34 protein-coding genes (1 of these 34 running past the window's edge) are annotated in these 57671 nt (G+C 42.5%); 19 read left to right on the top strand and 15 right to left on the bottom strand.

Going from position 1 to position 57671, the window contains the following annotated elements:
- A protein-coding gene (locus ACHFIY_RS10725) for a DUF8693 domain-containing protein (protein ID WP_410846090.1) crosses the window boundary here: on the top strand, positions 1–6657 show its 3' portion. The gene continues 4074 nt to the left of window position 1, outside the view; the window shows 6657 of its 10731 coding nt (coding positions 4075–10731); its start codon lies beyond the left edge, outside the window; its stop codon occupies positions 6655–6657.
- A gap of 480 nt (positions 6658–7137) precedes the next feature.
- A complete protein-coding gene (locus ACHFIY_RS10720; RefSeq protein ID WP_410846089.1) occupies positions 7138–18795 on the top strand; it encodes a hypothetical protein in 11658 nt (3885 codons plus the stop codon).
- Positions 18796–18903: 108 nt separating this feature from the next.
- Here the strand turns inward: ACHFIY_RS10720 and ACHFIY_RS10715 are convergent, their stop codons facing one another.
- The 3 genes from ACHFIY_RS10715 to ACHFIY_RS10705 all read right to left on the bottom strand — a co-directional run bounded on the left by ACHFIY_RS10715 (position 18904) and on the right by ACHFIY_RS10705 (position 24980).
- The gene (locus ACHFIY_RS10715) at positions 18904–22212 is read right to left on the bottom strand and encodes a DUF5107 domain-containing protein (protein ID WP_410846088.1); all 3309 of its coding nucleotides are present in this window, start codon (positions 22210–22212) and stop codon (positions 18904–18906) included.
- 119 nt (positions 22213–22331) lie between these two features.
- Complete coding sequence (locus ACHFIY_RS10710) at positions 22332–23297, bottom strand: aldose 1-epimerase (RefSeq protein ID WP_410846087.1); 966 nt, start codon at positions 23295–23297, stop codon at positions 22332–22334.
- Between the two features lie 354 nt (positions 23298–23651).
- Positions 23652–24980, bottom strand: coding sequence for a sugar porter family MFS transporter (locus ACHFIY_RS10705; protein WP_410846086.1), 1329 nt, complete (start codon positions 24978–24980; stop codon positions 23652–23654).
- A gap of 823 nt (positions 24981–25803) precedes the next feature.
- On the opposite strand from ACHFIY_RS10705, the gene ACHFIY_RS10700 reads away from it, so the two are divergent.
- Entirely contained in the window at positions 25804–28281 is a 2478-nt protein-coding gene (locus tag ACHFIY_RS10700) for a M14 family metallopeptidase (RefSeq protein WP_410846085.1), read from the top strand.
- 218 nt (positions 28282–28499) lie between these two features.
- Here the strand turns inward: ACHFIY_RS10700 and ACHFIY_RS10695 are convergent, their stop codons facing one another.
- The 5 genes from ACHFIY_RS10695 to ACHFIY_RS10675 form a co-directional block, all read right to left on the bottom strand.
- On the bottom strand, positions 28500–29612 hold the full coding sequence (locus ACHFIY_RS10695; RefSeq protein WP_410846084.1) for a sensor histidine kinase: 1113 nt from the start codon (positions 29610–29612) through the stop codon (positions 28500–28502).
- A gap of 49 nt (positions 29613–29661) precedes the next feature.
- Positions 29662–30324 (bottom strand): hypothetical protein, encoded by a 663-nt coding sequence (locus tag ACHFIY_RS10690; RefSeq protein WP_410846083.1) that lies wholly within the window; start codon positions 30322–30324, stop codon positions 29662–29664.
- Positions 30325–30327: 3 nt separating this feature from the next.
- Positions 30328–30498, bottom strand: a complete 171-nt coding sequence (locus ACHFIY_RS10685; RefSeq protein ID WP_410846082.1) for a hypothetical protein — start codon at positions 30496–30498, stop codon at positions 30328–30330.
- Between the two features lie 815 nt (positions 30499–31313).
- Positions 31314–32036 (bottom strand): YebC/PmpR family DNA-binding transcriptional regulator, encoded by a 723-nt coding sequence (locus tag ACHFIY_RS10680; RefSeq protein WP_410846081.1) that lies wholly within the window; start codon positions 32034–32036, stop codon positions 31314–31316.
- A gap of 202 nt (positions 32037–32238) precedes the next feature.
- The gene (locus ACHFIY_RS10675; RefSeq protein WP_410846080.1) at positions 32239–33714 is read right to left on the bottom strand and encodes an amino acid permease; all 1476 of its coding nucleotides are present in this window, start codon (positions 33712–33714) and stop codon (positions 32239–32241) included.
- Positions 33715–33856: 142 nt separating this feature from the next.
- On the opposite strand from ACHFIY_RS10675, the gene ACHFIY_RS10670 reads away from it, so the two are divergent.
- The 6 genes from ACHFIY_RS10670 to ACHFIY_RS10645 all read left to right on the top strand — a co-directional run bounded on the left by ACHFIY_RS10670 (position 33857) and on the right by ACHFIY_RS10645 (position 39079).
- Positions 33857–35092 carry a dicarboxylate/amino acid:cation symporter gene (locus ACHFIY_RS10670; protein ID WP_410846079.1) on the top strand — a complete coding sequence of 412 codons (1236 nt, stop codon included), beginning with the start codon at positions 33857–33859 and terminating at the stop codon, positions 35090–35092.
- A 114-nt stretch (positions 35093–35206) separates the two neighbouring features.
- Positions 35207–35902: a DedA family protein gene (locus tag ACHFIY_RS10665; RefSeq protein ID WP_410846078.1), complete on the top strand. Its 696-nt coding sequence runs from the start codon at positions 35207–35209 to the stop codon at positions 35900–35902.
- Positions 35903–35961: 59 nt separating this feature from the next.
- Complete coding sequence (locus ACHFIY_RS10660; RefSeq protein ID WP_410846077.1) at positions 35962–36186, top strand: hypothetical protein; 225 nt, start codon at positions 35962–35964, stop codon at positions 36184–36186.
- Positions 36179–36607, top strand: a complete 429-nt coding sequence (locus tag ACHFIY_RS10655; RefSeq protein WP_410846076.1) for a PIN domain-containing protein — start codon at positions 36179–36181, stop codon at positions 36605–36607. The genes ACHFIY_RS10660 and ACHFIY_RS10655 overlap by 8 nt, the downstream gene beginning before the upstream one ends.
- A 68-nt stretch (positions 36608–36675) precedes the next feature.
- Positions 36676–37899, top strand: a complete 1224-nt coding sequence (locus tag ACHFIY_RS10650; protein WP_410846075.1) for an MFS transporter — start codon at positions 36676–36678, stop codon at positions 37897–37899.
- A gap of 109 nt (positions 37900–38008) precedes the next feature.
- Positions 38009–39079, top strand: a complete 1071-nt coding sequence (locus ACHFIY_RS10645) for a glycosyltransferase family 9 protein (RefSeq protein ID WP_410846074.1) — start codon at positions 38009–38011, stop codon at positions 39077–39079.
- A 354-nt stretch (positions 39080–39433) separates the two neighbouring features.
- Here ACHFIY_RS10645 and ACHFIY_RS10640 read toward each other — a convergent pair whose 3' ends face one another.
- Positions 39434–40465 (bottom strand): LacI family DNA-binding transcriptional regulator, encoded by a 1032-nt coding sequence (locus ACHFIY_RS10640; RefSeq protein ID WP_410846073.1) that lies wholly within the window; start codon positions 40463–40465, stop codon positions 39434–39436.
- Between the two features lie 157 nt (positions 40466–40622).
- Positions 40623–40799 (bottom strand): hypothetical protein, encoded by a 177-nt coding sequence (locus ACHFIY_RS10635; RefSeq protein ID WP_410846072.1) that lies wholly within the window; start codon positions 40797–40799, stop codon positions 40623–40625.
- Between ACHFIY_RS10635 and ACHFIY_RS10630 the strand changes: the two genes are divergently transcribed.
- The 5 genes from ACHFIY_RS10630 to ACHFIY_RS10610 all read left to right on the top strand — a co-directional run bounded on the left by ACHFIY_RS10630 (position 40798) and on the right by ACHFIY_RS10610 (position 45144).
- Positions 40798–41787, top strand: a complete 990-nt coding sequence (locus ACHFIY_RS10630; RefSeq protein ID WP_410846071.1) for a hypothetical protein — start codon at positions 40798–40800, stop codon at positions 41785–41787. The genes ACHFIY_RS10635 and ACHFIY_RS10630 overlap by 2 nt on opposite strands.
- Before the next feature lie 91 nt (positions 41788–41878).
- Positions 41879–42931: an NAD-dependent epimerase/dehydratase family protein gene (locus ACHFIY_RS10625; protein ID WP_410846070.1), complete on the top strand. Its 1053-nt coding sequence runs from the start codon at positions 41879–41881 to the stop codon at positions 42929–42931.
- Between the two features lie 6 nt (positions 42932–42937).
- Positions 42938–44002, top strand: coding sequence for an NAD-dependent epimerase/dehydratase family protein (locus ACHFIY_RS10620; protein WP_410846069.1), 1065 nt, complete (start codon positions 42938–42940; stop codon positions 44000–44002).
- Positions 43968–44408 carry a GtrA family protein gene (locus tag ACHFIY_RS10615; protein WP_410846068.1) on the top strand — a complete coding sequence of 147 codons (441 nt, stop codon included), beginning with the start codon at positions 43968–43970 and terminating at the stop codon, positions 44406–44408. The genes ACHFIY_RS10620 and ACHFIY_RS10615 overlap by 35 nt, the downstream gene beginning before the upstream one ends.
- Positions 44401–45144: a glycosyltransferase family 2 protein gene (locus ACHFIY_RS10610; protein ID WP_410846067.1), complete on the top strand. Its 744-nt coding sequence runs from the start codon at positions 44401–44403 to the stop codon at positions 45142–45144. Before ACHFIY_RS10615 ends, ACHFIY_RS10610 begins: the two co-directional genes overlap by 8 nt.
- Positions 45145–45191: 47 nt before the next feature.
- Here ACHFIY_RS10610 and ACHFIY_RS10605 read toward each other — a convergent pair whose 3' ends face one another.
- On the bottom strand, positions 45192–46142 hold the full coding sequence (locus tag ACHFIY_RS10605) for a CPBP family intramembrane glutamic endopeptidase (RefSeq protein WP_410846066.1): 951 nt from the start codon (positions 46140–46142) through the stop codon (positions 45192–45194).
- A 36-nt stretch (positions 46143–46178) separates the two neighbouring features.
- Here ACHFIY_RS10605 and pepT point away from each other — a divergent pair, with 36 nt between their 5' ends.
- The gene (gene pepT, locus ACHFIY_RS10600; protein WP_410846065.1) at positions 46179–47429 is read left to right on the top strand and encodes a peptidase T; all 1251 of its coding nucleotides are present in this window, start codon (positions 46179–46181) and stop codon (positions 47427–47429) included.
- 236 nt (positions 47430–47665) lie between these two features.
- On the opposite strand, the gene ACHFIY_RS10595 is transcribed toward pepT, so the two are convergent.
- The 4 genes from ACHFIY_RS10595 to ACHFIY_RS10580 all read right to left on the bottom strand — a co-directional run bounded on the left by ACHFIY_RS10595 (position 47666) and on the right by ACHFIY_RS10580 (position 50220).
- Positions 47666–48241, bottom strand: a complete 576-nt coding sequence (locus ACHFIY_RS10595; protein WP_410846064.1) for a Maf family protein — start codon at positions 48239–48241, stop codon at positions 47666–47668.
- Between the two features lie 60 nt (positions 48242–48301).
- The gene (locus ACHFIY_RS10590) at positions 48302–49243 is read right to left on the bottom strand and encodes a geranylgeranylglycerol-phosphate geranylgeranyltransferase (RefSeq protein ID WP_410846063.1); all 942 of its coding nucleotides are present in this window, start codon (positions 49241–49243) and stop codon (positions 48302–48304) included.
- 320 nt (positions 49244–49563) lie between these two features.
- Positions 49564–49803 carry a Fe-S cluster assembly protein IscX gene (gene iscX / locus ACHFIY_RS10585; protein ID WP_410846062.1) on the bottom strand — a complete coding sequence of 80 codons (240 nt, stop codon included), beginning with the start codon at positions 49801–49803 and terminating at the stop codon, positions 49564–49566.
- Between the two features lie 81 nt (positions 49804–49884).
- Complete coding sequence (locus tag ACHFIY_RS10580) at positions 49885–50220, bottom strand: 2Fe-2S iron-sulfur cluster-binding protein (protein ID WP_410846061.1); 336 nt, start codon at positions 50218–50220, stop codon at positions 49885–49887.
- Positions 50221–50539: 319 nt separating this feature from the next.
- Between ACHFIY_RS10580 and ACHFIY_RS10575 the strand changes: the two genes are divergently transcribed.
- From ACHFIY_RS10575 to ACHFIY_RS10560, 4 genes are all read left to right on the top strand, one after another.
- Complete coding sequence (locus tag ACHFIY_RS10575) at positions 50540–51949, top strand: glycogen synthase (protein WP_410846060.1); 1410 nt, start codon at positions 50540–50542, stop codon at positions 51947–51949.
- Positions 51950–52342: 393 nt separating this feature from the next.
- Entirely contained in the window at positions 52343–53626 is a 1284-nt protein-coding gene (locus tag ACHFIY_RS10570) for a glucose-1-phosphate adenylyltransferase (protein WP_410846059.1), read from the top strand.
- A 104-nt stretch (positions 53627–53730) separates the two neighbouring features.
- Complete coding sequence (locus tag ACHFIY_RS10565) at positions 53731–55152, top strand: MFS transporter (protein ID WP_410846058.1); 1422 nt, start codon at positions 53731–53733, stop codon at positions 55150–55152.
- A gap of 610 nt (positions 55153–55762) precedes the next feature.
- Entirely contained in the window at positions 55763–57613 is a 1851-nt protein-coding gene (locus ACHFIY_RS10560) for an alpha-amylase family glycosyl hydrolase (protein WP_410846057.1), read from the top strand.
- Positions 57614–57671: the final 58 nt, after the last annotated feature.

The following is a 57671-nucleotide window of genomic DNA, read 5'->3' as shown; positions in this document are numbered from 1 at the left end:
ACTACTAATAATTTTGCTGCTGTTACAAGTACTTTGGGCGGTGCAACAATTGGTAATAATTTGCAACCAACTGCACTAACACTTACAGCGGGTACGCTTACAGTTGGTGCAGGTGCAACATTGACCTTGCCAGCAACAGTAACGGTAACTTCGGGTACAATAGATGCTAGTAGTAGTACTGCCACTATTGCATTGACAAATGCTACCACTATTCCATCTGGGTTATTCAATCCTTCAACTATTGGCAACCTAACTGTTACCAATGCTGGGCCTACTTTAAGCCAAGCCATATCGGTAACCAATACGCTTACGGTAAATGCAACAAATGCTACTTCTTACACATTTGCTAACGGAACAAACCTTACTATGGGTTCTGGTTCCAACTATATCTATAACAAAACAAGCACGGGTGATATTACTTTAAATGGTGTACCTACGTTCTCGGGTACTGTTAACCTAAGTTATATAGGGTCTTCGGCTGTAACTACTGGCAATGAAGTTCCAACAGCAGCAGGCGTAGTAAACACTTTTACTATTAGTGGTGGTGCAAAAGTTTCGCTAAATGCAGGGTTAACTACTGCCAGCAGTAGTACACTGGTACTTTCCAGCGGTAAACTATTAATAGGGTTAAACAACTTAGTGTTGGCTAGCGGCTCTAGCATTACCGGGGCTAGTAGCAGTAATTATATTTTGTCAAGCGGTGGTACTGTAACCCGAAATGGTATAGCTGCCAATGCTTCTGCGGTCTTCCCAATAGGGTTTACCAATGCAGGTACAGATTACTATACACCTATTACCATTACTAACAAGGATGCAAGCGCAAGTGCAAACATTACTGCTAATGCGGCATTCCGCACTACTGCTGTAAATACTTCTACAGGTGTAATAAACGTACAATGGTCTGCCTTGGCAAGCCCATCTGTAAACACTAATATTACTTTTGGCTACACCAGCGGCAACTTTGCTTCAGGGTTTACGGCACCAGTATCCGGCGACCTTGGGCAATATGATGGTTCTTCTTACATAAATAGTTATTCATCTGTTTCAATAGGTGCAACTGCTACAAGTTATACTGGGCTTACATTGCCCGCGAGTGGCACTAACCAGTTTATATTGGGGAATACAGGTGCTGTTGTCGCACTTACTTATACCACTTGGACGGGTGGCACAAGCACCGATTGGGCTACTGCCAGCAACTGGAGTAGTGGGATACTTCCAACATCAACATTGGATGCCATTATCCCTTCTGGTACTACTTTTGCCCCTTTGGTTGCTGCAAGTACTACGGTCCAAGTCAATTCATTAAGCATAAACAGCAGTGCTACTGTTACTTTGGGCAGCGGTGCTACCATTACTGTAAATGGTGCAAGCATCATTAATAATGGAACGATAGCTGGCTCTACAGGTATTTTAAACCTTGCATCAACAGGCACTGCACAGTCAATTACTGGCACAGGAAATATTTATAATTTAACAATAAACAATACAAATGGGGCAGCCATAACCAGTGGGGCGCAAACGGTAACTGGCACAGTAACACTTACGGGAGGCACATTTACATTGGCTGCAAGTAGCCTCACGGTAAATGGTAGCCTTATTAGGACTGGTGGTAGTTTTGCAGGTAGCGCGCCTATATACAATACTAGCGTTCCAGTAACTTACAACGGCACTGGTGCAACCGCAGGCAATGAATTGGCCCCTGCCTCAGGGTCGTTAGGAATATTAACGATAAATTCAACAGGCACATATACCCTAGCCGCTTCTAAAACAGTTACAGGCCTGGCATTAACAGCAGGCACTTTAGCTGATGCAGGCTTTACGCTAACGGTTTCTGGCAACCTAAGTGTTGCGGGCAGCCACTCTGGCACGGGAAAAATTTCAATGACATCGGCAGCTAACAATGCAACTATATCTGGTAGCGGCACATTAGCTACATTGGAAATAGCAACTGGTAGCAATACTGTAACTGTTTCATCTGCGCCTTCCCGTATTGGTAACCTTACGCTTACTAGTGGCACATTAGCAGACGGTGGGAAGGATATTGTTGTGTCTGGAAATGTAACGGGCACAGGAACTGTTTCTGGAACTGGCAGGATTAATATGTCGCCAGTTACCACACAAACAACGGGTGGCTCCGCTACTGCAAGTGGATCAACCAGCATCACATTGTCTGCTGCCAATTCTTCTATTGTTGTTGGCCAGTATGTGTCAGCAATATTTAGTGGCATTGCAAGTGGCACCACGGTATCCACTATTTCAGGAACAACGCTTACGATTTCTACAGCTACAACTGCTGCTATCCCAGCGGGGGCTGCACTATACTTTTCAAATGCCACTAGCCCTACCTTGGGCACTTCAAGTGGCACACTTACCTTGAGCAATTTAGCCATTTCATGCTTTGCATCTGTTGCTTTAGGGGGGAATGTTGCTGTAAGTGGTGATGTTGCCTTTTTAAGGACATCTAGTAGTGTTACTGGCGCACATTTGAATGATGGTGCTTATACCCTTTCTTTTGGCGGCAATTTATTTAATAACACGCCTGCAAGGATACAAGTAAATGGCTCGTCAGGCAAATTATCTATGACGGGTACGGCCACTGCTTCTGGCTTAATTAGTACAGGTACAGTTGCCGCTGGCAATACTAACGGATTAACTGCTGGCGCAGCCACTGTAACTTTTACTGGTGGATCATTCTCAATTCCAGCCAAGGGGCTAGTATCTACTGTTAACACTGGGGCTGTATCTGCAATTACGATTACAGATCCTGGAGCAGGTTATACATCCGCACCTACTGGTTATTCTGTGGATGGCACTGCTACCTCTGGTTCAGTTACTTCTCCAACAATTGCTACTTCTACCAGCACTAAATATGTAGCGGTTGGTGGTCAAATACATGTTATCAATTTGGAACTGGCCAATACAACGGCATCCAACACGGTTGTACTTCCTTCAAACAGTTCTTTGATTTTAGCAGGGGCACTAACCTTTACTGGTGCAAATACTACTGGGTCATTTACCCTCTCTAATAGTACTAGCACGCTTTATATGGGTGGTCAAATTGGAAACTCAAGTTTAGCGTCTGGGTCTTCAATCAGCATGGCCAGTACCAATTATTTCCGTGGTGGTGTATCTTCTGGTACAGCGGTAGGTACTATAAATATAACTTCCACAACGGTTGCTTTTGGTACCCTTTATTTCGACCCAGCAGCTAATTACTTTAGTGGGTTTTCTCTCAATAATACCGGCGCAAGTGGTACAGTTGTACTTGGCAATTCGGTAGCAGTTACTAGTGCACTTACATTGACAACAGGGACATTATCCTTGGCAAGCGGTACAAGTTTTAGTATGTACGCCACAACCATTACAAGGACAAGCGGCGTGATAGATGCGAGCAATGCGAATGCGACGGTTACATTGGCTAATGCAACTACTATACCTGCATCAACATTCAGCCCAGCGACAATAAGCAATTTGGTGGTAACGAATGCATCCCCTACGTTGAGCCAAGCAATCGCGGTAACCAATGGGCTTACCTTGAACAGCACCAATGCCAGTACCTCCACATTTGCCAATGGCAGCAATTTAACGATGGGCGCAGGTTCTTCCTTTACATACAATAAAACTAGTACTGGCTCCTTGGTGCTTGGCGGCGTGCCAACTTATGCCGGCACTGCCAACTTTAGCTACACAGGCACTGTCGCCACTACAATGGGCGTAGAAGCGCTTGCAGCTACAAATGTCATCAATAATTTGGTAATCAACAACGCAGGCGGTGTTACATTGAACCAATCGCAGGGAGCTACTGTAAATGGTGCATTGACATTGACAAGCGGCAAAATTACCCTTGGCACGAGCAACCTTGTGTTGGCTTCTGGGGCAACTATCAGCGGCAACAGCAGCAGCAACTATGTGGTAACCAATAGTACTGGTGTATTCACAAGGAATTCAGTTGGCAACTCAGCAACGCTATTCCCGATAGGGACAACTACAAGTTATGCGCCATTGAATATTACTAATACAACAGGTACATCCAATTTGTCTACTGGTGTACAAAATACTTATACCAACCAGCCAGGGGACAGCACGCAAGTGCTGAAACTGCAATGGGGCGTATTGGGCAGCGCGGCAACAACGGCAACGGTGCAGTACCAGTTCAACACGGCAGATTTTTCTTCGGCCTTCCTTGTAGGCAGCACCTGCGAGCTGGGTACATACAAGACTTCTTATGTAGTAAGCAACCTTGGCACGCCAACAGGCAGCAACCCTTATACTTTAACAGCATCTGGGCTTTCTATCCCTGCAAGCGGGAATAATTACTATGTAATTGGCAACACGGGCAACGTGGTGGTAACCGCCACCACCTGGACAGGCGCATTAAGCACGGCGTGGGCCACGGCAGCCAACTGGAGCAATGGCGTACCGACATCAAATGTTGACGTGGTGATAGCCTCTGCAAGCAAATCGCCGATATTGGCAGCCAGCCAAGGCGTAAAGAACCTGACTATCAACAGTGGTGCAACCTTGTCCCTTAACAGCGGGGTTAGCTTGTCGCCAACATTGAACTTCACGAACAACGGTACCATCAATGGCACAGGCACTTTGGTGCTGGGCGGCACATCGCCCCAAACCTATAGCGGCACGGGCACTGTAGCTAGCCTTACCTTGAACAACAGCAACGGTGCAACTGTAAGCAGTGGCAGCAGCAAGTTGAATATCACGGGCGTGTTGACCCTGCAAAGCGGCACTTTGGTAACCAATAGCAATGTGGTGTTCAAATCTAACAGCATTGCCAGCAGCGGAACGCTTGCACCAGTTGGCACAAGTGGCAACAGTGGCAGCATCAGCGGCACGGTTACAGTAGAAAGGTACATACCTAGCGGTTACCGCAGCTACCGCGACATCGCCCCAAGTGTGTACAATACATCCAACACCCTGTACAATACCTACCAAGAAAGCGGCAGCTATAGCAAGAGTGGTTATGGCATGTTCATCACAGGCGGCACAGGTGTTGCTGGCACAACCAGCACCCCCAACAGCATAGATGCGAACCACTTTGACGTGAGTGCCAATGGTGTGAAAACGGCCTATACCTACATAAATGGCAATTGGGCAACTGTTGCCAACACCAATGTGTTAGTAACGCCTTTCACGGGCTACAGGCTATTGATCAGGGGCGACAGGAGCTTCAACCTTTACGGCACTGGCATACCCAACACGCCACTAGGCTTGTTGATGTACAACGCCACTAGGTTGGAGGCAAGCGGCACATTGGTTACGGGCAATGTTACTTATGACCCAACAGGCGTGAGCAACGCAGTTACGGGCAGCACTTATGCCAACAGCACTTACGCTTTGAACAATGCCACAGACAGCAGCTTCAACTTGGTGGCCAACCCTTATGTTTGCCCTGTTGACTGGAGCAAGCTAACAAGGGACAGCATAGAAGGCTACTACTATTACCTGGACCCAACCATTGGCGCAACAGGTGCCTATGTGGCGGGCAACTCGGTGAGCAACCCTTACATACAAGCTGGGCAGGCCATATTCATCCAGAACAAGAAAGGCTATCCTAAGTACCCAGTGATTGGCTTCACGGAAGCAGCCAAGGCACCTGGCAACCAGACAGCAGTTTTCGGCATCAGCAGCAAATTGCCACTTGCTTTGTTAAGGGAAGAAACTGCTGGCAGTGGAAAATATCACAAGATGGACATAGCTAGTATTGTTTTTAGCGACAGTTATAGTAATGGCTACAATAGCAACGAGGATGCGCCTAAACTGGATAACAGCAGCGACAACCTGTCCATAAGGGAACTAAGCGCCACCAAGGCATTGAGCATCGATGGCAGGCGGCCAGCCACAACGGGCGATATTATCGCTATCCAGTTGGCACAGGTAGTGAAGGCTAATTACCAATTGCAAATAGATGGTTCAAGCTACAACAGCAATGGCCTTACGCCTTATATATACGATGGCTATACCAAAACCTACACTGCACTTGAGAGCAGCCTGAACACCATTAGCTTCGCAGTAGTCAACACTGTTGCCGCCACTTATGCCAATAGGTTCAGGATTGTGTTCAAGCCAACGGTGCTGGCAGTGAACAGCATTACAGCGACTGCAACATTGAATAGCAGCAACAGTGCAGCCACCATCAACTGGAACACAGTAGGGGAGGACAAGGTAACAAGCTACACGGTAGAAAAGTCAACCGATGGCGCAAGCTATACCAGCATCTGCACAGCAGCAGCCAAGAACACGGCTACTGCGGCATACAGCTATGTGGACAACAGCGTAGCAACAGGTACTACATACTACCGCATAAAAGCCATAAGCACAGATGGAAGCACAGCTTACAGCAATGTAGTTGCACTTACAACGTATAACGTACAACTTACAACGTATAACTTATACCCTAACCCACTCATCGGCAAAGTGCTGAACGTGAAACTGTCAAATGTCACAGCAGGTAAGTACACAGTAAGTATGTACAATAGCATAGGTCAGAAAGTGCATGAAGAAGTAGTAAGCCATAACGGCGGCACTGCTACTCATAGCCTAAGCATCACTGAAAAACTGGCGAATGGGGTTTATAATGTTACTATCAGTTCTGCCAATAGCAAAGGCGTGGTTTATGAGATGAGTGTAACGGTGCAGTAAAAGGCATAAAACAATTAATCTTCAGGGGCGGAGGGTTTAATAATCCTTCCGCCCTTTTTTACTAGTTTGGGGTAATGGACAAAATTGATGCTCAAATTCCCTGTAATTAAGGCTAGCATTGTGTTTTAAGCAATCAAAGCATTTCCAATAGAATATTGATTACAAAAAAACATCTAAAATGCAGTACTGGCAAGTATTGTATGAGTTTTTTAAGGCATTGGAACTCAGAAAACAGCATCAATTTTGTCCATTACTCCACTAGTTTAAAAGCCTATATCTTCAAATCCAAAATTTATACCCCAAAAAAAATCCTAATTGCCACCCTATAAATAATATTTTGAAATTAGCAAAATTTTAAGCAAATTCGCTTAAACGTTTGTGCGATTGTTTTTACCCTTTTAGGTTTTTCTATTTTTCCGTTTTATCAACATTGGCTGCTCATGATATATCGTATAAAAAACGTGTTTGCCCACTTGTTATATGAAAAAAAATATACTTACTAGTTTTTTCACGCCCTTATGCTTTTTGTTAGTTACAAATAGTGCCCTTTCGCAGGCAGCTTTGGATGTATTGGCATTTGGCAACCCGATGCAGGAAGCTGCTCACGGCATTGTAGATACATTGAGCGATACCTATAATGGCTTATATGGCAACAGTGCCAGGCGTTTTTTGCCGCAAAGTACCCCTTACTATTATGGTGGAGAAGCTACTTTTACCATGGCGGTTGACTCTGCACAGCAAAACTACTTTACCGTGAAAATGTCTGGCAGCGAGTATAACCCCACGCAAGCCAACGGCCGCATACTGCTAGATTGCGAAGGTTTAGAAGTGGGCTACCGGCATGGCAGCGATGAAGACGTATTTATTGACCAAAGCGGAGCACCCATTGCTTCGGGGTCGTTTTGGTACAGGACAGTGCCGCTGCCCTTTAATTTAACGCATGGCAAAACATCGGTAAAAATCCGTTTACATTCTACCGGATGGTTCTTTTTTTATGGTACTATCTGGCAATACAATACTTACCAACAAACGCTAACTGCCCCAACGGTGGGTGTTTATAAAGCCTATACCCATACCAATGCATACGTGCCACTGCCTGCAAGCGATGTACAGGGCATTTTTCCATCTTACACGGTTGCACCTAAACGGAACACGAATGGCGAAGAAGCCCTGCAAACCCTAAAAACCAATTGCAACAACCGGATTACGAATTTGCTGAACGGAGCTGATTATATGGTGCCTTACAACAACAACAATTACAACGATGTAGAATACTTGGCTCAATCGTATTTCCTTTCTTGGACGATTGGGTACAATAACCCTGCTATTATCCAAAAGGTAATGAATGCCATTGACTCTAACTGTGCCAACTACAACAGGGATAGTACACTTGTAAACGCTTGGGGCGGTGCTTATGGCAGGCTTGGCTATGCCGCATTTTTGATTTACGCCCAAATAAGCAACAGGCTGGATTCTACTTTTAATTTTGGCAACGGCACCAAAACAAGGCGGCAATATTGGAGCACGATGTTCAAGGCAAGTTTTGACAATGGTCGTTTGTATAGGCGCACCATTACAAACCAAGACCTTGAATGCACGATGAGCATGTATGGGGCAAACATGATCTTGCAAAAAATAGATATAGCCAATTCTATACCCACATCCAAAGCCTTGAATTATATATATCAAGCAATGGGGCTGGCGGAATGGACGGGCAGCGAATCGCAGTCTGGCGTGCCTACTTATCCTTTTGGACGTGGTTATTATATGATGACCACCAAAGGCACTTCGCACGAGCCCGGCTGGGTGTCGCAGGATTGCTATGGCAACCTAGGCGGCAAGTTTTATGAGATGTTCCGGATGAGCGGGGACAGCACTATCTTGAATCGGGCTGTACAGCACGAGAAAATACATAGCTATTTCAGGTACCCTTCCACAGATGCGGGTGGGTTTAAGGCAATACTAAGCGAAGGGGCTATCTGCTGGCGCAATCAATCTGTGCCGGGGGCAATGCACTATAATGGTGGCCTATGGGTGCCTGCTGCTTCGCAGGACAATGCCCTATTAGGAACGCTGAAACAAATGGTGGACGATGGACAATTTTTTTACGATATGCTGAATGATGCAGGTTCATCGCCCATTGAAAGCAGGTGGCTTTTCCTTCCAGACATGTATGCCCAATATAAAGCCATGGCTCCATCATCAGTCCTAAACCCTTGTACCCCTGGGCAGCCAAACTATACAGTGGCAGACGAGCAAAACGGCATCATTGCCATTAAATATAATAAGGAAAACTTTTTTATCATGCTGTACCGCCGGGCTTATGCCATTAATAACCTGGCAAAAATACACCATATTACCCCTTATACCCAACGCATAGTAGAAGCCGCCGTGCCAGATACCCGCTTTACCCCAAGCGGTACCTATATAACAATGCCCTATACGCCGCAAGACCCTACGGGTGGCACGCCGCCTGACAACCCCGTAAGTGCCTATGGTGGCATACAACAGCCAGTGCCTCAACTGGCAGATGGCACTACCGCTGTACAAAACAGGGCTATCGCCAATTTTTATAGCCTTCGCTATGGCAGTTACTTTATGGGCATGAACACTACGGCCAGCCAAACCTATACCCTAAATGTGCCTGCACCATTTGTAGGTACACAAGCTGTGAACTTATTCACGGGGGCAAAAGTTACAATGCCCGCCTCTTTTACGGTAAGTCCATCTACTACCATAGCTTATTATTTGGATTCTACAATAGCCATCCCATCAGATACCTTCCAAACTGCCACCCCCAAAACCTATTATTCCCAAGGCAGTTTAGATGTCGCTACTTTTTCTAGTTGGAACACAGTTGCCACCGGAGGTGGAACTTCGCCCACTAGCTTTGCAACTGCCGATACATTTATTATCCAAAGCGGTCATTCCATGACAACGAGTGCATCATGGAGTGATTATGGGTCAGGGGCAACAATGGACATTAAAACTGGGGCAACATTAACGGCGACCAACTTAGTTGCCGTAACCAATTTTATTTTGGAGAAAGGCGCTAGTTATATCCACAATGTAACAGATACCAATGCTTATCCATCTAATGGATCGGTAACTATGCTGCCGGGAAGCAGCTTGAGAAGCATTGGCAAAAGCAGCAATGTGGAAATACAAAAATGGGCCAATGGAGGTACCGCACCAGTGGCGCTGCCAACCATCCCTAGCGGATGGGGTAACCTAAAAATTAATGTAGCTAACCTGAATGGCAGTTGGGTGCAAGGTGGCACCTTGATAGTAAACGGCGATTTAACCATTGCCCAAACGGGTGGCGGCACCAATGTTTTTAAACTGGTTTCCACAGGTGCCATTAGTGATTCGGTGAAAGGGAATTTCTACATTCAAGGGGGTAGGTTTGCTGTTTCGCAAGTTACTACGGGATCGTATGGCAGTCCATACGCCCTGATTGTTTCCGGCAATTACCAGCAAACGGGGGGTTATTTTACTTTATTTGATTGGTGTGGCAATGGCGACATGGGTTATCTAAGTGTTGGGGGCAACATGACTGTTTCTGGCGGCTACTTTCTTAGCTCTGGGTTTTATAGCAATGGGAATACTTCTTCTACGACCATTGCCAACGCTTCTACCATTTCAGGCATTAGTACTGGCATGGGTGTGGCAGGTGCGGGCATTGCCAATGGGGTTACGGTGAACGGCACGCCTTCTGGCAGTACCATTACCATTACCACTAACGCAAGCGGTGCAAATGGAACGGCATTGCCATTGTTTGCGGGCACTACTTTTACTGGGACTACTACAAGTGGAAGCAACCAGATTAGTTCTGTTTCTTCCACGGCAGGATTATCAACAGGCATGAAAATTGGCGGAGCCAATATTCCTTATGGCACTACCATTACCGCCATTTCTGGCAGTACCCTTAGCATTTCCCAATTGGCATACAATAGTGGCACTGTTACCCTAGTGCCAGGCACCGTAACGTTTACGGGCGATGTGTATGCCTCTGGCGGCAATGCCCAAACCAATATAAGCTGTGCAGGTAATTTCCTGTTAAACGGGGGGGCTTTTGGTTTTTCCATAGCTACAACGCTTCGTACACATGGCATGCAGGTGGGGGGTGATTTTACGGTTGCGGGAGGTGGCACATTTGTAAACCCAGGCAATTGGGGTACTAATGCGGGAGGTGTGAATATTTTACTATACCCTGGTGCTTCCAGTACATCCTCGTTAACGCTGCCCAACACGTCCACCGCCAATAGCAATATATTGTGGACGGTAGCAACTGGCAAAACAATTAACCTTGGCTCCAACATAGGCATGGGCAAATACTTTGCAGTGGCAGGCACGCTAAACATGGGCAGCTATAGTTTTTCCGGTGGCACTTTGAATGTGCTTTCCAGCAATGGGTTTAATTTCACGGGTACTTTAAATACGAATAATACCAACAATATAGCCGCCTATAGTGCCGTTAACAATATTGCGATTGGGATGCCTGTTACTTTCAGTACTGCTGGGCTTTTATTCCCTAATACCGTTATTACCCAAATTAGTAGCACGCAAATGGGCATTTCCCCTGCATCGGTTACTGCTACAAGCTACACAGGTACTTTTACCGTAGCCCCTTTCGCTGGCACGGTTACCACTGCCGCTACAGGTACTTTCCCCGCTTTACTGGGTGCTAGTACAAGGAATATTTATTCCGGTACTAATTATGGTTTCAATAGTTCATCTGCACAAACCATTGGTAGTTTCAGTTCCATAAAAACAAATGCCTATGGCGGGGTTACCAGTGGCAGCAACACGGTAACGCTAAACACCGCCAATAGCAACATTGCGGTAGGGCAAACAATAACAGGCACAGGCATACCAGGCAGTACAACCGTTACTGCCTATGATGGCAATGTAACCCTCACCTTATCTGCCAATGCCACTGCCACGAACAGCAATTTGAGTTTCTCTTTCTTAGATGCAGTGCCTACCATTAGCACTTTGGCATTAAGCGGCAACAAAACGGTTACGCTTAGCGCGGCTGTAAAAGTAGCAGACACTACTACGCTCACTTCCGCAACAGATATTTTGAATTTAAATGGCAATACCTTAACCCTAGGAAATACAGGGAAGGCACATACTATCAGGGGCAACGGCTTTTTGCAGGGCAGTACTACATCAAGCCTCAGCTTGTTGGGAACAGGAATCACGGGTAATATACCTTTTACAAGCAACCTGAATGTAAATAACCTAATGGTAAACTTACCCTCCGGTGCTGCTATATTAGGCACCAACCTTACGGTAAATGGTGTGCTTACGCTTACAAATGGCAAGGTTGCAACAGGCAGTAACAATTTGATAATGGCCACTGCTGGTTCTGTAACCCGTACAAATGGGTGGGTAAATGGCTATTTGCGCAAGAACGTAGCTACTGGCACAAACGTAGCCCGCAGTTTTGAAATTGGGGATACAGGCAATTATACACCCGTAAGCCTAACTTTTGCAAGCGTAACCACGGCGGGCGATTTATTGGTTTCCACTACCACCCCTGCTACTGCAGAGCCGCATTATGCTTCTTTTCCGTTAAGCAAATCAAAATACCTTAACCGTTATTGGACATTGGTAAATGCCAATACATTGGCATTTACCAATTATAATGGGACGTTTAATTATATCAGTGCAGATTCTATAGCTGGTACTAATACCAGCAGTTTGCTAGGCAGCATCTACAGTAGTTCCTGGTCAACAGGTGTAGCAGCAACAGCGGGTACGCAAAGTGAAACCATTTCCTCACGCACGGTATTGGGCAATGTATTGTTTGCGGAATGTGTGGGGCCTACTTTGTTTAGCCTAACGGGCGGGGGCAGTAGCTGCACAGCCGGGACGGCATTCCCGATAGGGCTTTCTGGTTCACAATCAACGGTCAATTACCAGCTTCAAAATAATGGCACCAACCAAGGCAGCCCGATTGCAGGTACCGGGGCAGCTATTGGTTTTGGTTCGCTAACAACTGCGGGTACTTATACTGTGATAGCAACTGCATCAGGCGGTTGCTCCACAACCATGACGGGCTATGATACCATTGTGTACCCCGCATCGGTTACCCCGAGTGTAAGTGTTGCGGCAAGCCCAGCCACCACTATTTGTGCTGGCACATCCGTAACCTTTACGGCTACACCCATTAATGGCGGAACTGCACCTGTGTACCAATGGAAAAAGAATGGCAGCAATGTTGGCAGCGGCGGCACAACCTATACCGATACAACATTGAATAATGGCGATATAATTGTTTGTCAAATGACGGCAAACAATGCCTGCCAAACAGCCAGTACAGCCAATAGCCCCAATACAACCATCACCATTTTGTCCAAAACCAGTTCTACTACCAATGTGGGTGTATTTTATGGCTCGGGCTATACATTTAATGGGACAACTTATTACCTACCCGGTACTTATACCTATCACTTAACCAATGAATCGGGTTGCGATAGTGCAGCAACATTGGTCTTGTCCATCATCCCACAAACCTATACATGGAAGGGTGGTACTAGTGGCAGCTATACTAGCGCCACCAACTGGAATCCTTCACGCAACAATGTATCTGCAAGCGATACGCTTTTGTTTGATGGCAACAACATCAATGGTTCTGGTGGCACAGGTACTGTAACCGTAAGCAATATGGCCACAGAAACCATTGCGAAGCTGATGTTCCAAAATAGCCCCACGGTAAATTTTTCGACTAATAATGCCAAACTAACCATCAATGTAGAACTGGCATTGAATGGCACGATGAACGACGGGGGCAATGTTATTTCGTTGCTTGGCAATATCACAGGCAATGGCACGCATACTGGCTTTGGAAGGATAGAACTACCAAGTATCACGTCTATTGATTCGGGCGTAACCCTTGGCAACTTATTCCTAGTGAATAGCAATAGCATCATAGTCAACGGCAGTTTTGCCATCAGCAACGATTTGCGGGTTTATCGGCCTAATGGTACTATTTTTAATATGGGTGTCAATACCACCATCACCATTGGGGGGAACATTTTCAACAATAGCGGCAATGTAGTTACTATGTCTAACACGGGTAAAATTTCCATGACAGGTACTTCCACGCAATCTGGTATTATGACCATGGCGGTAAGCTCGGGTGGGTCGGGCTATACCAATGGAAGCACCATCACATTTGCCAACCCTAATGGCGGTGTGGCAGCTACTGCCACCATAGCTGTTACCAGCGGTGCAATAACTGGGGTTACCATTACAGAATTTGGTACTGGCTACACTACCGCACCTACTAGTTTTACGGGCGGCGGTGGCACTGGCGGGGTAATTACCTGTACCATTGCTGCTACCACTGCAAAAAAATACCTGGCCGTTGGCAACCACAATGTGCAATTCTATAACCTGGAACTAGCCAATACAGCTGCTAACAATATCATGGCGGTAGGCCCTTCTAATTTCAGGTCTGCCATTGTTACCAATGCCCTCAGCTTCACGGCTGGCAATACCTCTGGCAAAATTGGGGTGGGTGAATATAGCAGCAACAATTTCACCATAGGTAATGGCAGTATTGCCACTACCGTATCCATGAACCCCGGCAATAGTTTTAGTGCTTATGCAGCGAATGCAGGTAATGTGGTGATTAATGCAACCGCCCCTGTTGGCACTATTTATTTTGACCAAACAACACCCGGCACTACCAATTCATTGTCTGGGTTAACGCTGACAGCGGGCGGTGCTACTTTGGGCAATGCCGTAAATACTGTTAGCCTAACTTTAACGTCAGGCACGCTAAACGATGGTGGCAATACCATTTCTGTTTCAGGCAATGTAACAGGCACTGCCTCTGGCGTGCATACGGGTTATGGGCAGTTGAAAATGACAGCCTCCAATACTAGCATTGGTGGGAATGTAACACTAGGCAACTTGAGACTAACCAATTCTACCATCAACGCAAGCGGGAATTTCACCGTTGCCAACGATTTGCGGATGGACAGGAACGGCGGCGGCACATTGAGCCTAGGAACAAATACACTTACATTGGGCGGCAATGTTGTAAACTACAATACTGCTGGCAACAATGTGTTTTACATAACCGCCTCTACAGGTGGCAAGCTATCTATGACGGGTACATCTACTCAGTCTATTATATATGCAGTTACACTATCTTCCGGTGGTTCTGGCTATACGGTTAATCAAACCAATACCCCTTTTACGATACTGAACCCCAACGGCGGCGTTGCTGCTGCTGGAACGTTTAATACAAACAGCAGTGGTGCTGTGTCTTCCATTTCCCTTACAGAATACGGCACTGGCTATACCGTAGCCAACCTGCCAACCAGTTTTGTGGTAACCAGTACGGGGCTTAGTGGTACCAGTGGCACCCCTGCTGTAATTGCCTGTTCCATAGCCGCTACTACGTCTAAAAAATACATTGCACTGGGGGCGCATAATATGGTAACCAATTATTTAGAGCTGGCCAATACTACGCCAAATAATAAAGTAGCTATTGCACCTGGAACCAGCAGGTCAGTTACGGTAAACAATGGGCTAACCTTTACAGCAAGTAATACTTCGGGCAAGATAGTAGTAGGCGAGGTTGCTTCAAACACGCTCCAATTGGGTGGATATACTTCGGCAACTGCTTGCACGGTATCCATGAACCCTGCCAATAGCATCAGCACGGCTGCCGCAGGGGCTGGCAACCTGTACATTAATGCTACTGCTTCTGTTGGCACTGTTTATTTTGATACCACTACCCGTGGCACTACCAATGCGCCTGCCTTGCTGAACAATATTACGGGCGGCTGCACCATTGGCAACGATGTGAAATTGTCTGGCCTTACAAACACCGCAGGCATACTTACCATAGCACCCGGCGCAACAGTTACTTTGCCCACCAGCATTACTTTGGGTACAGGGGTGATAGATGCCAGCAACAATACGGCAGGCATTGCATTGGTAGCTGCTACCACTATCCCAGCATCTACTTTTAGTCCGGCCAGCATTGGTATTTTATCGGTAACGAATGCAGCACCTACATTAAGCCAAGCGGTATCTGTAACCAATTCCCTTGCTTTAAATGCTACTACTGCCGCCTCTTATGTTTTTGCAAACGGCAGCAATTTAAGTTTGGTAGATGGTGCCAGCATCATTTGCAACAAAACTGGCACAGGCAGGCAAGCATTGGCACAAATACCTACTACCACTGCAAACACTACGGTAAATGCCAGCTATACAGGCACGGTGGTAGATACAATAGGTATCCATAGCGAACTGCCCACGGTGGCTGCGGTAAAAAAACTTACCATTGGCAACAATGGGAATATCCTTCTACCATCCAATTTAACTACTGCTAAAAACGGCGCGCTTACATTGGTTGTTGGCAAGTTGGTTTTGGGTAATTATAACCTTACCCTCGATTCGGGTTCTGCTGTAATAGACACCACTTTAACCAGTTATGTGTATGTAAATGGCACAGGCAGGCTTATTAGGAACAAGTTGGGCACGGTTGCAAGTTTGTTCCCCATAGGCACAGCAAGTTCTTATGCGCCATTAACCTTGACCAATACCGCAGGCAGCCCCAATATTAGTGTGGGGGTACAAACAGCCATTAGCAATGCAGTGGCAGACACCTCTAAAATAGTAAAGCTGCAATGGTCTGTTACGGGTGGCAGTGGTAGCAACACGGCCGATATTACCTATCAGTTTAATGGCACTGACAAGGCAAGTGCTTTTTCCACAAATGCTAACTGCGAGGTCGGCAATTATACAACTGCCTATACCAAAACCAGCGTAGGCTTACCAGCAGGTACAAATCCATATAACGTAACCGCAACGTCGCAAATCATTGCGGCTAGCGGCACTAATTTGTACGTAATTGGCAATACAGATGCCATTTACCCAAGCTGCGTGGCAGGTACTTATATAGGGGTAACGGGCGGCGATGCCAACAACCCGTCAAACTGGTGTGGCGGTGTAGTGCCAACCGCTTCTACCAACGTAACTATTAGTGGCACTACCCCAATGCTAACCACTAATTTATCGGTGAACAACCTTGCCCTTTCGTCTGGTTTAAACCTGAACGGGTACAACCTTACTGTGAATGGCACTGTTTCAGGAACAGGTGCTATAACTGGATCTGCCACATCTGGGTTAGCTATGTTGGGTACAGGCACTTTATATTTTGATCAAACCTCGCCCGGCGACACCAATGTATTGGATACCTTGATTGTAAATAGTAGCGGCACGGTTGCCTTGGGCAATGGGCTGAATGTGATAAACCTTGTAAAGCCTACTGCTGGTATTTTGGCATCGGGTGGCAACCTCACGCTTGTTTCCAATGCTGCCACTGGCACAGCAAGGGTAGCGCAAGGAGGGGTTAATGGGGGCTATATTACCGGTAAAGTTACCCAGCAGCTGTACATCCCTGCTAAAACAATGCGCAAGTCGAGTTTTATAGGCAGTTCTGTAACACAAAGGTTAGACAGCGCATGGCAGCAACAAATCTATATTACAGGTGCAGGCACAGGCGGTACTGTCTGTGGTACGGGCGGCAGCCAGTTCAACAGCAACGGCTTCGACAAAACACAAAGCAACAAGCCAAGCATGTACACCTGCCAAGCAGTGGCAGTAAATGGCAGCAGGTGGGTTTCTGTGTCCAATACCAATGCCACGCTGCTTTCCCCAGGCACGGGGTATTCGATGAACATAAGGGGCGACAGGAAAGTGGGTAGCTGTGCGGACCAATTAAACAGTTATACCCCAGCAGCACCAGTGAGCGTGGTGCTAAGTGCCACAGGGCTTTTGACGCAAGGGCCAGTTACAGTAGCACTAAACGACACTGCAAATTACCTTTATTCATTATTGGCCAACCCTTACCCATGCCAGATGCGGTTTACCGCTTTCCAAGCTACAAACCCAGCTATCAACAACAAGATGTGGACATACAGCCATTATGGCAATGGCAACTATACTACTTATTCCAATGGGTTGGTTACCAATGCCGCGGCAGGATATGATGACACAAAAGGCGATTTCATTGCCATTGGGCAGGCTTTCTTTGTGGAAGCCAACAAAACAGGCACATCCATTACTTTTAGGGAGACACATAAGATAGACTCCACCATACCCAACTTCAATTATTTTGGCACAAGCAATGAGCAAATAATCAGGATGGGGCTATACTCAACCACAGATACCCTGCTAGATGAAATAGCAGTACGCTATAATAACCAAGGCAGCAAGGATTATACCCCCAACTGGGACGCAGAATCGCTTAGCAGTGGCAGCCAAACGCTGGCAAGCAGTAAACCCAATTATTCATTGGCCATTTCCACTCGCCCATTTGGCTTGGTGCAAGATACTGTAACGCTACTCATAACAAGCACGCAAACGGGCAGTTTCCGCTTGCGTTTCAAGCAGTTGACAGGTTTTGCTGCTGGCAGTCTGTTATTAAAAGACAAGCTGGTAGGCACAGAACAAGACATTACCCTGAACCCTATTTATGATTTCACCGTTACAGCCGATACCAACAGCAAAGGCAAGGGGCGGTTTGAATTAATAGTAAACCAAGCAACGGCATTGCCCACCACTTTTACAAGCCTGTCGGGAAAGCTGACAAATGGGGCAACAGTATTAAACTGGGCCGTAGCAAACGAGGCTAGCATAGCCAGCTATGCAGTAGAACATAGCACAGACGGGGCAGTGTATAGCAGTATTGTTTCGGTAAAGGCAATTGGTAAAACCGCTTATACAGCCATGGACCCTGCACCAGCAAGCGGCACCAACTACTACCGCATAAAAGCTATAAGTACAAATGGCAGTATTGTGTATAGCAATACCGTATTGGTAGAAAATAGTGCAGTAAACAATATATATGTAAAACTATACCCCTCTGTAGTAACAAGCAACCAGTTGAACCTGTATTTCTCAGGCATGGAAGCAGGTGCTTACACAGTAGTAGTGTACAGTATGCTCGGGCAAGCGATTTTGAAAAAAGGCATTGACCATGCAGGCCATAAAACTGTACACACAATATATCTAGACAAAACAAAACCCGCAGCAGGAACTTACCAGATAGCAATACTAAAAGATGGGAAACATATAAGCAACGCAACTTTTGTGGTGGAGTAGGGGTTTAATATTTCGCCACAATAACACACGTGCTCAAATATACTTCTTCGTGATTTTTTGCCTTTCTGGCAAAAAATCATAGCCAATGTGGTGACTACTAACGCAAAATCAAGGTTTAATTCCATTATTTGGGTAGCCTGATTGTACTTTAGCACCGTTGTGGTTTACGTTCCTTTCCAATACCTGCTGGAACAACGCTTGTGCTTCTTCCACAAGCCCAAGCCCCAATTTGCCCAAGCCCATTAAATAATAGCAATGGATGCGGTTTTTATCGTTCAGGTCCACATCAAATACCAATAGGTCGGGTAAAGAAACGGCGAAGTAATCAATCTTAATCTCATCGTTTAAATGCTGCTCCCCAAATTGTACCAAGTTTTCAAAAATACTGTCGGCTTTTGCCTTTTCGCCCAGTTTTAACCATGCCAACCCCTGGTAGAATATTTTGTCTGGCTGGGGGTCGTTGTAAAAAATGGCTTGTACAGGTTCGCTGATGCCCACGGTTGCCAACTTGTAAAAATGTGCCGCATTTTCTGGTTCGCCCATTTGCTCATGCAAAAGCCCTTTCAGGTAATAGATGTCATTTTCCTGCGTGCCATATAATTTCCCTTCGCCAAGGTTGTGTGGGTATTGGTCAGTGGCCGACAAATAGGATAAGGCCTTGTCATTGTTTCCCTCTGAATACGCTTGTTTCGCCAATTCAATATGAGCCAGTAGAAATTGTGCTACTACCTTCCCCTCGCCACCTTCCCAAGGGTGGAATATCCTTTTTTCAATCAATGCTTTTGCTTGCCCATATTCGCCTAATTGGTTCAGCAAGGCTATTTTTTCCAGATACAAATCGTCCCGTTCCATCACTTGCTTAGTGTGGTTTTTCAAGAATGCCAGCCTTTTTTCAACTGGGTAATTTAATATTTTATACAATTGGTCTAGCTCCATCAATACCCTTGCATCGCTGCTGTCTAAGGCAAAAGCTGTTTCCATTTCGGATAATGCTTTTTGTGGTTCTTTTGTTTTGTTGAAATAGGCCAAGCAAAGATTCCTATGCACCGTAGGGAAATTGCCGTCAATCGCTTTTGATTGTTCCCAGCATTCAATTGCTTCGGTGTATTGGCGTTTATCGTACCAAAAATTACCTAGATAATACAATGCTTTTGCATCGCCCGGATTGGCCTTTATTGCTGCTTGTAGCACCAATACATCTTCTATCCGGTGTGGAAAACAATAATCAGAATTTGCAAAAGATGCCAATTTGAAATTGGCTGATACCTGTGCTTCATTTTGCAATAAAGAAGCAAACCAACCAATATAGTAATATGCCATTGGGTAAACCGATGCCTCATTATTGATATACAGTTGCAAAAAGTCAATGGCTTGCTGATAAAACCCTGCGTGGGCATAATCAAATGCGTATTCAATATAGGTTTGCACCCGGCCACCTAAAAGCGATGTGAGTTTAGCAAGTACAATATCGTCATTTGTAATCAGAAATTCCTCATAAAGGCACCCATAGTTAAACGGGTCTATTGCCAATGAATCTTTAATTAATTGCAGGGCAACAGTTGGCTGGTTGGCCTTGCGTAACAAAGCCACTTTTAAATGCCTTGCCGTATGACTATGCCAATTGCGTATTAATGATTTATCAATTAACGCCAATGCTTCGCCAAAATTTTCTTTTTTGGAAGCAATCCTCGCCAAGGCCAGATAGCTACTATCTTGCCAAGCACTGTTCCAGGTGGCTTTGTACAAGGCCTCAAAGGCTTCGTCTAACCTGCCTTGCAGGAACAATACATAACCCAAATTGTACAATGCCTCCCCATCTGCTGGGTTGGGGTTTCTGGAAGTAATGGTTTTAATAGCCCTCCTGAAATAAGGTTCAGCCTCCGCAAATTTGCCCTTTCGCAACAGCCATAGCCCCATGGCATTGTTATTCCTGCTATCGTTGGGTTCTCGGCGCAATGCCTCCAAGTAATAATCGGTTGCCACGAAAGTTGCATGTCGGTACTGCTCTATATGTAAGCCGTTGAGGTATAGTTCTTCAATGCTTTCAATATCGGCTGGGTATTTGGCTGGGGTTGCCGCTTGGGGAATGGTTGTTTCAGTTTTTGTTTCAGGCAGGTAAGCTACCAAAATTGTACCCATTGCATCTGATACCACCAATTTTATGTGCGTTTCATCAATATTTTCAAAGGTTATTTCTTTTTCAAAAGCATTTTCGGGTGATAGATTGGCTTTTTCTTCAAAAGTCAAAGTGCCTTTATGGTATAAAGCAATGCTGGCATTGTTATAAACACCCGTGGCATATACCAATAGTTTAATTGTGTTGCCTTCTACCACCCAATTAAGCATTGCTTCCTTCGTGGCATTTTTTACCATCCCCAATTTTGCGTAGGGCATAAAGTATTGCTCAAAAGTTTTTTCCTCATTGGGTTGTATCCACGAAAAGTCGGGCTGGTTGTCGGTAAACATGCCTATCATCAATTCAATGTAGGGACCGTCTTCATCAGTCAGGTTCCTATCCCATGCTTGCCCAAAATCGCTATGCCCCCATGTCCATTGTTTTTTACCCGGCGAAACATGGTGGTTGGCTACGTGCAAGAGGCCCGCCTCGGTATCGTGTTCATAACCGCCCATAAAATCATATTTCGATTGTATGGCCATGTAGGAAGTAGGGACAGGGATGTTTTTATAGCGGGAAATATCTGTCCCAGGGGCATAATCTACTTTGTAATAATTGCCTGTGGCAATGGGGAACGAGGATACATCCCTTTTGCCATGGTCGAAAACGGCATAAACATCTGGCGGAAAAACGGACTGGTAGTGGTCGTTTACTTTTACCGCCGGGTTGGCCCACCATAAAAATGTCTGGGGAAACAAGCTGCGGTTGAACAGTTTTCCTTTAATTTCTAGATATGCCTTGCCGGGGTACAACGTAAAGCCAGCCATGCCCTTGGTACGGAACATTTGCTCCACTTCGTTTACCCATACCGTTTTGCTGCCATCTTCATTTTCTTCAATTGTAAAATCAACCGGGCTGTAGGTGCTGGGGCGATGGTGCTGTGGCCAGTTAAATTCAATTCCTCCCGAAATCCATGGCCCTGTCAAGCCCACCAATGCTGGTTTTATTACTTGGTTATAATACACAAAATGGCGTTGCCTAACTTTGTCGAAAGCCATCTGTATCCGGCCGCCCAGTTCGGGCAATACCATTATTTTCAAGTATTCATTCTCTATATAAACTGCTTGGTAAACTTGGTCTTTCTTTTCATCCAAAATCTTTTCTACCACAGGGTGTGGGTACACCGCACCGCTACTGCCTTGATATACACGTTTCTCTAAAAAAATAGGGTTTTTCTCTGCCTTGCCAATGCTATAAGTGGGGATGGTTACGGCTTCTACCCATGCTTTTACGGTACTCATTAGATTATAATATTTATTTTTATGAAACTATTATTTTTTTATTTAGCAACAAAGGCACAAAGACTCGAAGTAGCACCAAGAAAAAAAGAAAGGCATAGTTGCTTTGTTTTTTCTTTTTTTTAAACCTTTGTGCCTCTTTGTGCCTTCGTGCCTTTGTGGCTCCTTGACACAATTATTTTAAATGAAAACTCCATTGCTTGGTTGGGTTGCATCTGTAACAAGCCTATTCCATTGTTCAATGCGTCTGGAATAGAAGTCTGCGGTTCTATAGCAATACTTTTCCTGTCGGGGGGTATATAGTATTGTGTGTAGGCAAACCCATTTTGAATAAGCTGTATGCAAGTGCCGTCCCCATCTTCAAGCATTGTGCTATGCTCCGTTCCGGTTGTGCGCATTTCAAAACATTGGTTCAGTTCCAAATGGCCAATAGGGCTTGGTTCTACAAAATCAAAAAGGGTGTTTGTTTCTCCTGTAGGTATCAACTGTTCATCAGTTGTATAATATTTCGTTGCGGGCAATTGCAACTTGCAATCATCAATTTTCCCATCAACTGCTATATAAGGATGCCAGCCATATCCAATGGGGGCTATCGTGCCGCCTAGATTGGTTATGACGGTATCTACCTGCAAGCTATGCTCATCCAATGTATAGGTAACTTCCAATAAATACTCAAAAGGGAACGAGCCAATTTTTTTTGCAAAATGATATTCCAATTTTAAAATGCCTTCTTGCTCGTTGCGTTCTACGATGGTAAACGTTTGGTTATAGACCAAGCCATGCAGGCAATGTGGCAACCCACCGCCATCGTTCATTGGCAAAGAATAGGCTTGCCCATCAATAGTAAAGGTGGCATTCTTTACCCTGTTTACAAAGGGGAACAATTGTGCGCCAGCAAACGAATTTTTAGTTATTTTTTCAAATTCATCTGCATTGCTTGCACTTGTTAAAATATGTTTCCCATTAACCACAAACGAATTGATAGCACCTCCATAACCCACTATAATGGAAGCATAGTTGCCGCTTGGTATGTGGGTGAGGGTAAGCATTTGATGCCCGGCCAACAGGCTCTCTGCAATTGTGTACATTAGGGATTGTTATTTTAAATGTTGAATTTAAAATGTTGAATTACGAACGCTCTTTAAATATTTTTTTCTAGGCTGGATCGAATCACGGGGAGGTAGTACAATTTTTAGCTACTTTACTACAAGTACAGTTTACTGCTTAGTAGTCAAGCTGCACAATTCTTTGTGTCCTCTTTGCCCCCTTTAGGGGGTGGGGGCAAGTGAAACGGTTTACCTAAATGGAACTTTCTTTGAGTTTCTTTGCGAAAAACTTTGTGTGGTTTGTGGTTAAATCTTCGCTCAAAACTGTACTAAGACTTGTTCCCTATTCTGTATAGCCTACCTAAAACCTGTAGCCTATTACCTACAACTTTCTAATTAATGCGGGCTGAACATGGTATCCATTTCTTCCAAAGTAGCACCTTTCGTTTCTTTTACTTTTATTTTCATAAACCAAAAGCCAATGGCACAAATGGCTGAATAGATATAAAATGTTTTCTCCTTTAGCTGCTCGTATAATATTGGGAACGTGAACGTAAGTATAAAGTAGGCTGCCCAAAGGCCAACCACGGCAATTGTGGTGGCCAAAGTCCTCACTTTATTTGGGAATATTTCTGAGATAAGCACCCAAATCACAGGTGCCAATGTGGAAGCATACAACCCAATAGCGGCCAATAAAAACCAAGAAACGTTTGGGTTGCCCTTGCCTATTAAAACAGTGATAATGATATATAGGATAGCAAGCCCGGCAAAGCCAATCAGCATCAAGGGCTTGCGGCCAAGTTTGTCCACAAGAGCCATGGCCAACAATGTAAAAATGAGGTTGATTGCCCCGATGAAAACCGTTTGCAGCAGTTGGTCGTCTTTGGATGCGCCAATGCTTTCAAAAATGGTAGCCGTATAATTGAACACCACGTTGATGCCACAAAATTGCTGCAATACCGATAGGCAAATGCCTATCGATACCGCAGGCAAAAATGCTTTTTCAAAAACGGTTTTAAAGCTAACTGTTGTGGTATTAGCAAATGTTTTATTGATAGAAACGATTGTTTCGGTTGCATAATCGCTGCCACCTATTTTCTGTAAAATACCTTCGGCTTCGTTTTTTCTGCCCATCTTCAGTAACCAACGTGGGCTTTCAGGTATCCATAACACACCCAAAAAGAATAAGGTAGAAGGGATAGCACCCAAACCAAACATCCACCGCCAAGCATTTACGCCGCTATTGCGCAGCGAATAATTAACAAGGTTGGTGATTAAAATTCCTAGTACAATGGTTAGTTGGTTAATGGCTACCATCCTTCCCCTTACAGGGGCTGGTGCAATCTCGGCAATATACATGGGCGATAACATAGAGGCCATGCCCACGCCCACGCCAGCAAAAAAGCGGGCTACGATAAATAGTTGCGTGTTAGCAGCAAAAGCCATTGCCAAGGAAGATAGCCCAAAGATGGAAGCGGCTACGAGTAACCCCCTCTTGCGGCCAAATTTTTCTGAAACCCTCCCTGCAACTAAGCAACCAATAATAGCCCCCAATGCCAAGCTGCCTGTTGCAAAACCTTCCATGTAAGCATCTAAGCCAAATTGGTCTTTTAAAAAAGGCAAAGCACCTGAAATAACGGCAAAGTCAAACCCAAACAAATAGCCCCCCAATGCAGAAATAAAAGCAATACCAATAATGTAAGTGGATGAAAATTTCTTGTTCATGGCAAATCGTTTGGGGCAAGATTTAAAAATACAAAATTGAAAGAAAAATGACGGCTTTACAATAGTTAAACTTACGGAAAACATGGATAATATTACGATGGGCTTTGCCCGTCTCTATTATATGAACTACTTCGGGGCTTTGCAAGTGAAAAACTTTTATGCATCCAGCCTCCAAATATTTCTAGTTTATAAAAACCTTATCTTTACTGTATAAATGCACCTGATACCAAGCATTTGCAAAGCTAGTGTCCCCAAAGTAGTATCGTAGTTCTTTTTTTACTAATATTAAAATAGTTGAAGCCCAAAAATATTGACTTGCTTTTATGGCTATAAATCACTCACAAATCACTCGAAAACACTCATAAAACACTCATAAAGCACTCACAAATCACTCATGAATCACTCTCAAATCACTCATGAAACACTCACTAAATTTTGGTTACATTGTTGATAATCAATGGTTTACAAAGTCGGTTTGGATTTTAAAAAAAATCCGAAACAGCAAAAAAGACCTGGAATTGGCAAAGCTTAAACTATTTTAATAAAAAATGCGGCGAAATGATATTATAAAAAATATATAACTGTTATCGTTTTGCCCTCCCCCAGCTTACTCCGTCTACTATACAAGAATTTGTCGCTACCTTTCTGGATAAGTGGGGCCGGATGGGAGCAGGGTTGTGCTATTGTGAATTTTTACTAAAAAAGCGAAAAACTTTTATGCACTCCCCATTTTGCCTACTTTCACAGCCAATAAATAAGTTGTATGAGGAAAGCACTATGCCTTTTATTCATTTGCCTAAGCATAATAATAGCTAATGCTCAAATGCTTCAAAGCCCTGATCAATTCCTAGGGTACAAGCTAGGCACAAAATTCACCCGACACGATAAAATAGTGGCTTATTGCAAAGCAGTAGCCGCCGCAAACCCTGCGATGGTAAGGATAGAGAAATATGGCGAAACCAACGAAGGCAGGGAATTGATGGTGGCCTATATATCCTCCCCGGAAAATATAAAAAACCTAGATCTTATAAGGCTAAACAACCTGCGTTTGGCAAGCTTGGCAAAAGATAGAGTGCCGCCAGTTGTTAATGGTGCACCAGCAGTAATATGGCTAAGCTATAATGTGCATGGAAACGAGCCTGCTTCTTCCGAGGCAGCAATGCTTACTTTGTTTGCGTTGATAGACCCCGCAAATACTGCCACCAAAGCATGGCTAAAAAACACAGTTGTAATCATTGACCCCTGCCTAAACCCAGATGGAAGGGACAGGTATGTAAACTGGTACAATAGCGTGGTGGGCAGCAGCTATAACCCCAACCCGCAAAGCCGTGAGCATATAGAACCTTGGCCACAGGGCAGGAGTAACCATTACAATTTTGACCTGAACAGGGATTGGGCTTGGCAAACCCAGGTAGAAACAAGACAACGCATGAAACTGTATAGCCAATGGATGCCCCAAATCCATGTGGACTACCACGAACAGGGCTATAACGAGCCATATTATTTTGCACCAGCCGCCGAGCCTTTCCACGAGGTAATAACACCATGGCAGCGGGAATTTCAAAACCTTATTGGAAAAAACCACGCTAAATATTTTGATGCCAACGGATGGCTTTACTTTACCAAGGAACGCTTCGATCTTTTCTACCCTTCTTATGGCGATACATACCCTATTTACAATGGGGCTATTGGCATGACCTATGAACAAGGTGGCATACGGGCTGGCTTAGGCATAAAAACAGATGATGGCGATACACTTACACTGCAAGACAGGATACAGCACCATTACACCACTGGTATATCCACCATAGAAACAGCCAGCAGCAATGCGCAAAAACTGGTTGATGGCTACAAACAGTTTTTTGATGATAATAAAGCCGCAAAAAAATTTACTTATAAAACATATATACTCACCAGCGACAATGTCGATAAACTACAAGCGGCAGAAAAATTATTGCACCTAAACGGCATAGAATATGGCAGCATTGGCAGCACTGCATTCAAAGGGTTTAATTATGTAAGCCAGAAAGAAGAAACAGTCAGCTTGAAAAAATACCATATTGCCATTGGCATGTTGCAGCCACGAAGCACTTTGGCAACGGTATTGCTGGAACCCAAAGGAAACCTTAGCGATTCTAATACTTACGACATTACAGCTTGGTCTATCCCTTTTACCTATGGCCTAGACGCTTATGCGGTAAAAGAAGCATTGCCTATAACTGAAACGCCATATACAGAAACAATAACACCGCCTGCGGTGCCACAAAGCAACTATGGCTACCTGATTAAATACAATTCATTCAGCTCTGCCAAGGTATTGGCAAACTTGCTGAAAAAAGGGGTTAAAATAAGGTTTGCCAGCAAGCCTTTTGCTTATAACAAGCAAAACTATGACAGGGGTACTTTAATAATCCTGAACAAGGGCAATAGTAACGACGTAAACGTAAAAATTGCCAATGCGCTTGCAGGCACAGCTATAACAGCAGATGTGGTTTCTTCTGGGTTTATGGACAAAGGGGCAGATTTTGGCAGCCCAGATATACGTTTTATTGTGCCGCCTAAAGTAGCCATGCTTACAGGCGAGCAAACATCATCCCTTTCGGCAGGGGAAGTATGGGATTTTTTTGACCAACAACTAGAGTACCCAATATCTTTATTCAATACAATCGATTTAGGAAAAATCAACCTAAACGAATATACCGTTTTGATATTGCCCGATGGCAATTACAAAAACATAAACGATAAAATAATTACAGAAAAACTAAAAACATTTGTGCAAAGCGGCGGCAAAATAATAGCCTTGCAAGATGCTGTGCAGCAAATGTCTAACGGCGACTGGGGCTTAAAAGCCAAGGATGATAAAAAGGATAGTGGCGAGGATAGCGATAAGGATAAAGACAAGGACAAAAAAAGTGATTATAGCAGCCTGAAAAAATTTGCCGACAAAGACCGGGCAGAGCTGTCTAACACCATACCAGGTGCCATTTATAAAATAGACTTAGACAATACCCACCCCCTTGCTTATGGCTACTTAGACTATTATTTTACCCTGAAACAGGACGATAATATTTACCAGTTTTTAAAGGATGGGTGGAACGTTGGCACTATTAAAAAGGATGCCTACACAACAGGTTTTAGCGGCACTAAAGTAAAGGCAAAGTTGAAAGATGGCCTACTGTTTGGCGTGCAGGAAATGGGAAGCGGCAGTATTGTGTACCTAAGCGACGACCCCTTGTTCCGTTTGTTCTGGGAAAATGGCAAGCTGCTGTTTAGCAATGCGGTGTTTTTGGTGGGGCAGTAGGGTTTATAATTAAAATACTTCATTGATGCAAAAAAGCAGTTTATTGGAAAATAAGGGTTGTAGATGAGGCGGAAATTAGTCAGGTGAAAGCAGATTGTTGATAATAAATTCTTTAGCTTGAATAAGCATCAAGCTTTTGTTCTTCAAAATAACTTTCATTTTTGGCAATAACGAGCCTTGGCTGAGATAAGTTTTGCAAATCTGTAACCGTGGATAAACTACAATGCTTTTGGAAGCTCGATGATAAAAGTGGTACCCTCCCCCAATTTGCTTTCTACTGAAATGTTGCCATTGTGCAGTTCAACAATACGCTTGCAAATGGCAAGGCCAATGCCAGAGCCTTCATATTCAGATTTTGAATGGAGCCTTTGAAAAGCCAGGAATATTTTATTAATGTTGGCTTCATCCATGCCAATGCCATTGTCTTTTACAAATACCAATACCTTGTTTGCTTCAATTATAGATGTAATGTTAATAACCGGGGGCTTTTTTGAAAACTTAATGGCATTGCCAATAAGGTTCATAAACAACTGGGCAAAATAGTCTTGGTTTCCTTTTATTCGGGGCAAGTCAGTCGTTTCAATAATTGCATTTTTTTCTTTAATTTTTATTTCTAGGTTTTCCACGGCAACAGATAAGGCATCATTTAAGTTTACCTCACCAAAGCTGTTATTTGCATTTATGGTGGATAGGTTCAGTATATCTTGTATCATGGTTTGCATCCGTGATGCAGATACCACTATTTTATTGGCCATCTCTTTTTTTGCAACATCAATGTTTTCAGTATTGTTGCTGAACAATATATCTGTAAATGTTTGTATTTTCCGTAGTGGTTCCTGCAGGTCATGCGAAGCAATGTATGCAAATGCCTCTAGGTTGGCATTGGCAGCTGCTAATTGTTTTTCAACCGCCTCCCGCTTTGCAATTTCATTTTCCAGCTCTATATTGGTTTTTTGCTTGAAAATATCGGGCAATATTTTTACTAAATAATATACAGTAGCCAAACTAACTATGCCTGTAGCCAGCCTTACAAGCGCATTAAACCTATACATAGGTATCCAAAACATCATGGCATCAAGGAAATGCGTAGCCCCGCACAGGAGTATAAATGTAGCAAACAACAAATAAACCTTGGTAAATTTTATAACCCTTTTTTTACCTGTAAAATACTGGAAAATCATAATTGGGATAAGGGCATAAGCAACCCATATCATCAGGTCGCTAATAATATATAGCCAACCATGAAAATTGGACCAGTTGCCGCAATGCCAGCGTGCAGGCCATTGGCCTGTTGCAAACAAGCCTGAAAAAAAATCTAATACCTCATTCATAAATCCCATATTTATCAATAAACAAGTAAGTAAAGTTATCACTCTGTTATTAAAAAAAGCGAGTACTTTCAGTTTTGGGGTTGGATTGCTTGCTTTTTTTCTCCTGCCAATCAATCCTTTTGCCCAGTATTAATTTAAGTATTGATGCATTGGTTGAATTATTGAGGCCAAAGCCATAACCCATATTTAACTCCCAAACGGGTGAAATATCAAAGTCGGCAGCAATAAATAGCTGCTCATCTTGTTCTTTCCAAGGTGAAAACCTATTAAATGGGCCTAAAGAACCATAATATTCAAGGCCTGCGGCAACAAGTTTGTTAATAGTGTAACTCGTTTTAATATTCGGGGAAAAAACAAAGCCTTCGTTTTTGTTCATCCCTCTTAAAGAATTGTCAATGGTTGGGTTCAATGAAAAATAAAATTTGCCAATGGTTTTATCTATGATAGGCCTTATTTCCAATGTCCAATCGTCTTCGCTGTATTGCAATTTTTGATAACCAACTTCGCCTGAAAGGCTTAAACCAAAAGGCAATTTCCATTTGTCAGGTGCTGATATGCGAGGGCGTATATGGCTGCCTACATAGCCGCTTCTGCCATCTGTGGCCAATGCATTGAATAGGTAAAAACCAATTTCAAAATTTTGGGTAATTCCATGGGTTATTTCAATTGTTTCGTGGAATATGCCATGCGTTGGATATACGCCATTAATCACTTCTTAGGTGCCACCAAAATTATAATTGCTGTGCAATTCAAACATAGTACTCCCTTTTTTTGTAGTAGGCGAAGCATAAACTTGTATTTCATAATTGTCCTGCGCGATTGCTTTCATGGCCGCAAAGCATGAATAAAACAGTAAGCTGTATTTAATAGATTGTTTTAAAGCCATTGTTCTAATTTTTTAACCTGCTATCTTGATTCATATTTTATGCAAGACACGGGTTTTATAAATAAAAACAAGGCATAAGCAGTATTGTTTTTCATCTTTTTAAAGAATATTACAAAACTTAACACTTATGCCTTACACCTATAGGGTGCATTTCAAAATTTCGTTTTTTATTGTTTTCAATAGATTTCAACTGCAAAAACTAGGTTTAAAAAGTATCCTATATGGGGGAAATTTTGGATACTCATGGGGGAATATTTCCCCCATATAGGATTTTAATTTTGGATTATATACCTATTCATGCCAATTTTACAGTAATGGGGCAACTAGGGGCATCTTGGCCTTGCTTCCCGCATCGGATGCTAGTTGGCTTAGCAAAATGATAATTCACCATCAAAATCTTATCAGTTTCTTATCAATAAATTATCAATTTACTATAGTAAAACTATCATTCCATTATCAATAAATTATCATAAAATTCACTTAAATTATAATAAAAAATGAGGCTTAAAAAATACAAACAACTGAATATCAATGAGTTATAGGCAAAAAGGAGAAATAGCAAAAAAAACAAATCACTTAAAAGCAGAAAATAAGCCATTCCAAATCTTCGCTTAATTCTTCTTATTCCCTCGTTTGTTCTTGCTCCCTCTCCCTTTTTCTTGCTCCCTCTCCCTCTGGAGAGGGTTGGGGTGAGGTCGGGCTCAGGTGAGGTCGGGAATTAGGTTACGCCTAGCACAATCAATTATATATCTTGCTGATAAATAAAAAAAAGGGAATAAAAAGCGAAGATTTGAAATGCACCCCACCTATATCTATTATCCCATATTATGGAACACTTTGTTTACATCTTCGTCTTGCTCTAGTTTCTCAATTAGTTTACTAATGTCTTCTGCTTGCTCGTCGGTAACAGGTACAGTAGTAGTGGGTATCCATTCCAATTCTGCACTTAATGGGTGTATGTTGCGGTCTTCCAATGCCTTTTGCAGGCTACCAAAATCGGCAAATGCACAACGCAATACCAATACTTCGCTGCCATCGTCGTTGGTGCTTTCGCCTAGTTCATCTAAGCCAAAATCAATCAGTTCCAGTTCTAAATCATCCAAGCTCAGCCCTTCTGGCTTTAGTTTAAAGCTCCCCACTTTTTTAAACTGGAAGCTAACGCTGCCACTATTGCCCAATGCTCCATTGCCTTTATTGAAAATACTTTTTACATTGGCCACGGTGCGTACATGGTTGTCTGTAGCTGTTTCCACCAACAAGGCTACTCCATGCGGTGCATAACCTTCATATAAAATTTCTTCATAGTTGGCTGTGTCTTTACCCATCGCACGCTTGATGGCAGCTTCTACACGGTCTTTAGGCATACCCACGCTACGGGCATTCTGGTAGCACCTACGGAGAGCTGGGTTAGTGGCAGTATCTGGGCCACTGGCTTTCACGGCTATCACTATTTCCTTGCCAATACGGGTAAATTGCTTGGCCATCCTATCCCATCGGGCAAACATGGTTGCCTTCCTTACTTCAAAAATCCTTCCCATTATCTTCTGTAGTTTTTAAATTATCTTTTAATTAGCCACAAAGGCAGAAGAAAGTAATATGTTCTAGGCTATAAGTTGTACTTTCTTTGTCTTTCGGGGTTGCAAAAATAGGGTAGTTGTGTGTTCTTATCAACACAATAAAAAAGCCACACCTTTTCAGTATGGCTTTTTTATTGGTTAAGTATAACGTAAAACTTACAACCTATTCAGGGTTATTCAGCTTGCTATGTTTGCGGCTATAACCAAAGTAGATGATAAAACCTACTAGCAACCAAACAATTAGCCTAAGCCAGTTTGTCCAGCCAAGCCCAAATATCATGGCACCGCAAACAAGGATACCCATTATAGGCACAAAAGGCACCCAAGGTGTTTTAAATTCACGCTTCATTTCAGGATTGGTTTTACGAAGGACTATCACAGCCACGCAAACCAACATGAATGCAAACAATGTCCCAATACTTGTCATGTCGCCCACAATATCACCTGGTATAAAAGCAGCAAATAAGCCCACAAGTATTAAGATAAATAAACTTGCCTTATATGGCGTTTTGTATTTTGGGTGCACGGCGCTAAACACTTTTGGCAACAAGCCATCTTTGCTCATAGAGTAAAAAACCCTTGATTGCCCCAAAAGCATTACCAATATCACAGAAGAAAAACCTCCTAAGATAGCCACTGTTACCAATTTGCCCAGCCAACCAAAACCAATCATGTATTTATTGATGGCAAAAACAACTGACGCTTCTTTGCCCGAAGTGCGGAAGTCGTCCACGCTTGCAATGCCTGTAAGTACATGGGCAAACAGGATGTACAAAACTGTACAAATAGCCAGTGAGCCTAAAATGCCAATTGGCATATCCCTTTTTGGGTTTTTGGCTTCCTGTGCAGCTGTGCTTACCGCATCAAAACCAATAAAGGCAAAGAATACCACGCCAGCAGCCCCGAGGATACCCATGATGCCACCATAGTTATGGGCAATGCCCTGGTGATCTGTATAAGTTGTAGCAGCTGGTATATAAGGCGTATGGTTTGCGGGGTTGATAAAACTCCAGCCAAACACAATAATTAAAATAACGATCGATACTTTTGTAATAACGATAATGCTGTTCACAACGGCAGACTCTTGTGTGCCTTTAATCAACAAAAGTGTAAGGATGCTTACAATAAACAATGCAGGCAAATTCATGATGCCGTGCATGCTGCCATCCAACGAGTGTTCAAAAGGGGAGTGGCACCATTCAAAAGGGATAGCCTTGCACCCTATTACGTTTACCAGTAAATTATTCAAGTATTCGCTCCAGGCAATGCCTACGGTGGCGGCGCCTACTGCATATTCAAGTATCAAGTCCCACCCAATTATCCATGCAACCAGTTCGCCCATAGTGGCATAACTATAAGTATAGGCACTGCCAGCAATAGGTATGGATGACGACAATTCTGCATAGCAAAGGCCAGCCAAGGCGCAGCCAATAGCAGCCACAATAAAACCAAGCGTTACAGCAGGGCCGGCATTTTGTGCTGCGGCAGAAGCAGTGCGCACAAATAAACCAGCACCTATAATTGCCCCAATGCCCAATGAAATCAATGAAGTGGCACTCAATGTCCGCTTTAAGCCTTTTTCCGAATCGGATGATTCATTCATCAATTGGCTAAGTGGTTTCTTAGTAAATAAACTCATAATTAGTAGTTAACTGATATTTAGTGAAATAATAAGGTTAGCAAATTAATCATTTCTTTGGTTACTATTACATTTCTTTGAATAAAGGCATTTATAATTGTAGATATTTTTTAAACTTATATTGCCGAAAAACTGCGTTTTAATGAAATCGAACAAACTTACCCGCTCTATTTTAATAGCCATGGTACTTGGTATTGCTATTGGCTATGCTATCCACCAATTTGCTGCCCCTGATACCATTCTGGCTTTCTCAAAAAATATAAAGCTATTAGGTACAATCTTTATCCGCCTGGTAAAAACCATTATTGCACCGCTTGTATTTACAACATTAGTAGTTGGGATAGCCAAACTGGGCGACTTAAAGGCTGTTGGAAGGGTAGGGGGCAAAGCCATGCTTTGGTTTTTTTCTGCTTCGCTCATTAGTTTGCTCATTGGCATGTTGCTAGTAAATGTGCTACACCCGGGAAGTTATATAGACCTTTCACAAGCAGATAATTCAGGCCTTAAAGACCTTATGGGCAAAACATCGGAGTTTTCTTTCCAGAAATTTGTTGAGCATATTGTGCCTTCTAGTGCCATCGGTGCCATGGCCGACAATGAAATATTGCAGATAGTTATTTTTTCTATTTTCTTTGGTGTTGCCGCCGCTTCCATGGGCGATTATGCAAAACCTGCCGTTAAAGCATTGGATGTTTTTGCCCACATAATACTGAAAATAGTAAACTACATCATGAATTTTGCCCCTTTTGGGGTATTTGGCACATTGGCAGCAGTAGTGGCAGAGAAAGGCTTGGGTATTTTTCAGTTCTACTTTATTTATTTCTCGTATTTTGTATTTGGTATTGCCTGTTTATGGGCTTTCTTATTATTTGTAGGTTACTTGGTATTGGGCAAACGATTGGTTAGCTTATTAAAGCATATAGGCAACCCATTGTTGATTGCTTTTAGTACTACCAGTAGCGAAGCCGTATTCCCTAAATTAACAGAAGAACTGGAGCGTTTCGGTTGCAAAAGCAATATCGTGTCTTTTATCCTGCCATTGGGTTATTCTTTTAACCTGGATGGCAGCATGATGTACATGACTTTTGCTAGCTTGGCCATTGCTCAGGCTTATGGTATCCATTTAGATATTGGCACACAGCTTACTATGCTATTGGTATTGATGCTTACCAGTAAAGGGATTGCAGGTGTACCTAGGGCATCATTGATTATTGTGCTAGCCACTTGCTCTATGTTTAAGATACCCCCAGAAGGCGTTGCCTTGATATTGCCAATAGACCATTTCTGCGACATGATGCGTACTGCCACCAATGTATTGGGCAATGCCCTTGCCACAAGCGTGGTAAGCAAATGGGAGGGGGCGTTGGAGGGGGAGTAAGGTGTTCTCCATCTTTGTTTCTTGTTTTTTTGCGGAAAGTTTGCTGTTGATGTAAAGAAATAGAATAATTCATGTTTCTTTACATCCGCAGTATGCTGTACACAAAAATATTTTATGATTGATATTATCCTTGCTTTCCACATTCACGAATTGTTACAGCCCCAGTTTTATATAGATAATGGAGGCTTGTGGTTGTTGTTACTGATTATTTTTGCCGAAACAGGCTTGTTTGTAGGCTTCTTTTTCCCTGGCGATTCCTTATTGTTTGTTGCTGGTATTTTTAGTGATAAGCTTGCGGCTTATTTATACGACACGGGCAATAGCTTCCTTAATTTATTAATGATAATTGCCCTTTGTGCCATTGCTGGCATTTTGGGTAATGGGGTTGGGTATATGTTTGGAAAAAAAATTGGGCCAACCATGTTCCATTGGAACGATAATATTTTGTTTAAGAAAAAATACTTGCACCAAGCCCATGATTTCTATGAGCGATATGGCGGCGGTGCCGTGGTCTTTGCCCGTTTTGTTCCTATTGTGCGTACGTTTGCCCCCATTATTGCGGGTATTGTGGAGATGGATAAAAGCAAGTTTACTATATTCAATATCATAGGATGCATTGCTTGGGTAGGAAGTATGTTGGCTGGCGGGCATTATATGGAGAAGTTCTTTTTAGAGCATTATAACATAGATATTAAACTACATTTAGAAATAATCGTATTGGGCATTGTATTCATTACTACAGCCCCAGTATTATTAAAATTAATTTTTGGCAAAGCGGCATCAGTGCCGAAGAAGCCAGGTGAGCAGTAACCCATTTACTTGTTTTACGCAAAACTAATCCGTATATTTGATAACGAAATACAAACAGTATGTATAGAGAAATAACGGTGGTAAATGCACCTACTTATCAAATTGAAATCCCAACAGAATTGCAAGGCAAGAAAATAGAGATTATTGCTTTTGAAATTGAAAATAAGGACAGGGAACTTGTTTCAACTCTTACAAAATTAAGTTTCCTTGAGCGTACAAAGCACCTTAGTTTCAATTCCAATGGCTATAAATTTAACAGAGACGAAGCTAACGACTATGAGTAGTACATTTATCGACACGAACATATTGCTATATAGCATTGATGTTCGCGATACAAGAAAGCAAATAATAGCTGCCAATTTAATTGATACTGAACCCTTTATTTGCGCACAAAACATAAGTGAGTTAATAAATGTTTTGCTAAACAAGTGGAAATACCCTAAACAAAACCTTGAAATAATAATTGGGGAAATACTTGATAGTTGCTATTTGGCAAATACTAGCCAAGTTACCTACAAAAAGGCATTTGGCTTAATTAAAAGGTATAACCTGCAAATTTTTGATGCCATCATAGTATCGGCGGCATTAGATGCAGGGTGTAGTGTACTATATACCGAAGATATGCAACACGGACTGGTGGTAGAAAAGAAATTGAAAATCCAAAACCCTTTTTTAAACCAACAATACCTACCACTCACAAAATAATTCCCCCAAAAAAAGCTGGATTACTTATTATTGTCGCCTGAAACCTTTTATCAAACCGATTGCTTTATATGGATAAACCCAACAAATCTATTTTTACTATCGCCATCGTGGTAGCCGCATTGGGTTATTTTGTAGATATTTACGACCTGCTTTTGTTTGGCATTATCAGGAAGCCTAGCCTTGTTTCGCTTGGCCTTGCACCTGCGGAAGTGCTTTCGCAAGGTGAGAAGATTATTAGCATACAAATGATTGGCTTATTGATTGGTGGCTTTATTTGGGGCATAATGGGCGATAAAAAAGGCAGGCTAAGCGTGCTGTTTGGCTCTATCCTTTTGTATTCGCTGGCCAATATTGCCAACGGCATGGTGCAAACAGTGGACCAATATGCTTGGTGCAGGTTTATAGCTGGTATAGGGTTGGCAGGGGAATTGGGTGCAGGCATTACTTTAGTAAGCGAATTAGTGCCCAAAGAAAAGCGTGGTATTGCTACCTCCTTGGTAGCGGGCGTGGGTTTAACAGGGGCCGTATTTGCCTATTTTATGAAGCAAACCTTTCACGATTGGCGCATTTGCTACTATATAGGTGGTGGCATGGGTTTTTTGCTGCTGCTGCTGCGTGTTTCTGTATTTGAAAGCGGGTTATATACTGCTGTTAAACAAACCAATGTGCAAAAGGGGAATTTTCTGATGCTTTTCAATAAATGGGAGCGCTTTGTCCGCTACCTGAAATGTATTGCCATTGGGTTGCCCAATTGGTTTGTAATTGGCATATTGATTAGTTTCTCAGACAAATTTGCCCTTGAAATGGGCATCAAAGAACCAATAGACCCAGGCAAGTCTATCATGGTGGCTTATATTGGTATTTCAGTTGGCGACATTTTAATCGGCTTTATTAGCCAATGGCTAAAAAGCAGAAAAAAAGCCTTGTACATTTTTTATGGGCTTACCGTTTTGTTTGTTGTGCTTTATTTTATGCAAACCAATGGTACTGCTACAGGCATGTACCTTATTTGTACAGGTCTTGGCTTTGCCACAGGCTTCTGGGCTATTTTTGTAACCATGGGCGCAGAGCAGTTTGGCACCAACCTGCGGGCTACTGCAGCCACCACTATACCGAATATTGTACGGGGAACTTTACCGCTAATCATTTTATTGTTTAAATATTTGCGCCAAGCAACGAATTTTACATCTGGGGGTTCTATAACTGGGGCTATTTGTATTATAATTGGGCTTGCGGCTGTTTACTTCAGTACCGAAACATTTGGCAAGGACTTAAACTTTCTTGAAGTATAATGCTCTATAATGCCTACTAAATAATACGCTTTACCCCTAAACCCTTTTGAGGATGATATGCCTCGTGTTTTATTTAAAAATAAAAAAATATATTTAAGGGTTATATTCTATGGACATTACTAAAAGCGGGGAAGTGAATTTAAACATACAAAATACACAGAGACAAATAAAAATATTGGTTATACGCTTTTCGTCTATTGGCGACATTGTGTTGACTTCTCCTGTTATACGATGCCTGAAAAACCAAGTACCCAATGCAGAAGTACACTTTTTGAGCAAAGGGGCTTTTAAGGCAGTTACAGAAGCTAACCCTTATATTGATAAGTTTTTTTATTTCAATGGAAATTTAGATGCAGTAATTGCATCGCTAAAAGAAGAGCAATACAACTACGTTGTGGACTTGCATAAAAACTTCCGCACGTTTAAGATAAAGCGGGCATTGAAGTGCAAATCCTTTACATACAAAAAAGAAAGCCTCTCTAAGTTTTTGCTTACCAAACTGCATATCAATACTATGAGCGGCAGGCACATTACAGAACGCAGTCTCGATGCTGTTGTGCCACTTGGGGTAACAAACGATGGCATGGGGCTAGATTATTTTATACCAAAGCATGTAACAGTAGCACAAGACGACTTGCCAACCCAGCACCAGTTTGGGTATGTTGCCATTGTTATTGGTGCATCGTATTATACCAAAAAACTTCCTGTTGAAAAATTGCAGGAACTATGCACCAGCATCGATTACCCTATTGTGTTGATTGGGGGTGTGGAAGACCAGGAAGAAGGGAACGAGATAGCAAAAATTGCCCCATTTAAAATATACAATGCCTGTGGCAAGTTTAGCCTGCACGAGTCGGCATGGCTGGTTAAAAAGGCCAAGTTGGTTATTTCCCACGACACAGGGCTGCAATATATTGCCAGTGCATTCAATAAGAAGGTATTGGCTATTTGGGGCGGCACTTCCCCTAAATTGGATGTTGAGCCTTATTATGGCGAGCAATATTTGGGCAGTGCCATGCACCAGAATTTTATTGTACCAGGGCTTTCGTGCCAGCCATGCAGCAACTTTGGCACTAAAACATGCCCCAAGGGTCATTTCAAGTGCATGAAAGACCAAGATGTATTGAAAATAGGGGCAATTGCCATGCGGATGGTGGTGGGGGATACTATTGTAAACTAGTTACTAAGCACCACTTATTTTGCCACAAAGGCACGAAGGCTGAAAGTAACGCGAAGAAAAAAGATTTCATGCGTTGTATTTCTTCTGCTCTTAAAACTTTGTGACCCTTTTTGATTTCGTGCCTTTGTGGCGAATTGCTTAAATTATTAAAGAAATTGGCACTTCACAATAAGCTTCCGCTTAAATGGCTGAAAACATAATCAAAAAAGCTGCTGGTTGCTCATGATTTTTGCAAAGTAAATTTTAATGGGTTGGATTCAACCGAAGGCTTTGGCTACCTAGCCAACCCATCCTCCTTTGGCAGCATCACTTTATCACTTACAATAGCATTAGCGGAAACCCTGTATATAGGTATTATTTACGGCTAACCGTTTTTTTAGCGGAAGACTGGCGGATAATTAGTGTGGAGGGGATAATTTGCTTTTGAGGCACATAACTTGTTTCTGCTTCCAAATGATTCAGCAATATATTGATTAGCTGTATGGACATTTCCTCAATGGGCTGTGCCACTGCCGTTATGGTTGGCTGATGCACACGGAAAAGGTCGTTGTCGTCAAATACTACCATGCCCAAGTTTTTACCTAATTTTAAGCCTATTTTGTTAATAGCTTCCAAACCGCTTACCGCCAAATAGTTGGTGCCAAAATAAAGGGCATCGGTACCTGGATTGTTTTTTAATAGTTGCTCTATTTGCTCAACTGCCAATTTCTCGTGCCTATTGGCGTAAGCTATTTTTTCTATCAAGAAAGGTTTTTCCGCATCTGACATTGCTTTTTCGTAACCATCTAGCCTTTCTTTCATTTGGCTTTGGTTAGAATCTAAAGTAATAAAAGCAACATGCTTATAGCCTTGTTCTAGTAGGTGATTGGTTGCATTGAAAGAACTTTCAAAGTTGTCCATCCCTACATAACTAACATCCAATCCTTCAAAATGACGGTCAAATGTAACAACAGGGATGTTTTCCTGTATTAGCGATAATATATCTTGCTCAATATTCTTGGGCGGAGTAATGATATAGCCATCCACGTTGCGGTTGCGGAATGTGTTGATTAATTCTTTTGTTTTAAGGGTATCGTTCTTGGTACTGCAATAAAGAATTTTGTACCCTTTGTTGTATGCAATTTCCTCAATATGCCCTGCCACAGTTGCAAAGAACACATCCGCAATATCTTCAACCATCAGGCAGATAATCTTCGTTTTGCCCGAGCGTAGGCTTTTGGCTAATTGGTTAGGGTTGTAATTGTGTTCCTTGGCAAATTTTTTTACTTTTTTTTCCAACTCTTCGCTAATGCGTTTTTCCTTGGCCTTGCCATTGAGTATGTACGATATGGTAGCAGTAGAAACATTCAATTCTTTGGCCAAGTGCTTGATAGACATTTTTTTCATGCGGAGATAATATAAAATTCAGGCTTAGGTTACGAAATTAAGTCATAAATACTTTTAAGTTAGTAAAACTATTTTTAAATACAAGCATGAAATTTCATTCCCAGTTTATCTCTATTTCAAACTATAAAAACTTTAACTGTTTATCATTATTATTGCACTAATTCATCGGGTAATAACAATCAATAATAATGAAAGGACTAGTTACTTTTTTCCTTGGCAAGTACTTTACGCTATTATGCCCCATTGCTATTATTTTAATCATACATATTTTTTCTGCACCTGCATATTTTGCTTTGTCGCCCAACTGTGTTACTTGCCCTACTTGCTGTAGCATGCAGGAAAAAATAAACAGAAGGGATCATCTTTTAGAAACCGTAAGCAATAAATATGAAGGCTCTACACACATGGCTAAAACAGAATTTAGGCTCACTGCGCCCTTTCTGGCTAAAATATTCAACATAAAAACCAAATGGGGCATTTATATCCTTCAATTAATAGCTGGCTTTTTGTTTTTTGGCTTCCTTACAGTGTTACTTTTGCTTCTAACCAACGACAAAGGCATTACTTTCCTATTTGCAATGGCATTTGGCTTTATATATCCTGGCTATTCCTTTGTTGCCGAAATGGAAGGCTTTTTCGATTCTTTTGCTTTCCTTTTCCTGCTTATTGCCATGCTTGACATCAATATTATGTTTATAGCCTTAGCTTTCTTCTTTGCATTTTGGACAGATGAAAGGGCTATTTTAGCGAGTTCGCTTGTGCTTTTTTGGTGGCAGTACCAACAAAATGTAAAAACAAAAAAATCTTTTTTTCTGCCTGCCTTGCAATCATTTGCTTTTGGTTTTAGCTTATTTATATACTTGCTTTTGAGGTGGTACTTGATTTTGCACTACGGGTTTAAAAATCAATTTGCAGGTGCTGGACTTACTGTGCTTGGTTATACAATCAATTATGCAGGTATTGTTTTTTGGCAAGCATTCGAAGGTTTTTGGCTATTTTTGCCTATTGCACTGTATCAGCTATATTGCTCAAAAAAATACCTAATAGGCATTGTATTTATCATGCTCAATGCTGCTTTGTTTTTAGGGGCACTTACTGTTATGGGCATTACGCGAAGCATGGCATACATCTTTCCATCCATCATAATCGCCTTTTATATAGCAAAAGAGTCCTTTGAAGTTACCGAATTAAAACGACTCATGGCTATTGTTTTACTTTTTTGTTTTGTTTACCCATCCTATTCTTTTATAGTTGGTAAAGGACCTCATCCTTACAACCCTATATATATGCGAGCTACTAAGAAATTGTTGCATATTGATTAATTAATAAGAACATTCAATCAACTTCTTGGTAGTTATTACACGACTCTAGGAACTAAAATATTATTTTACAGCATACTTATTTGGCTTTTATATGAAGAAATTACTTGTTACAGGGTCATCAGGCTTAATAGGCTCGGAGGTTTGCAAACATTTTGCACAACTAGGTTGGGAAATACATGGGGTTGACAATAACCAAAGGGCAGTGTTCTTTGGCCCGCATGGCGATACCCGCTGGAACCAGTCAAGGCTAGAAAGTACCATTGCCAACTATAAGCACCATGAATTGGATATTAGGGACAGGGCTGGCGTGATTGCGCTTATTGCTAGTGTGGCACCAGATGCCATTGTGCATACAGCAGCACAGCCTAGCCACGACAGGGCTGCTGCCATACCTTTTGAAGATTTTGACACCAACGCCGTTGGTACTTTCAATTTGCTGGAAGCTACTAGGAGGTACAATACCAGTGTGCCTTTTGTGCACATGAGTACCAACAAGGTGTATGGCGATGCACCCAATGAAATAGCCATGACAGAGCTGGAAAAACGCTACGACTATGCAGACAGCCAGTATGCAAACGGCATACCCGAAAGTTTTAGGATAGACCAAACAAAGCACTCTTTGTTCGGGGCTTCTAAAGTGTCGGCAGATATTTCTGTACAGGAATATGGCCGTTATTTCAACATGCCAACGGCATGCCTTCGTGGAGGCTGCCTGACTGGTCCTAACCATACCGGGGTAGAATTGCATGGTTTTTTAAGCTATTTGATCAAATGCAATCTTGAAGAAAAAGAATATACCATTTTTGGCTACAAGGGCAAGCAGGTAAGGGACAATATACACTCCTACGATGTGGCAAGGTTTGTTGAGGAATTTATTGCTGCGCCAAGGATTGCAGAAGTATATAACATAGGCGGCGGCAAGGAAAATACTTGTTCGGTTTTGGAAGCGTTTGACATAATTTCTGACCTAAGCGGAAAACCAATGAAATACAGGTATGATACCACCAACCGCATTGGCGACCATATTTGCTATTATAGCGATTTGAGGAAAATGAAAGAGCATTACCCAAATTGGGGCATTACTAAGTCGTTGCAAGAAACATTTGAGGAAATTTACGAAAGCTGGGTAAACAGGATTAAATAATAAAAAATGCGGATATTAATAACAGGGGGATGTGGCTTTGTGGGATCCAACTTGGCCATGCTATTCAAAACCCGTTACCCATCGTACGAAATTGTTTGTTTTGACAACCTGAATAGAAGAGGTTCCGAGCTGAACCTAAGAAGGCTGCTAGAAAATGGGATACAATTTGTGCATGGCGACATCAGGCATAAAGACGATTTAAAAAGAGTTGGCCAGGTTGATTTGATTATTGAAGCCGCAGCAGAACCTTCTGTCTTGGCTGGTGCCGGCGGCGACATTGAGTATTTGATAGATACCAACCTCAATGGCACTATCAATGCCTTGTACATGGCCAAACTGTGGAACGCAGGTTTTGTATTTTTATCTACCAGCAGGGTATATCCTTATGACCAGTTGGAAAAAGTAAAATACACCATTGGGGATACCCGTTTTGAAATTGCAGGCAACCAAACCATTGCCGGTATTACAAAAGATGGGTTAACCGAAGCCTTTCCTTTAGAAGGGGTACGTTCCTTGTATGGCGCCACCAAGCTTTCCTCAGAATATTTAATACAGGAGTTCTGTAAAAATTTTGGGTTAGATGCGGTTATTAACCGTTGTGGCGTGCTTACTGGCCCTTATCAAATGGGCAAAATAGACCAAGGGGTAGTAGTGCTTTGGATGGCAAGGCATTTTTGGAAAGGCAGCCTAGGCTATATTGGCTTTGGTGGCGAAGGGCTACAAGTAAGGGACATGCTGCATGTAAGGGATTTGTTTGAATTGTTAGACTATCAGGTAAAAAACCTGAAAACATACAAAGGCGAAATTTTTAATGTGGGTGGCTCAATAGATATAAGCGTATCGTTAAAAGAATTGACTGGCTGGTGCGAGAAAATAACTGGCAATACCATCCCTATAAACAAAGTAGCAGAAAACAGGCCAGCAGACATACCTATTTATTTAACAGACAATAGTAAGATAACTGCCGCCACAGGATGGAAGCCAACCATAGGAACAGAACAAATTTTGTCAGAAATATACCAATGGATACACGCAAATGAAAAAGATTTACGCCCTATATTATCAAGTTAGCCAATTGGTTTTGCAACCAGATTTCCTGAAATTTATTTTTTCAGGATTACTTTCTGTTGCTATTGAGTTTTTTTTATTGATAATATTGGTCGAGAAATTCAAGCTTAGCGTTTTCATTTCCAATTCCATAGCATTTATTATTACCAACATTTTCAATTATTTGCTCAGCCGCCTCTGGGTGTTTGGCAAAAGCCATAGGCGCATTCGCCACGAAGTATTTTTGTTCTTTTCCACAACGGCAGTAGGTCTTTTAATTAATCAGGCAATTATGTGGTGCTTGGTAGATGCTTACCACCTAAACTATAAAGTAGCCAAGCTATTTGCAATAGTATTAGTGGTAATATGGAATTTTTGGAGCAAAAAATTCTTGGTTTTTTCAACCCCTCAAAAGAAACAGCATGTTTAAATTAAGCATAGTCATCCCTGCTTATAATGAAGAAGGTTCTATTACTGAAACAGTTCAGGCATTGTATGACAAGCTGCTTATAGAAAATATTGACCATGAAATTGTTGTTGTAAATGACAATTCAAAAGATAATACCGAAAATATTTTAGCAGGCTTAACCCAAACAATCCCTACACTGGTTTATTATACAAACAAAGGCCGCAATGGCTTTGGCTATGCCATCAGGTATGGGCTAGAGCGTTTTACCGGGGAATGTGTTGCTATTGTAATGGCCGATTTTTCCGACAGCCCAGACGACCTTGTGAAGTATTACAGGACTATGGTAGAAAAAGACGTGGACTGTGTGTTTGGTTCCCGCTTTATAAAAGGCGGCAAAGTATATGACTATCCAAGGGTAAAATTAATTATCAACAGGATAGCCAATAAAATTATACAATTTAGTTTTGGCATCAGGTACAACGATTCTACCAATGCCTTTAAACTATACAAAGCAAAAACAATAGAAGGCATCAAGCCTTTTTTAGCGCCGCACTTCAACCTAACCATAGAATTATCGCTGAAGTCGATTGTAAGGGGGTATTCTTATGCAGTAGTACCTAATTCTTGGTACAACAGGAAGGCTGGCACCTCTAAACTAAAAATAAGGGAAATGGGCAGCAGGTATTTGTTTATACTATTGTATATCTTGATTGAAAAATATTTTTCAAGAGGCGATTTTAATAAAAAATGGGACTGATCCTTATTATTTTAAATTTTGAATTTTAAGTTTTGAATTAGAGGAAGCTAGTCTACACTATCTTCAACAACTGGCGTTTCTTCCTCAGTCAAAACTACTTCCTCTGTTTTTCCTTTATCATTCTCTAAAGCCCAAAGTATCCTGTAGCCATACTTCTTTTCAAAATAAATAGTTAGTAATGCAATAACAATTACTTGCAAAATAGCTGCAAAAATAGAACCCTCAAATCCAAATGAGCCGCCTGTAATTAAATCTGGCCCATTGGTATAAGTGCGTAAAAAGCCTTGCTCTACATCCACACCGCTTACATGGTAGCCCAAAACCGTGCCTTGAAAAAAATTCCATCCAAAATGGAAAAAAATAGCAAACCACAGGTTTTTTGTGTAGATATAATTGATACCTAGCAAAATACCCGCAAGAAATATGTTAAGCCCTGCCAAAGGCGTAATTTCTGGGTTGCTAACGTGCATTAAGGTAAACAATATTGCAGATACGAACAATGCTGGCCACCTATTCATGCTTTCCATCATGCTATTTAGTATATACCCTCTTATTATTAATTCTTCTGAGAAAGCTACAATAACATAAAACAAAATAGCCACCATAACATTCTGTGCATCAAAACTAAAGCCCCTGATAGTAAGATTGCCCCCAAGGTACAACAAAAAAGTACCTAGCGAAAGCGTGGCAACTGCAACTACAAAACCCAACAAAGCGTCTGAACCAAAACCCTTCCAAGACAAGCCAAGTGACCCAACCGATTGCCTATCAATTACCCGCCTGAAATACCAAAGACAAAACAAGAGGCCGATATTGTTTACCAAATAAAAAATCAATGTGCCTATCAATGTGCCCCTAAACGTTATAGTACCGCCAAAAATGCCTCTTTCTATTATCTCGCCAGTAATTGTGGCAAAAATGCCACTTATTACAAGCCCAACAAAAAAGAAAACCAGTGCCCTTAACCAGCCCTGACGTATATGTAATGAACTATCCATGGGTTTATAATATAATATTGTGGCAAAATAATACTAATGTTTGATAATTACAAGTTTATTGCAGTAGATTTTTTCTTAACGTATGTCCAGATAGACACGCAAAGCAATCCCGAATGCCATAGCCACCCTTCTACCGAGAAACAAAAAGACTTATCAAAATTGCTGGTAACCCAACTTTTGGGGATTGGCATCGCAGATGCGCATACTGACGAGTATGGTTATGTATATGCCACCATACCCGCCAATACCTATAAAAAAGTGCCAGTTATTTGCTTTTGCAGCCATGTGGATACTGCGCCAGACTGTAGCGGCACCAACGTAAAGCCCATCCTTCATAAAAAATACGACGGCAGCGACATTATATTGCCTGACGATGCCGCGCAGGTAATTACCAAAGAAAAATACCCTTATTTAAAAGAACATATTGGTTTTGATATTATCACAGCTAGCGGCAAAACACTGCTAGGTGCAGACGATAAAAGCGGCGTGGCCATCATCATGGACATGGCCAACTTCCTGATGAATAATGCCGATGTAAAACACGGTACTATTAAACTGCTATTTACACCTGATGAAGAAATAGGTGCTGGCACTGCCAAACTAGACATGAAAAAATTAGGTGCGGACTTTGCTTATACACTTGACGGCGGCGAGGCTGGCACGCTGGAAGACGAAACATTTAGTGCCGATGGCGTAACTATAACCGTGAATGGCGTGATTGCCCACCCGGGGTATGGCAAAAACAAGCTGGTTAACGCCATAAAAATTGTTGGAGAAATTGCGGCGGCATTGCCTACAACCGAGTGGAGCCCAGAAACAACAGAAAAAAGAGAGGGGTTTGTGCACCCTGTACAGATAACAGGCATTGCCGAGAAAGCAAACATTTCTTTTATTGTTAGGGATTTTGAAACAACCCGCCTTGTAGAACACGAGGCAAAACTGAAAGCCATTGCAGAAAAAGTATTGGCGAGCCACCCCCAAGCAACAATGGCATTTGAGATAACAGAACAATACCGCAACATGAAAGAAATATTGCAGCACCATCCCTATATCACGGCTTATGCCGAGGAAGCATACAAAAAAACTGGGCTAACAGTGGTAAAAGAACCCATCCGTGGCGGTACCGATGGCAGCCGACTAAGTTTCATGGGCTTGCCCTGCCCTAATATATTTACTGGTATGCAGGCTATACACAGCAAGCACGAATGGATTGGTGTAAAAGACATGGAAAAGGCAGTGGAAGTATTAGTAACCCTAGTACAAATATGGGAAGATAAAAGTGTATAATTTTTTTATTTCGCCACAAAGGCACGAAAGCAAAAAGAGGCACTAAGAAAAATAGGAAAAAGAAATAAGCAAACATTTTGTGTCATTTTACATTCTTTTATATGTAGTTTTAGTGCCATTCGTGCATTTGTGGCACATTTCATTTTATCCGATGGGCTATACCCATCGCTAGTATATATCACCCCTTCGGGCCTTGAGGGTTCACGGATTTTAAACCTCGGTCTTTCGGTCAACTGTTAACGGTCAACCTTTCCCAATTCCCTCACCACCCTGCTTACAGGCAAGCCCATCACATTGTAAAAATCACCTTCTATTCGTTTAATGCCCACTACCCCTATCCATTCCTGGATGGCGTAGGCACCCGCTTTGTCGTAGGGCTTGTATTTTTCAACATAAAAAACAATCTGCTCGTTGGTGAGGGGGTGGAAAGTTACATAGGTAATATCGGCAAATGCAACTTCCTCAGCACCTTTTAAAATAACCACGCCTGTTATTACGGCGTGTTTTTGGCCTGACAGCGATTGCAAAATGCGTATGGCATCTTCCCTGTCTTTCGGCTTGCCAATAATGGTGTCTCCCAAAACAACCACGGTATCTGCCGCTAGTATGGTTTTACCAATATGCTGGGGAAGGCCTTCCCTAATGTATTTGCTTACTGCAATGGCTTTTTCACGGGCTATGAATACAGGCACATCTGCGGTAGGCAAATGCGGTGGGTATTGCTCGTCTGTGCTTTGCACAACAATGTCAAAAGGCACTTCTGCCCACTCTAACAACTGTTTCCTGCGTGGGGATTGGGAAGCTAAAACCATAAATAATTAGGAATTAGGAATGATGCGGTATATGTTCCACTTACGACTTACCACTTATGACTAACTGTATATTTTAAAAAACACCATCGATAAAATGCCAGTGAGCATTACTATTTTTATTAAACTACTGATAGCATGATAATCTTTAGGTGTTTGGGCTTTGAATAGCTTCTTGAACACTATTACCAACGGCACTACCACCACCAATATACAATACAAGGAGAAAAACCACCAACCAAACTGTATAGCATAAAACTGGAGCAATACCAGCATGGCTATTAAAACTACTAGCCATACCGCCACAAATACCTTGGTGGCATTGATGCCCCAAGCAATGGGCATGGTGCGGCAACCATATTTCCTGTCGCCCTCCACGTCTTCCATGTCTTTTACGGCTTCCCGTATCAGGTTTACAATAAATGCAAAACCACCATACAATATGGTATAGCGCAGCAGTTTTTGGGTATTTACAAGTCTATGCTGCAATAGCAACGTAAACTGGTCGGCCTCGCAGCAAGTAACTGCTACAATAACCCAGGCCAGCAAAAAAGCAATCATTACATTGCCTACTAATAATTTTTTCTTTAGCGATAGGGAATACACAAATAAAAATATGCCATTCACCAAATTGGCAAAGCCCAAAAAATGTACATGCGTTTGTAAATCAACATAAATGCCAATCAATATGCTGGCAACCGTAAAACAAATATGGAACACGATAGCCCACCGCCTGCCAATATACCGGTCAATCACTACTTTGTCTGGCTTGTTGATCTGGTCTATGTTTAAATCGAAATAATCATTGATAATATAGCCCCCAGCACCCACTAAAACATAAGAAAGGATTAAAAGGAAGATGAACTGCCCATGAATATGTGGCTGCACGTTAGCCGCTTGGAAAATGGGCGCAACGATGCAATAGATAAACATCCACTGCGTTAACACAATAAAAAGCAGGTTACTCCATCGTGCCAGGCGAAAAAAAGCTACTATTGTTTTCATTTGCGTGAAACACTGATTGTGAGATTGAAAGCGTTGTGCTTAGAAGAAACATTAGGACACCTTACTGTTTTAAGTGGAGGCTTAACCGCAAAGCACACAAAGTTTTTTCGCAAAGAAACACAAAGGAAAGGGCTTTAGGTAAAAACGTTCCACTTAAAGAACACAAAGAACAGTGCAGATTAACTACTATAGGAAATTCATTCATGCAAAGAGGAAATAAAAACTTTTCGAAAAAGCTGCATGGTTCTGAACAACTTACATTGAATGGTTTTTATTAGTACTTACTTATGACTAATAACTCATCATTCATAATTCATAACTCACTTTTGGTTATCCCTCCACTCGTACACCCATTTGCTTTGTATCATTTCCAAGTGGCCCTCGGTGCTTTGTGCTTTTGTACCTTCGAAATTGGGTATTTCCAATACCCAGGTGAGCAAATCTGTAAAACGTACCCTGTATATTTTGCCTTCGTTAAAATCGTCGCCAAAGCGCTCGTACAATTTCATGGCAATATCTTCGTGGTCGCTCCAGTGTATAGGGGGTTCAAAATGACTCATAATTACTTTCTTTTGTTCAGATGCACAAACAACTAAACATAATTTAATTCAAAACTTAAAATTTAAAACTAAAAACAACCATTACTCTCCTAAAAACTGGGTTTGGTCGGGCAATAAAATGTCTATTGTGCCAGAGCCGCTTTGCAACACGCATTGGCAGCCTAGGCGGCTATTGATGCGTGGGTTTACTGCCCTGTCTATAAAATCTTCTTCCTTGTCAGACAGTTCAGCAATGCTGTCATCCCCTCCCTGCACATACAAATGGCAGGTGCTGCAGGCACATACCCCGCCACAATTGTGGTGCAGTTCTATATCATTGTCCAATAATATTTCCAGTAGGCTATCCCCATCCCCAATGCCCGTGAGCGATACGGGGGCTACGCCTTTTTGCTCAAATTGTATATTGATCGTGTACATGCTCCTAAATGGTTATAAAGCGGCAAAAGTATCTTAAAAACCCATTGCCCACGGCCTTTTCATTTACCAATAGGGGTAAAGTGGTGAGGAGTGAGTGATGATGAGTCAATAGTGAGGAAAATGATAAAGAGGGGAAAGGGTTGGGTTTATTATTACACTTTTGCCAAAAGCTTTGGAATAGAGGGAAGAAAATCTTATACCCTCTATTTCAAAACCCACAAACAATAATCATAATTTATCATGCAATTGCTTTTATTCATGCCACATAAACCCTACATTTACACCCGAATTTCAAGGCTAGAAAAACTTAAAATATAGTATGGAGATAATTCACGTAAGTGCCGAGTGCTACCCCGTTGCAAAAGCGGGCGGACTGGGCGATGTAGTGGGTGCTTTGCCCAAATACCAATGCAAGGCAGGGCATTTTGCCAAAGTGGTGATGCCGATGTATAGGACGAAATTCCTGTACAATAACGAGTGGGTGGTTGACTTTAAAGGCAGTGCCTCAATAGGCATTTACAACTTCAACTTTACCATTATCAAGGAAAAGACAAACAAGCTAGGCTTCGATTTATACCTTGTAGATATACATGGCTTGCTAGACCGTGAAAAAATATATGGTTATAGCGATGACACAGACCGCTTTATTGCCTTCCAAATAGCAGTGCTTACTTGGCTAAACAGTTGGCAACACCAGCCGCATATCATTCATGTGCACGATTACCACGCAGGGCTAATACCCTTTATGCTAAAAAACTGCTACGCTTTCAGGAAGCTGGCATTTATAAAAACAGTACTCACCATACACAATGCCCAATATCAAGGTAATATGGGCTGGGACAGGCACGGCCTAATACCTGAATACGATAGCTACAAATGGGGCGACCTAGACTGGAAAGGCCAGATAAACCCACTAGCCAGTGCCATTAAATGCGCTTGGGTGGTTACTACGGTAAGCGAGAGTTACATGGCCGAGCTTCGCTATAAAAGCAACGGCCTAGAAGCCTTGTTTGAATACGAAAAAGGCAAATGCAGGGGCATACTAAACGGTATAGACAACGAAGTGTGGAACCCAGAAACAGACCCTTACCTAACCAATAAATTTTCGGTGAAAGGCGTTGCCGCTGGCAAGAAGAAAAACAAGAAAAAAATATGCGAGGAATATGGTCTGGACGAAAACCTGCCTCTGTTTGTATTTATAGGCAGGCTGGTGGGCGAAAAAGCCGCAGATATATTGCCAGGTGCTTTCCACAATGTGCTGTACCACCAACATGGCAAAGCTTGCTATATGATTTTGGGCAGTGGCGAGAAGGCTATTGAAGCCGAATTGGCAAGTATTACTGCCAGTTACAAAGGCTTTTACAATACACAAATAGGTTACGACGAGGCATTAAGCCATAGGCTATATGCCGCAGCCGACTTTTTGCTAATGCCTAGCCGAGTAGAACCTTGTGGGCTAAATCAAATGTATGCACTACGTTATGGCACCGTGCCAGTTGTACGCAGCACAGGTGGGCTTCAAGACACGGTAAAAGACATGGGTGAATGGGAAGGCTTTGGCATAAGGTTTAATAATGCTACTGTGAGCGATATTGCCCATTCGGTATATAGGGGAATTGAGGTTTATAAAAATAAAACCCATATGGACTGGATGCGCAAATACATGATGCGCATAGACCATAGCTGGGAAAGCGTGGTTGAGCAATACACAGAGGCCTACGGCAATTAAGAATTATGAATTATGAGTTTGAAAAGCAAAAGCGATTTGTGATTAGGTTTCCGCTTTCCACTCGTTGGGGCTAGAGCATATACACACATGTTTTGGTCTTTTAGTTTAACCCAAATAGATAGCTGCAAGGAAAATTTATCATAAAATCACTTGCATTTTGTCAACCTTTGGCTCCCCTCTCCTTGGGAGAGGGGTTGGGGGTGAGGTCATCATGGCTTCAATCAATTAATCATCAGTATATTTTTAACTAAAAATTTTCCTTGTTTAAATGACAAAAACAACCTTTAAATATTTATTTTTACTTTATGCTTCTTCACAATACATTTGATAATAACTTGCGTGTTAAAATGTATCGATTGCTAAAAAATTCATTGAAAAAATAACCTAAGTTCTATGGTCTCTTTAAGCAAAACTGTTGTTGCAGTAATTCTTGGTGGCGGTGCCGGTAGCCGCTTGTACCCTTTGACTGCATCCCGTTCAAAACCCGCAGTGCCTATTGCAGGTAAATACCGCTTGGTAGATATACCTATCAGCAACTGCATGAACAGTACCATCAACCGTATGTTTGTACTAACGCAATTTAACTCTGCCTCGCTAAACAAGCACATAAAAAACACCTACCATTTCAGTGCTTTCAGCACAGGGTTTGTTGATATTTTGGCTGCGGAGCAAACGCCCGACAACCCAGGTTGGTTCCAAGGCACGGCAGATGCAGTACGGCAGTCGCTTAGGCATATTTCAAACCTCGAGTTTGAGCATATCCTGATATTAAGCGGAGACCAATTGTACCAGATGGACTTTGCAGCCATGATTGCAAACCATGTTAAAAAAGGAGCAGACATTTCTTTGGCTACAATCCCCGTTGACGAAAGGGATGCACCAGAATTTGGTATCCTTAAAAGCGATGAAGATAATTTTATTACTTCTTTCATAGAAAAGCCAGCCAAGGATGTATTGCCAGACTGGGTTAGCGACACAGGCGCACACATGCAAAACCAAGGCCGCAACTATTTGGCATCCATGGGTATTTATATTTTCAACAAGCAAATATTAAATACCTTGTTGAAAGATAGGCATCCCAACGCTACCGATTTTGGCAAGGAAATTATTCCTAACTCTATCGTAGAGTTTAAAGTAGCCAGCTACCAATACGAAGGCTACTGGACAGATATTGGGAATATTTATTCTTTCTTTGAAGCAAACCTTGCTCTTACGCAAGACATACCTTCGTTCAACCTGTTTGACAATGACAATGTAGTATACACCAGGGCTCGTATGCTGCCACCAGCTAAAATAAGTGGCACTACATTGGAAAAAACAGTAATTGCAGAGGGGTCTATCATCAATGCTTCCCGCTTGGAAACCTGCGTGGTAGGTATCCGCTCACGCATTGGTTATGGCACCACAGTGGTAAGCTCCTACATCATGGGCAACGACTACTACGAAACCATAGAAGTGATGGAAGAGAATATCAGCAAAGGCATACCAAGGATTGGGATTGGCGAACGCTGCTATATAAAAGATGCGATAGTTGACAAGAACTGCCGTATTGGTAATGACGTGCGCATCATTGGCGGCAAGCATTTAGAAAACACAGATCATCCACTTTATAGCGTGAAAGATGGCATAGTAGTGGTGAAAAAAGGGGCTATTTTGCATGATGGGTTTGTGGTGTAAAAGCTTGTTATCATACTTTTTTACAACATCCTGTTTCAGGATGTTTTTTTTCTTTACTTTCGCATTGTGTACAAAATACACATTAAACGATTTAAACGATTGCTATGGCCGCTTCTTCCCGCGCTGGTACTACTGCTGGCATATTGCCCAAGCCTAAATTGACTTTAGGGCAAATTTTCACTATGAGTTTTGGTTTCCTTGGCATCCAGTTTGGCTTTGCCCTGCAAAACGGGAACACCAGCAGGATACTACGCTCTTTTGGGGCAGACGTGGACCAGCTCCCGATGTTCTGGATTGTAGCCCCCTTGGTAGGCATGATAGTGCAGCCATTGATTGGCCACTATAGCGACAGGACATGGACACGCCTCGGCAGGAGAAAGCCTTATTTTCTTACAGGAGCCATATTATCCTCGTTGGCACTTATTTTCCTGCCGAACTCTGGCGGCACAGCTAGTGTAGTACCCGCCCTGTGGATTGGTGCAGGTATGGTAATGGTGTTGGATGCTTCGTTCAATGTGGCCATGGAACCGTTCAGGGCATTGGTGGCAGACAATTTGCCAGATTCGCAAAGCACGGTTGGCTTCTCTATACAAACATTCCTCATTGGCTTGGGTGCAGTAGGCGGGAGCGAATTGCCAAAATTTCTAAGCAACCATGGTTTTAGCAAGGAAGCAGGTCCAGATGGTGTGGCTGACAATATTAAATATGCCTTTTACATTGGGGCAGTCGTTTTCATGGCCGCTATTTTGATAACCGTTTTTTTCTCGAAGGAATACGCACCAAAAGAATACAAGCAATACCATGGGCAAAACGAGGAGGCAGACAAAGCAGGCGTAAGCGAGATATGGAAAGACTTTGCCAAGATGCCAAAGACCATGAAGCAACTAGGGCTAGTGCAGTTTTTTACTTGGTTTGCATTTTTTAGCATGTGGGTGTTTACTACCGATGCAGTTGCCACCCATGTATATGGCCTTTCTGGCGACTATAGCAAAAGCGTTGCGTATAATGATGCTGGCAACGAAGTAAGCTCCGCTTTTGGGATGTACAATCTAGTAGCTATGTTTTATGCTTTGTGTTTGCCCATACTGGCAAAGTTAATCGGCAGGAAATCGACACATGCGCTTTCGTTAATTGCGGGTGGTGTTGGTTTAATATCTATTTATTTTATCAAGGACCCTGCCATGCTGAAATATTCCATGGTGGGCGTAGGGCTTGCATGGGCAAGCGTATTGGCCATGCCTTATGTAATACTTTCTGGCTCTATCCCGGCAGGCAAACTGGGTATTTACATGGGGATTTTCAATTTTTTTATCACCCTGCCACAGATTATCAATGGCTTGTTTGGCGGGTGGATCGTAAAACACATCTATGGCAGCCAGCCTATTTATGCAGTAGTGCTAGCTGGCTTTTTCATGATATGTGCCGCTGTTTGTTGTTTATTTGTGTATGATGCGGGCGACATGCGGAAGAGTCGCAAGGCAGTATTGCATACGGATGGATTGACCTCAACCCCCGTTCTCTCCTAAGGCTACTGTGCATACACAATTCCCCTCTCGAGGGGGTGGCCAAAGGCCGGGGTGGTTTCTTAGCAGGGTATTCGGCTATTTTACTTGAAGCGAAAGGCTCAACCGCAAAGATTCGCAGAGCTATTTACGCAAAGAAGGCGCAACGGGAGAAAAGAAAAGGTAAAACGCTTCGCTCAAAGGCAGCAAAGAATAGGCAAAGCCGCTACATTAGACACAAAAGACATTTATTAAAGGCACTTTATTAGACAAAAAAAGATGTGTCTGCATAGTAGCTCCCAAGAGCTAGGGTATATAACATATCTTTTTTTAGGTTTTTTAGTGTAAGCAAAATAGATAGATGCAAGGTAAATCTATCTAAAATCACTTTGCTTTTTGTCGGAGGATGGCTCCCCCTCGCCTTTGGAGAGGGGGTTGGGGGGTGAGGTTTACATGCTAGAGGGCAACACCTGCCTCAATAGGAGTTGTGTATATACGCTAGCTCCTCGGAGGGGGTTGGGGTGGTTTTTAATATTAAGGATAATGCAAATAGCAAAATCTTGAAATGTACTGGGCGTATTCAATACGCCCTTCTACGGAAACGTGATTAATTATCTACTATAATAATATTATTATGAAAAAATATCTTCTTCTCACATTGCTCACCACTTACCACTCACTACTCACTTATGCCCAGTATGCCAAGGTAGAGCCAACAAATTGGTGGGTGGGCATGAAGTGGAACAAAGTGCAGTTGCTAATAAAAGGCGACTATGAGGGGTTTAGCAAAGAAAAAATAACCATCAATTATCCCGGCGTAAGCATTGTAAAAATTAACCAGCTAGACAATAGCAAATATATTTCTGTGGATATAAGCATTTCCCCTGCTGCCTTGCCAGGGGATGTGCCGATTGAATTTAGCAAAGACGGCAAAAGCCACACGGTAAAATGGCCGTTGGAAGCAAGGAGAAAAGGGAAAGGAACTACTTATGCCCAAGGCGTAACATCATCTGATTTTATTTATTTCCTGATGCCAGACCGTTTTAGCAATGGCGACGAAAGCAACGACAAAGTATCCGGCATGAGGGACCAAAGCCTGAACAGGGATTCTATTTATTTGCGGCATGGTGGCGATTTTCAAGGCATTATTAATCACTTGGATTATATCCAAAGCCTTGGCGCCACTACCCTTTGGATGACGCCTGTACTAGAAAACGATATGCCCAATAGGACGGAGCATGGCTATGCTTTTACAGACCATTATGCCATAGACCCACGCTATGGCGGCGCAAAAATGTACAAGGCGCTAAGCGATTCCCTGCATAAAAGGGGCATGAAACTGATACAGGATGCGGTGTACAACCATGTGGGCAGTTACCACTTTACCTTCTTGAATCAACCAACCAAAGATTGGTTCCACCAATGGCCTACTTATACAGGCACCAGCTTTAAAGACCAGCCTTTGTTTGACCCGCATGGGTCTAAAAAAGATGCAAAAATAACTTCTGACGGCTGGTTTACCCGTGAAATGCCCGACTTGAACCAAGGCAACCCTTATGTGGCCAACTACTTGATTCAACATGCTATCTGGAGCGTTGAGGAATTTGGCGTTGATGGCTGGCGCATAGATACCTACATATACAACGACCTTCCTTTCATGAACAGATGCAACAAAGCACTTACGGACGAATACCCCAAAATGACAATGTTTGGCGAAACTTGGGTAAACGGCGTGATAAACCAAAGTTATTTTGTTGAAAACAATTTAAACGTGCCTTTCAAGAGCAATCTGCAAGCACCTGTCGATTTTCAGGTATTGTTTAGTGGCATTCAGCCAGCAATGGTAGAAAAATTTGGCTGGAACGATGGCGTTAGCAAACTATACACCACTTTGGCACAGGACATCATGTATAAAGACCCAATGCGGAACGTCATTTTCCTAGACAACCACGATATGACCCGCTTTTTTAGTTATGTGAAGGAAGATGTTGCCAAGCAAAAAATGGGGTTGGGCTGGCTCTTTACTTGCAGGGGTATACCGCAGATGTATTACGGTACAGAGATACTAATGAAAGGCGAAAGCAACCCAGATGGCTGGGTGAGGCTAGATTTTGCAGGCGGCTGGAAAGGTGACAAAAAAAGTGCTTTTACTGATGAAGGCCTTACACAAGACCAAAAGGACGTGCAGGCACTAGTAAAAACATTAGGCAATTTCCGCAAGCAGTCCAGTGCTATTAAAACAGGCAAGCTAATGCAGTACCTACCAAAAGATGGCTTGTATGTCTATTTCAGGTACGATGCCAAACAAACCATCATGTGTATTATGAACACAAGCGATAAAGAACAAACTGTAAATTTGAATGATTTTACAGAACGCACAAGTGGGTTTACAAAAGCAACAGATATTGTAAGCGGCAATACTATTACAAGCAACCAATTTACCATACCAGCACAGAAAATGTGGATACTGGAGTTGGGGAAATAAGTTGTAATCAGGGTTGCCAACCTTCAAAAGGTTTGCAACCCTGATTACAAAGGCTTAT

Origin of the sequence: Parasediminibacterium schistidii (assembly GCF_046546515.1) — a bacterium.
Classification (GTDB): Bacteria; Bacteroidota; Bacteroidia; order Chitinophagales; family Chitinophagaceae; genus Parasediminibacterium.
The sequence above is the reverse complement of the archived record's forward strand: the minus strand, read 5'-3'. Positions and strand labels throughout refer to the sequence as shown.

Excerpts from the sequence above, each read along its gene's own strand:
- ACHFIY_RS10590 (WP_410846063.1), bottom strand. The coding sequence starts at position 49,243 with ATGAAAACAATAGTAGCTTTTTTTCGCCTGGCACGATGGAGTAACCTG.
- ACHFIY_RS10570 (WP_410846059.1), top strand. The coding sequence starts at position 52,343 with ATGGTCTCTTTAAGCAAAACTGTTGTTGCAGTAATTCTTGGTGGCGGT.
- ACHFIY_RS10625 (WP_410846070.1), top strand. The coding sequence starts at position 41,879 with ATGAAGAAATTACTTGTTACAGGGTCATCAGGCTTAATAGGCTCGGAG.
- iscX (WP_410846062.1), bottom strand. The coding sequence starts at position 49,803 with ATGAGTCATTTTGAACCCCCTATACACTGGAGCGACCACGAAGATATT.
- ACHFIY_RS10610 (WP_410846067.1), top strand. The coding sequence starts at position 44,401 with ATGTTTAAATTAAGCATAGTCATCCCTGCTTATAATGAAGAAGGTTCT.
- ACHFIY_RS10635 (WP_410846072.1), bottom strand. The coding sequence starts at position 40,799 with ATGCTACAGCAAGTAGGGCAAGTAACACAGTTGGGCGACAAAGCAAAA.
- ACHFIY_RS10720 (WP_410846089.1), top strand. The coding sequence starts at position 7,138 with ATGAAAAAAAATATACTTACTAGTTTTTTCACGCCCTTATGCTTTTTG.
- ACHFIY_RS10675 (WP_410846080.1), bottom strand. The coding sequence starts at position 33,714 with ATGAGTTTATTTACTAAGAAACCACTTAGCCAATTGATGAATGAATCA.
- ACHFIY_RS10660 (WP_410846077.1), top strand. The coding sequence starts at position 35,962 with ATGTATAGAGAAATAACGGTGGTAAATGCACCTACTTATCAAATTGAA.
- ACHFIY_RS10705 (WP_410846086.1), bottom strand. The coding sequence starts at position 24,980 with ATGAACAAGAAATTTTCATCCACTTACATTATTGGTATTGCTTTTATT.
- ACHFIY_RS10715 (WP_410846088.1), bottom strand. The coding sequence starts at position 22,212 with ATGAGTACCGTAAAAGCATGGGTAGAAGCCGTAACCATCCCCACTTAT.
- ACHFIY_RS10695 (WP_410846084.1), bottom strand. The coding sequence starts at position 29,612 with ATGAATGAGGTATTAGATTTTTTTTCAGGCTTGTTTGCAACAGGCCAA.
- ACHFIY_RS10665 (WP_410846078.1), top strand. The coding sequence starts at position 35,207 with ATGATTGATATTATCCTTGCTTTCCACATTCACGAATTGTTACAGCCC.
- ACHFIY_RS10620 (WP_410846069.1), top strand. The coding sequence starts at position 42,938 with ATGCGGATATTAATAACAGGGGGATGTGGCTTTGTGGGATCCAACTTG.
- ACHFIY_RS10680 (WP_410846081.1), bottom strand. The coding sequence starts at position 32,036 with ATGGGAAGGATTTTTGAAGTAAGGAAGGCAACCATGTTTGCCCGATGG.
- ACHFIY_RS10595 (WP_410846064.1), bottom strand. The coding sequence starts at position 48,241 with ATGGTTTTAGCTTCCCAATCCCCACGCAGGAAACAGTTGTTAGAGTGG.
- pepT (WP_410846065.1), top strand. The coding sequence starts at position 46,179 with ATGTTTGATAATTACAAGTTTATTGCAGTAGATTTTTTCTTAACGTAT.
- ACHFIY_RS10575 (WP_410846060.1), top strand. The coding sequence starts at position 50,540 with ATGGAGATAATTCACGTAAGTGCCGAGTGCTACCCCGTTGCAAAAGCG.
- ACHFIY_RS10615 (WP_410846068.1), top strand. The coding sequence starts at position 43,968 with ATGAAAAAGATTTACGCCCTATATTATCAAGTTAGCCAATTGGTTTTG.
- ACHFIY_RS10640 (WP_410846073.1), bottom strand. The coding sequence starts at position 40,465 with ATGAAAAAAATGTCTATCAAGCACTTGGCCAAAGAATTGAATGTTTCT.
- ACHFIY_RS10700 (WP_410846085.1), top strand. The coding sequence starts at position 25,804 with ATGCTTCAAAGCCCTGATCAATTCCTAGGGTACAAGCTAGGCACAAAA.
- ACHFIY_RS10565 (WP_410846058.1), top strand. The coding sequence starts at position 53,731 with ATGGCCGCTTCTTCCCGCGCTGGTACTACTGCTGGCATATTGCCCAAG.
- ACHFIY_RS10685 (WP_410846082.1), bottom strand. The coding sequence starts at position 30,498 with ATGGCTTTAAAACAATCTATTAAATACAGCTTACTGTTTTATTCATGC.
- ACHFIY_RS10630 (WP_410846071.1), top strand. The coding sequence starts at position 40,798 with ATGCAGGAAAAAATAAACAGAAGGGATCATCTTTTAGAAACCGTAAGC.
- ACHFIY_RS10650 (WP_410846075.1), top strand. The coding sequence starts at position 36,676 with ATGGATAAACCCAACAAATCTATTTTTACTATCGCCATCGTGGTAGCC.
- ACHFIY_RS10560 (WP_410846057.1), top strand. The coding sequence starts at position 55,763 with ATGAAAAAATATCTTCTTCTCACATTGCTCACCACTTACCACTCACTA.
- ACHFIY_RS10645 (WP_410846074.1), top strand. The coding sequence starts at position 38,009 with ATGGACATTACTAAAAGCGGGGAAGTGAATTTAAACATACAAAATACA.
- ACHFIY_RS10605 (WP_410846066.1), bottom strand. The coding sequence starts at position 46,142 with ATGGATAGTTCATTACATATACGTCAGGGCTGGTTAAGGGCACTGGTT.
- ACHFIY_RS10580 (WP_410846061.1), bottom strand. The coding sequence starts at position 50,220 with ATGTACACGATCAATATACAATTTGAGCAAAAAGGCGTAGCCCCCGTA.
- ACHFIY_RS10655 (WP_410846076.1), top strand. The coding sequence starts at position 36,179 with ATGAGTAGTACATTTATCGACACGAACATATTGCTATATAGCATTGAT.
- ACHFIY_RS10670 (WP_410846079.1), top strand. The coding sequence starts at position 33,857 with ATGAAATCGAACAAACTTACCCGCTCTATTTTAATAGCCATGGTACTT.
- ACHFIY_RS10710 (WP_410846087.1), bottom strand. The coding sequence starts at position 23,297 with ATGTACACAATTGCAGAGAGCCTGTTGGCCGGGCATCAAATGCTTACC.